This window comes from Enterobacter nematophilus (assembly GCF_026344075.1).
GTDB classification, from domain to species: domain Bacteria; phylum Pseudomonadota; class Gammaproteobacteria; order Enterobacterales; family Enterobacteriaceae; genus Enterobacter; species Enterobacter nematophilus.
The window spans coordinates 112,527-170,197 of the sequence record NZ_JAPKNE010000008.1 but is presented as its reverse complement, the minus strand read 5'-3'; the positions used below and the strand labels follow the sequence as shown (position 1 = coordinate 170,197).

Annotated in this window: 47 protein-coding genes (2 of these 47 cut by a window edge); 25 read left to right on the top strand and 22 right to left on the bottom strand. The window is 56.6% G+C overall.

The features are described 5' to 3' along the window. From bcsB to OSH03_RS18600, 6 genes are all read left to right on the top strand, one after another. On the top strand, positions 1-2,313 hold the 3' portion of the coding sequence (gene bcsB, locus OSH03_RS18625) for a cellulose biosynthesis cyclic di-GMP-binding regulatory protein BcsB (protein ID WP_061096792.1). It extends 108 nt beyond the left edge of the window; only the last 2,313 of its 2,421 coding nucleotides appear in the window; the start codon falls outside the window, past its left edge; its stop codon occupies positions 2,311-2,313. Between the two features lie 6 nt (positions 2,314-2,319). After that, positions 2,320-3,426, top strand: a complete 1,107-nt coding sequence (gene bcsZ / locus OSH03_RS18620) for a cellulose synthase complex periplasmic endoglucanase BcsZ (protein WP_266179800.1) — start codon at positions 2,320-2,322, stop codon at positions 3,424-3,426. Further along, positions 3,408-6,890, top strand: a complete 3,483-nt coding sequence (gene bcsC / locus OSH03_RS18615; RefSeq protein ID WP_266179790.1) for a cellulose synthase complex outer membrane protein BcsC — start codon at positions 3,408-3,410, stop codon at positions 6,888-6,890. Before bcsZ ends, bcsC begins: the two co-directional genes overlap by 19 nt. Positions 6,891-7,009: 119 nt before the next feature. Beyond that, on the top strand, positions 7,010-9,016 hold the full coding sequence (hmsP, locus tag OSH03_RS18610; protein ID WP_266179789.1) for a biofilm formation regulator HmsP: 2,007 nt from the start codon (positions 7,010-7,012) through the stop codon (positions 9,014-9,016). A gap of 159 nt (positions 9,017-9,175) precedes the next feature. Further along, positions 9,176-10,462, top strand: coding sequence for a dicarboxylate/amino acid:cation symporter (locus OSH03_RS18605; protein WP_028014754.1), 1,287 nt, complete (start codon positions 9,176-9,178; stop codon positions 10,460-10,462). Between the two features lie 226 nt (positions 10,463-10,688). Further along, positions 10,689-12,182: a M16 family metallopeptidase gene (locus OSH03_RS18600; protein WP_266179788.1), complete on the top strand. Its 1,494-nt coding sequence runs from the start codon at positions 10,689-10,691 to the stop codon at positions 12,180-12,182. A 63-nt stretch (positions 12,183-12,245) separates the two neighbouring features. On the opposite strand, the gene kdgK is transcribed toward OSH03_RS18600, so the two are convergent. Beyond that, the gene (gene kdgK, locus OSH03_RS18595; protein WP_266179787.1) at positions 12,246-13,175 is read right to left on the bottom strand and encodes a 2-dehydro-3-deoxygluconokinase; all 930 of its coding nucleotides are present in this window, start codon (positions 13,173-13,175) and stop codon (positions 12,246-12,248) included. A 229-nt stretch (positions 13,176-13,404) separates the two neighbouring features. Here kdgK and pdeH point away from each other — a divergent pair, with 229 nt between their 5' ends. Together pdeH and OSH03_RS18585 are read left to right on the top strand one after the other, a co-directional pair. After that, on the top strand, positions 13,405-14,178 hold the full coding sequence (pdeH, locus tag OSH03_RS18590; protein WP_266179786.1) for a cyclic-guanylate-specific phosphodiesterase: 774 nt from the start codon (positions 13,405-13,407) through the stop codon (positions 14,176-14,178). A gap of 65 nt (positions 14,179-14,243) precedes the next feature. After that, positions 14,244-16,286, top strand: a complete 2,043-nt coding sequence (locus OSH03_RS18585) for an AsmA family protein (RefSeq protein WP_266179785.1) — start codon at positions 14,244-14,246, stop codon at positions 16,284-16,286. A gap of 497 nt (positions 16,287-16,783) precedes the next feature. Here OSH03_RS18585 and OSH03_RS18580 read toward each other — a convergent pair whose 3' ends face one another. The 3 genes from OSH03_RS18580 to OSH03_RS18570 form a co-directional block, all read right to left on the bottom strand. Then, the gene (locus OSH03_RS18580; RefSeq protein ID WP_266179784.1) at positions 16,784-18,106 is read right to left on the bottom strand and encodes an MFS transporter; all 1,323 of its coding nucleotides are present in this window, start codon (positions 18,104-18,106) and stop codon (positions 16,784-16,786) included. A gap of 261 nt (positions 18,107-18,367) precedes the next feature. Further along, a complete protein-coding gene (gene yhjD / locus OSH03_RS18575; RefSeq protein WP_151413438.1) occupies positions 18,368-19,393 on the bottom strand; it encodes an inner membrane protein YhjD in 1,026 nt (341 codons plus the stop codon). A gap of 51 nt (positions 19,394-19,444) precedes the next feature. Further along, positions 19,445-20,344 carry a LysR family transcriptional regulator gene (locus tag OSH03_RS18570; RefSeq protein WP_061096801.1) on the bottom strand — a complete coding sequence of 300 codons (900 nt, stop codon included), beginning with the start codon at positions 20,342-20,344 and terminating at the stop codon, positions 19,445-19,447. A 119-nt stretch (positions 20,345-20,463) separates the two neighbouring features. On the opposite strand from OSH03_RS18570, the gene OSH03_RS18565 reads away from it, so the two are divergent. Both OSH03_RS18565 and OSH03_RS18560 read left to right on the top strand, forming a co-directional pair. Further along, positions 20,464-21,222 carry an SDR family NAD(P)-dependent oxidoreductase gene (locus tag OSH03_RS18565; protein ID WP_266179783.1) on the top strand — a complete coding sequence of 253 codons (759 nt, stop codon included), beginning with the start codon at positions 20,464-20,466 and terminating at the stop codon, positions 21,220-21,222. A 173-nt stretch (positions 21,223-21,395) separates the two neighbouring features. After that, positions 21,396-21,998 carry a response regulator transcription factor gene (locus OSH03_RS18560; protein ID WP_266179782.1) on the top strand — a complete coding sequence of 201 codons (603 nt, stop codon included), beginning with the start codon at positions 21,396-21,398 and terminating at the stop codon, positions 21,996-21,998. On the opposite strand, the gene OSH03_RS18555 is transcribed toward OSH03_RS18560, so the two are convergent. Together OSH03_RS18555 and OSH03_RS18550 are read right to left on the bottom strand one after the other, a co-directional pair. Then, positions 21,977-22,315 (bottom strand): lysozyme, encoded by a 339-nt coding sequence (locus OSH03_RS18555; RefSeq protein ID WP_266179781.1) that lies wholly within the window; start codon positions 22,313-22,315, stop codon positions 21,977-21,979. The two genes, OSH03_RS18560 and OSH03_RS18555, sit on opposite strands and share 22 nt — an antisense overlap. A gap of 71 nt (positions 22,316-22,386) precedes the next feature. Beyond that, entirely contained in the window at positions 22,387-22,926 is a 540-nt protein-coding gene (locus tag OSH03_RS18550; RefSeq protein WP_266179780.1) for a GNAT family N-acetyltransferase, read from the bottom strand. Between the two features lie 147 nt (positions 22,927-23,073). On the opposite strand from OSH03_RS18550, the gene OSH03_RS18545 reads away from it, so the two are divergent. Next, the gene (locus tag OSH03_RS18545) at positions 23,074-24,666 is read left to right on the top strand and encodes an STY4199 family HEPN domain-containing protein (protein ID WP_266179779.1); all 1,593 of its coding nucleotides are present in this window, start codon (positions 23,074-23,076) and stop codon (positions 24,664-24,666) included. A gap of 111 nt (positions 24,667-24,777) precedes the next feature. Here OSH03_RS18545 and OSH03_RS18540 read toward each other — a convergent pair whose 3' ends face one another. The 3 genes from OSH03_RS18540 to OSH03_RS18530 form a co-directional block, all read right to left on the bottom strand. Continuing rightward, positions 24,778-26,427, bottom strand: a complete 1,650-nt coding sequence (locus OSH03_RS18540; protein ID WP_266179778.1) for an alpha,alpha-trehalase — start codon at positions 26,425-26,427, stop codon at positions 24,778-24,780. A gap of 181 nt (positions 26,428-26,608) precedes the next feature. Then, positions 26,609-27,961, bottom strand: coding sequence for a glutathione-disulfide reductase (gene gorA / locus OSH03_RS18535; RefSeq protein ID WP_266179777.1), 1,353 nt, complete (start codon positions 27,959-27,961; stop codon positions 26,609-26,611). Between the two features lie 71 nt (positions 27,962-28,032). Further along, positions 28,033-28,875: a 23S rRNA (adenine(2030)-N(6))-methyltransferase RlmJ gene (locus OSH03_RS18530; protein WP_061096809.1), complete on the bottom strand. Its 843-nt coding sequence runs from the start codon at positions 28,873-28,875 to the stop codon at positions 28,033-28,035. Between the two features lie 177 nt (positions 28,876-29,052). Between OSH03_RS18530 and prlC the strand changes: the two genes are divergently transcribed. Further along, complete coding sequence (prlC, locus tag OSH03_RS18525; RefSeq protein WP_061096810.1) at positions 29,053-31,095, top strand: oligopeptidase A; 2,043 nt, start codon at positions 29,053-29,055, stop codon at positions 31,093-31,095. Positions 31,096-31,102: 7 nt separating this feature from the next. Next, entirely contained in the window at positions 31,103-31,852 is a 750-nt protein-coding gene (rsmJ, locus tag OSH03_RS18520; protein ID WP_266179776.1) for a 16S rRNA (guanine(1516)-N(2))-methyltransferase RsmJ, read from the top strand. Positions 31,853-31,945: 93 nt separating this feature from the next. On the opposite strand, the gene uspA is transcribed toward rsmJ, so the two are convergent. Further along, positions 31,946-32,383: a universal stress protein UspA gene (uspA, locus tag OSH03_RS18515; protein WP_003861223.1), complete on the bottom strand. Its 438-nt coding sequence runs from the start codon at positions 32,381-32,383 to the stop codon at positions 31,946-31,948. 282 nt (positions 32,384-32,665) lie between these two features. Between uspA and uspB the strand changes: the two genes are divergently transcribed. After that, positions 32,666-33,001 (top strand): universal stress protein UspB, encoded by a 336-nt coding sequence (uspB, locus tag OSH03_RS18510; protein ID WP_003861224.1) that lies wholly within the window; start codon positions 32,666-32,668, stop codon positions 32,999-33,001. 43 nt (positions 33,002-33,044) lie between these two features. On the opposite strand, the gene OSH03_RS18505 is transcribed toward uspB, so the two are convergent. The 3 genes from OSH03_RS18505 to pitA form a co-directional block, all read right to left on the bottom strand. Continuing rightward, positions 33,045-33,452, bottom strand: a complete 408-nt coding sequence (locus OSH03_RS18505; protein ID WP_151412416.1) for a hypothetical protein — start codon at positions 33,450-33,452, stop codon at positions 33,045-33,047. Continuing rightward, the gene (locus OSH03_RS18500; RefSeq protein ID WP_061096813.1) at positions 33,430-33,819 is read right to left on the bottom strand and encodes a polymorphic toxin type 44 domain-containing protein; all 390 of its coding nucleotides are present in this window, start codon (positions 33,817-33,819) and stop codon (positions 33,430-33,432) included. The genes OSH03_RS18505 and OSH03_RS18500 overlap by 23 nt, the downstream gene beginning before the upstream one ends. Before the next feature lie 174 nt (positions 33,820-33,993). Continuing rightward, on the bottom strand, positions 33,994-35,493 hold the full coding sequence (gene pitA / locus OSH03_RS18495) for an inorganic phosphate transporter PitA (protein ID WP_061096814.1): 1,500 nt from the start codon (positions 35,491-35,493) through the stop codon (positions 33,994-33,996). A 228-nt stretch (positions 35,494-35,721) separates the two neighbouring features. Here pitA and OSH03_RS18490 point away from each other — a divergent pair, with 228 nt between their 5' ends. Beyond that, positions 35,722-36,918 carry a BaiN/RdsA family NAD(P)/FAD-dependent oxidoreductase gene (locus OSH03_RS18490; protein WP_266179774.1) on the top strand — a complete coding sequence of 399 codons (1,197 nt, stop codon included), beginning with the start codon at positions 35,722-35,724 and terminating at the stop codon, positions 36,916-36,918. 54 nt (positions 36,919-36,972) lie between these two features. Here OSH03_RS18490 and OSH03_RS18485 read toward each other — a convergent pair whose 3' ends face one another. From OSH03_RS18485 to OSH03_RS18465, 5 genes are all read right to left on the bottom strand, one after another. Next, on the bottom strand, positions 36,973-38,793 hold the full coding sequence (locus OSH03_RS18485; RefSeq protein ID WP_266179773.1) for an integrin alpha: 1,821 nt from the start codon (positions 38,791-38,793) through the stop codon (positions 36,973-36,975). 107 nt (positions 38,794-38,900) lie between these two features. Next, positions 38,901-39,932, bottom strand: coding sequence for a fimbrial protein (locus OSH03_RS18480; protein ID WP_266179772.1), 1,032 nt, complete (start codon positions 39,930-39,932; stop codon positions 38,901-38,903). Next, on the bottom strand, positions 39,932-42,448 hold the full coding sequence (locus OSH03_RS18475; RefSeq protein WP_266179771.1) for a fimbria/pilus outer membrane usher protein: 2,517 nt from the start codon (positions 42,446-42,448) through the stop codon (positions 39,932-39,934). Before OSH03_RS18475 ends, OSH03_RS18480 begins: the two co-directional genes overlap by 1 nt. Positions 42,449-42,484: 36 nt before the next feature. Next, positions 42,485-43,168 carry a fimbrial biogenesis chaperone gene (locus tag OSH03_RS18470; RefSeq protein WP_266179770.1) on the bottom strand — a complete coding sequence of 228 codons (684 nt, stop codon included), beginning with the start codon at positions 43,166-43,168 and terminating at the stop codon, positions 42,485-42,487. Positions 43,169-43,223: 55 nt separating this feature from the next. Then, positions 43,224-43,772, bottom strand: a complete 549-nt coding sequence (locus tag OSH03_RS18465; protein WP_266179769.1) for a fimbrial protein — start codon at positions 43,770-43,772, stop codon at positions 43,224-43,226. Positions 43,773-44,386: 614 nt separating this feature from the next. On the opposite strand from OSH03_RS18465, the gene OSH03_RS18460 reads away from it, so the two are divergent. Continuing rightward, positions 44,387-45,412, top strand: a complete 1,026-nt coding sequence (locus tag OSH03_RS18460) for a TerC/Alx family metal homeostasis membrane protein (RefSeq protein WP_266179768.1) — start codon at positions 44,387-44,389, stop codon at positions 45,410-45,412. A 475-nt stretch (positions 45,413-45,887) separates the two neighbouring features. Here the strand turns inward: OSH03_RS18460 and OSH03_RS18455 are convergent, their stop codons facing one another. Beyond that, the gene (locus tag OSH03_RS18455; protein ID WP_080441982.1) at positions 45,888-46,550 is read right to left on the bottom strand and encodes an HAD family hydrolase; all 663 of its coding nucleotides are present in this window, start codon (positions 46,548-46,550) and stop codon (positions 45,888-45,890) included. Positions 46,551-46,790: 240 nt separating this feature from the next. Here OSH03_RS18455 and OSH03_RS18450 point away from each other — a divergent pair, with 240 nt between their 5' ends. Further along, positions 46,791-47,318, top strand: a complete 528-nt coding sequence (locus tag OSH03_RS18450) for an NlpC/P60 family protein (protein ID WP_061096820.1) — start codon at positions 46,791-46,793, stop codon at positions 47,316-47,318. A gap of 5 nt (positions 47,319-47,323) precedes the next feature. On the opposite strand, the gene OSH03_RS18445 is transcribed toward OSH03_RS18450, so the two are convergent. Then, positions 47,324-48,118 carry an SDR family NAD(P)-dependent oxidoreductase gene (locus OSH03_RS18445; RefSeq protein WP_253543519.1) on the bottom strand — a complete coding sequence of 265 codons (795 nt, stop codon included), beginning with the start codon at positions 48,116-48,118 and terminating at the stop codon, positions 47,324-47,326. Positions 48,119-48,150: 32 nt separating this feature from the next. After that, the gene (locus tag OSH03_RS18440; RefSeq protein WP_266179766.1) at positions 48,151-49,032 is read right to left on the bottom strand and encodes a LysR family transcriptional regulator; all 882 of its coding nucleotides are present in this window, start codon (positions 49,030-49,032) and stop codon (positions 48,151-48,153) included. Between the two features lie 99 nt (positions 49,033-49,131). On the opposite strand from OSH03_RS18440, the gene OSH03_RS18435 reads away from it, so the two are divergent. The 8 genes from OSH03_RS18435 (at position 49,132) to arnF (ending at position 57,327) form a co-directional block, all read left to right on the top strand. Continuing rightward, on the top strand, positions 49,132-49,638 hold the full coding sequence (locus OSH03_RS18435; RefSeq protein ID WP_061096823.1) for a phenolic acid decarboxylase: 507 nt from the start codon (positions 49,132-49,134) through the stop codon (positions 49,636-49,638). Between the two features lie 322 nt (positions 49,639-49,960). Then, positions 49,961-51,100: a UDP-4-amino-4-deoxy-L-arabinose aminotransferase gene (gene arnB / locus OSH03_RS18430; protein ID WP_266179799.1), complete on the top strand. Its 1,140-nt coding sequence runs from the start codon at positions 49,961-49,963 to the stop codon at positions 51,098-51,100. Position 51,101: 1 nt separating this feature from the next. After that, on the top strand, positions 51,102-52,085 hold the full coding sequence (arnC, locus tag OSH03_RS18425) for an undecaprenyl-phosphate 4-deoxy-4-formamido-L-arabinose transferase (protein ID WP_266179798.1): 984 nt from the start codon (positions 51,102-51,104) through the stop codon (positions 52,083-52,085). Continuing rightward, positions 52,082-54,064, top strand: coding sequence for a bifunctional UDP-4-amino-4-deoxy-L-arabinose formyltransferase/UDP-glucuronic acid oxidase ArnA (gene arnA, locus OSH03_RS18420; RefSeq protein ID WP_266179765.1), 1,983 nt, complete (start codon positions 52,082-52,084; stop codon positions 54,062-54,064). The genes arnC and arnA overlap by 4 nt, the downstream gene beginning before the upstream one ends. Beyond that, complete coding sequence (arnD, locus tag OSH03_RS18415; RefSeq protein ID WP_266179764.1) at positions 54,061-54,963, top strand: 4-deoxy-4-formamido-L-arabinose-phosphoundecaprenol deformylase; 903 nt, start codon at positions 54,061-54,063, stop codon at positions 54,961-54,963. Before arnA ends, arnD begins: the two co-directional genes overlap by 4 nt. Further along, complete coding sequence (arnT, locus tag OSH03_RS18410) at positions 54,960-56,615, top strand: lipid IV(A) 4-amino-4-deoxy-L-arabinosyltransferase (protein ID WP_266179763.1); 1,656 nt, start codon at positions 54,960-54,962, stop codon at positions 56,613-56,615. Before arnD ends, arnT begins: the two co-directional genes overlap by 4 nt. Beyond that, complete coding sequence (arnE, locus tag OSH03_RS18405; protein WP_266179797.1) at positions 56,615-56,950, top strand: 4-amino-4-deoxy-L-arabinose-phosphoundecaprenol flippase subunit ArnE; 336 nt, start codon at positions 56,615-56,617, stop codon at positions 56,948-56,950. The genes arnT and arnE overlap by 1 nt, the downstream gene beginning before the upstream one ends. Further along, positions 56,947-57,327: a 4-amino-4-deoxy-L-arabinose-phosphoundecaprenol flippase subunit ArnF gene (arnF, locus tag OSH03_RS18400; RefSeq protein WP_061096830.1), complete on the top strand. Its 381-nt coding sequence runs from the start codon at positions 56,947-56,949 to the stop codon at positions 57,325-57,327. Before arnE ends, arnF begins: the two co-directional genes overlap by 4 nt. Here arnF and acpT read toward each other — a convergent pair. Next, positions 57,284-57,671, bottom strand: the 3' portion of a protein-coding gene (gene acpT / locus OSH03_RS18395) for a 4'-phosphopantetheinyl transferase AcpT (RefSeq protein ID WP_266179762.1). The gene runs 221 nt beyond the window's last position; only the last 388 of its 609 coding nucleotides appear in the window; its start codon lies off the right edge, out of view; its stop codon occupies positions 57,284-57,286. The genes arnF and acpT overlap by 44 nt on opposite strands.

The following is a 57,671-nucleotide window of genomic DNA, read 5'->3' as shown; positions in this document are numbered from 1 at the left end:
ACGGTACCCGTGGTCGCGCAGGCAACCGATCCGGTTGTCACGGCGGCACCCGGTCAAACAGAAAACGTCATTCCGAACCAGCCAACGGAGGGGAACACCCTGCCGGCCGGAAATCCGGTCATCGGGCAGGTCATGCCGGGCGTGCCCGGGGCTAACGCGCCCGTTGTCGCGGATAATGTGCCGTCGCGGGACGTGAAGCTGACCTTCGCGCAAATCGCGCCGCCGCCGGGCAGCATGGTGCTGCGCGGCGTCAATCCTAACGGCAGCATTGAGTTTGGTATGCGCAGCGATGAGGTTGTTTCGAATGCGGTACTGAACCTTGAATACACCCCGTCACCCTCCCTGCTGCCGACGCAGTCTCAGCTGAAGGTCTATCTCAACGATGAGCTGATGGACGTTCTGCCGGTGACCAAAGAGCAGCTGGGTAAGAAAACGCAGGCGCAGGTGCCGATTAACCCGCTGTTCATCACCGACTTTAACCGTATCCGTCTGGAGTTTGTTGGCCACTACCGCGATGTCTGTGAAAACCCGGCCAGCAACACGCTGTGGCTGGACGTCGGGCGTAACTCCTCGCTGCAGATGACCTACCAGCCGCTGGCGCTGAAAAACGATCTGTCGGCGTTCCCGGTTCCGTTCTTCGACCCGCGCGATAACCGTCCGCTCACGCTGCCGATGGTGTTTGCATCGTCCCCTGACGTGACCGAGCAGCTGGCGGCGACCATTGTGGCCTCCTGGTTTGGCTCCCGCTCCGGCTGGCGCGGTCAGAACTTCCCGGTGATGTATGACAAAATGCCGGACAGAAACGCGATTGTCTTTGCAACCAACGCGAAGCGTCCAGGCTTCCTGCGCGACCACCCGGAAGTCAAAGCGCCAACCATTGAGATGGTAAGCCACCCGGATAACCCGTACGTGAAGCTGCTGGTGGTCTTTGGTCGTGATGATAAAGATCTGGTCCAGGCCGCGAAGGCGATTGCTCAGGGCAACGTCCTTTTCCGCGGCAATAGCGTGGTGGTGGACGACGTTAAGCCGCTGCTGGCGCGTAAACCTTATGACGCGCCAAACTGGGTGCGTACCGACCGCGCCGTGACGTTTGGTGAACTGAAAACCTATGAAGAGCAGCTGCAGGCCTCCGGGCTGGAGCCATCGCCGATTAGCCTGTCGCTGAACCTGCCGCCGGATCTGTACCTGCTGCGCACCAACGGCATTGATATCAATCTCAACTACCGCTATACCGCGCCGGCGACGAAAGACAGCTCGCGCATGGATATCAGCCTGAACAACCAGTTCCTGCAATCGTTCAGCCTGCAAAGTACCCAGGACACTAACCGTCTGATGCTCCGCCTGCCGGTGCTGCAGGGGCTGCTGGACGGTAAAACGGACGTCTCTATTCCGGCGCTGAAGCTTGGCGCAATCAACCAGCTGCGTTTCGATTTCCAGTACATGAACCCGATGCCCGGCGGTTCGGTGGAGAACTGCATCACCTTCCAGCCGGTACAGAACCACGTTGTGATCGGCGATGAATCGACCATCGACTTCTCGAAGTACTATCACTTCCTGGCGATGCCGGATCTGCGCGCCTTTGCTAACGCGGGCTTCCCGTTCAGCCGCATGGCCGATCTCTCTGAATCCATTGTGGTGATGCCAAAAGCGCCAAACGAAGGCCAGGTGACCACCCTGCTCGACACCATGGCAACCGTCGGCGCGCAAACCGGATTGCCGGCAATTAACGTCACGTTGACGGACGATGGCAGCCAGATCCAGAACAAAGATGCGGACATTATGGTGATCGGCACCATCCCGGATAAACTGAAGGATGAAAAACGTATCGATCTACTGGTAAAAGCCACCGAGTCCTGGGTTAACACGCCGCTGCGTCAGACCGAGTTCCCGAGCATTATGCCGGACGTGAACGACCGCAAGGCCAGCGCGCAGACGGCCGTAACCTCTCAGGGGGCGATGGCTGCGGTGGTGGGCTTCCAGTCTCCTTACAACGACCAGCGTAGCGTGATAGCCCTGCTGGCGGACAGCCCGCGTGGCTATGAGCTGCTGAATACCGCGATGAACGACAGCGGTAAACGTGCCGCGATGTTTGGTTCTGTGTCGGTGATCCGCGAGTCCGGCGTCAACAGCCTGCGCGTGGGTGATGTGTACTACGTCGGCCATCTGCCGTGGTTCGAACGCCTGTGGTATGCGCTGTCTAACCATCCGGTTCTGCTCGCCATCCTGGCTGCGGTCAGCGTGGTCTTGCTGGCATGGGTGCTGTGGCGTCTGCTGCGCATCATCAGCCGTCGTCGCCTTAACCCGGATGAGTAAGACGTGATGAAAGCCTTTCGCTGGTGTTTAGTCGCAGCGTTGATGCTGGCAGCGATCCCGCTTCGCGCCGCCTGCACCTGGCCTGCCTGGGAGCAGTTTAAAAAGGATTACATCAGCGAGGGCGGGCGCGTCATCGATCCGAGCGACACGCGCAAAATTACGACGTCGGAAGGGCAAAGCTACGCGCTGTTCTTTGCCCTGGCCGCTAACGATCGCAAGGCGTTTGACCTGCTGCTGGCGTGGACGCGCGATAACCTTGCCAGCGGCAATCTCAACGATCGTCTGCCCGCCTGGCTCTGGGGGCAGAAAGACAAAGAAAACTGGGGGGTGATTGATACCAATTCCGCCTCAGATGCCGATGTCTGGATTGCCTGGTCGCTGCTGGAAGCGGGCCGGCTATGGAAAGACCCGGGCTATACCCAAACGGGCAAGGCACTGCTAAAACGCATTGCCAGCGAGGAAGTGGTAAAAGTGCCGGGGCTCGGCTCAATGCTGCTTCCCGGTAAAGTCGGCTTTGCCGATGAAAACGCCTGGCGCTTTAACCCCAGCTACCTTCCTCCACAGCTAGCGAGCTACTTCACCCGCTACGGTGCCCCGTGGACCACGCTGCGCGAAACCAATCTGCGGCTGCTGCTGGAAAGCGCGCCGAAGGGATTCTCGCCAAACTGGGTGCAGTATCAGGAAAACAAAGGCTGGCAGCTACAGCAGGATAAAACGCTGGAGGGGGGCTATGACGCCATCCGTGTCTATCTTTGGGTGGGCATGATGAGCGATAAAGATCCTCAAAAGGCCCGGCTGCTGACGCGCTTCCAGCCGATGGCGGCAAAGACAATCAAACAGGGCGTGCCGCCGGAGAAAGTGGATGTGGCGACGGGTAAACACACCGGCAATGGCCCGGTCGGGTTCTCTGCCGCGATGCTGCCGTTTTTACAGCAGCGCGATTCCCAGGCGGTTCAGCGCCAGCGCGTGGCAGACCATTTTCCCGATAACAATGCCTACTACAGCTATGTATTGACTCTCTTTGGTCAGGGATGGGATCAGCATCGTTTTCGCTTCACCGCTAAGGGTGAATTAATACCGGATTGGGGCCAGGAATGCGCAAGTTCACAGTAAATCTACTCACTCTATCGCTTGGGCTGGCACTGATGCCGCTGGCGCAGGCCGTAAACTCTCCGCAGCAGAAACAGCTGCTGGAGCAGGTTCGGCTGGGCGAATCGACCCATCGTGAGGATTTGGTTCGTCAGTCGCTCTACCGTCTTGAGCTGATCGACCCGAACAACCCTGACGTTATTGCCGCCCGCTTCCGCTACCTGCTGCGCCAGGGCGATAACGCCGGCGCGCAAAAAGAGCTGGATCGCCTGAAGGGGATGGCCCCGGACTCCAGCGCTTACCAGTCCTCACGCAACACGATGCTACTTTCCACCCCGGATGGCCGCCAGCAGCTTCAGCAGGCGCGCTTACTCGCCACAACAGGGCACACGCAGGAGGCGATTGCCGCCTATGACAAGCTCTTTGACGGTAACCCGCCGGGCGGCGACGTGGCGACGGAATACTGGAATGTGGTGGCGAAAGATCCTGCCCGTCGCAATGCGGCCATTAACCAGCTGAAAAAAATAAACAGCAGCAGCCCCGGGAATACGCAGCTGCAGACCACGCTGGCCCAGCTTCTGTTCCAGAACGGACGCCGTGATGAAGGCTTTGCGGTGCTTCAGGAGATGGCTAAATCTACCGGCGGCCGCAGCCAGGCGTCTGACATGTGGTATGAGCAGATCAAAGACCAGCCTGCCAGCAGCGCCAGCGTCACCGCGCTGCAAAAATACCTGACCGTCTTCAGCGACGGCGATAGCGTCGCGGCGGCGCGCGCCCAGCTTGAGGCGCAGCAAAAACAGCTCGCTGACCCGGCGTTTCGCGCGAAAGCGGAAGGGCTGGCGGCGGTGGATGCCGGGCAGGGGGGTAAGGCGGTGGCGGAACTGCAAAAAGCCGTCAGCGCCAACCATGCCGACAGTGAAGCGGTGGGGGCCCTGGGACAGGCCTATTCCCAGAAAGGCGACCGCGCCCGCGCGGTGGCACAGTTTGAAAAGGCGATTGCCCTCGATCCGCAGAGCGATAACCGCGGGAAATGGGACAGCTTGCTGAAGGTTAACCGCTACTGGCTGCTGATCCAGCAGGGTGATGCGGCGCTGAAGGCGAATAACCCGGCGCAGGCGGAGCGTTACTATCAGCAGGCGCGCAACGTCGACAATACCGACAGCTACGCGGTACTGGGGCTGGGAGATGCCGCCGCCGCGCGTAAAGATAACGACGCGGCGGAGCGTTATTATCGTCAGGCGCTGCGGATGGACAGCGGCAACAGCAATGCGGTTCGTGGCCTTGCCAATGTTTACCGCGCGCAGTCCCCGGAGAAAGCCTCGCAGTTTATCCAGTCGCTCTCCGCCAGCCAGCGCCGGAGCATTGATGATATTGAGCGTAGCCTGACTAACGAGCAGCTTTCCGCCCAGGCAGAACAGCTGGAGAGTCAGGGGAAATACGCCCAGGCGGCAGAAATTCAGCGTCGCCGTCTGGCGCTCTCGCCCGGCGACGTCTGGATAACCTATCGTCTCTCGCGCGATCTCTACAGCGCGGGCCAGCGCAGCCAGGCGGATACCCTGATGCGCCAGCTTGCCAGCCAAAAACCGTCTGACCCGGATCAGGTCTATGCCAACGGGCTCTATCTTTCCGGAAACGACCAGGACCGGGCCGCGCTGGCGCATCTGGATACCCTGCCGCGCAGCCAGTGGAACGGTAATATTCAGGAACTTGCCGACCGTCTGCAAAGTAACCAGGTGCTGGAGACCGCCAACCGCCTGCGCGACAGCGGCAAAGAGCAGGAGGCGGAAAATCTTCTGCGCCAGCAGCCAGCCTCCACCCGCATCGACCTCACCCTGGCGGACTGGGCGCAGCAGCGTGGCGATCTGAACTCGGCGAAAACGACGTACAGCGCCGTCCTGCAGCGTGAGCCGCAGAACGAGGATGCGATCCTCGGTCTGACCGAGATTTACAGCGCGGAAGGTAACAAAGAGGCCGCCCGTGCAGAGCTCGCGAAACTGCCCGCCGGGCAAAACGGCCAGCCGCTGTCGCTCAATATGCAGCGCCGGATCGCGATGGCGCAGGCAGGCCTGGGCGATTCCGCGGCCGCAGAACAGACTTTCAGCAAAATCATTCCGCAGGCCAAATCGCAGCCCGCCTCCATGGAAAGCGCGCTGGTGCTGCGTGATGCTGCCCGCTTCCAGACGCAAAACGGCCAGCCGCAGCAGGCGCTGGAGACGTATAAAGATGCGATGGTGTCGTCAGGCATCACCACGACGCGTCCGGTGGACAATGACAGTTTCACCCGTCTGACGCGTAACGATGAAAATGATGACTGGCTGAAGCGCGGCGTGCGCAGTGACGCCGGTGATTTGTACCGTCAGCAGGATGTTAACGTCACGCTCGAGCACGACTACTGGGGCTCCAGCGGCACGGGCGGCTATTCCGACCTGAAAGCGCATACCACCATGCTCCAGGTAGATGCCCCGCTCTCTGACGGGCGCATGTTCTTCAGAAGCGATCTGGTCAACATGGACGCCGGCACCTTTGATAACAATAACGGCACTTACGACCCTAAATGGGGGACCTGCTACGACACGCCGTGTAGCGGAAACACCAGCCAGAGCGACAGCGGCGCCAGCGTCGCCGTCGGCTGGCAGAATAAAACCTGGGCGATGGATATTGGTACTACGCCAATGGGCTTCGACGTTGTCGACGTGGTGGGTGGTATCAGCTACAGCAGCGATTTAGGCCCCATCGGCTACACCGTCAACGCCCATCGTCGGCCTATCTCCAGCTCTCTGCTGGCGTTCGCCGGGCAAAAAGATACCAATACCGGCACAACCTGGGGCGGCGTGCGTGCGACGGGCGGCGGGGTAAGCATCAGCTATGATAAAGGCGAGGCGAACGGCGTCTGGTCAAGCCTGAACGCGGAAACGCTGACCGGTAAAAATGTGGAAGATAACTGGCGCGTCCGCTGGATGACGGGCTACTACTACAAGCTCATTAATAAAAACAACGAGCGTCTGTCGGTCGGCGTCTCCAATATGCTCTGGCACTACGATAAAGATCTGAGCGGCTATTCCCTCGGCCAGGGCGGCTACTACAGCCCGCAGGAGTATGTCTCCTTCGCGCTGCCGGTGACCTGGCGTAAGCGCACGGAAAACTGGTCCTGGGAGCTGGGTGGCTCGGTGTCCTGGTCCCACTCCAAAACCAAAGACGAGCTGCGTTACCCGATCCAGAGCCTGATCCCGACCGATGAGCCAGGCCGCTATACCGACCGTGGCGCGATGGAAACCGGCAGCTCCTCCTCCGGGACGGGTTATACCGCGCGGGCGATTATCGAACGCCGGGTCACCTCCAACTGGTTTGTGGGCATGGGCGTGGACATTCAGGAAGCGAAAGACTATACCCCAAGCCATGCGCTGATTTATGTGCGTTACTCTGCTGCAGGCTGGCAGGGCGATATGGACTTACCGCCGCAGCCGCTTATTCCTTACGCGGACTGGTAATCGGATTTTCCTTAATCCATTTGTAAGTCTCTCTTAATAGCGCGGCAATCGGGTATACTCAGGCGCGCCAGGTTTACACCCTGGCGCGCCCTGCGCTTCGAGTTTTGTGGAGAGTCATTTTGCGTGTCAGCCGTTCCTTAACGATCAAACAAATGGCGATGGTCTCAGCCGTCACTATGCTGTTTGTACTGCTCTTCTGCGTAATTTTGCTGTTTCATTCCGTACAGCAGAATCGCTATAACACGGCTTCGCAGTTAGAAAGTATCGCCCGCTCGGTGCGCGGCCCGCTCTCCGCCTCGATCCTGAAAGGGGATATTCCCGAAGCGGAAACCATCTTAAAACGCATTCAGCCAGCCGGCGTCGTTAGCCGCGCCGATGTCGTCTTGCCCAACCAGTTCCAGGCGCTGCGGATGAGCTTTATCCCGGAGCGTCCCGTCCCGATGATGGTGATGCGCCTGTTTGAGCTGCCGGTGCAAATTTCTCTGCCGGTCTATTCGCTTGAACGCCCTGCTAATCCGCAGCCGCTGGCCTACCTGGTCCTGCAGGCGGACTCGTACCGGATGTATAAATTCGTCATGAGTTGGGTAGTTACGTTAGTGACCACTTGCTTACTTATGACCCTTATCATCAGCGTAGCGTTGACGTGGTGTATAAACCGCCTCATTGTCCACCCGCTGCGCCGTATCGCCCGCGAACTGAACGGGCTTACGCCGCAGGATCAGCTGGGGCACCAGCTTGAGCTGCCGCGTCTGCATCAGGACGATGAGATCGGGATGCTGGTGCGCAGCTACAACCTCAACCAGCAGCGCATCCAGCGTCATCAGGATGAGCTAAACAACAGCGCCACGCGCTTCCCGGTGTCGGAATTACCTAATAAAGCGTTTCTGATGGCAATGCTGGAGCAGACCGTTGCGCGGCAGCAAACCACGGCGCTGATGGTGATTGCCTGTGAAACCCTGCAGGACACGGCGGGCGTGCTCAAGGAGAGCCAGCGTGAAATGCTCTTGCTGACGCTGGTGGAAAAGGTGAAGTCCGTCCTTGCCCCGCGCATGGTGCTGACGCAGGTCAGCGGTTACGACCTGGTGGTGATAGCCAACGGCGTGAAAGAGCCGTGGCACGCTATCACATTAGGTCAGCAAGTACTCACTGTCATAAATGAGCGGCTGCCCGTTCAGGGTATCCAGCTTCGTCCAAGCGCCAGTATCGGTATCGCCATGTTCTACGGTGATTTAACGGCGGAGCAGCTGTACCGCCGCGCGTTCTCGGCGGCGTTTACTGCCCGGCGCAAAGGGAAAAATCAGATCCAGTTCTTCGACCCGGCGCAGATGGAAAAGGCGCAGCAGCGCCTGACGGAAGAGAGCGATATCCTGACCGCGCTGGATAACCGTCAGTTCGCCCTCTGGCTACAGCCGCAGGTGAATTTACAGACGGGGGAAGTAAAAAGCGCCGAGGCGCTGCTCCGCGTGCAGCAGCCGGATGGCTCATGGGAGCTGCCGGAGGGGCTGATTGAGCGCATCGAATCCTGCGGTCTGATGGTCACCGTAGGCTATTGGGTGCTGGAGGAGTCCTGCCGCCAGCTTGCCGCCTGGCAGGAGCGCGGCGTAACGCTGCCGCTGTCGGTCAATCTGTCAGTGCTGCAGCTTATGCATCCGACGATGGTCTCCGAGATGCTGGAGCTGATCCACCGCTACCGGATCAAGCCTGATACGCTGACGCTGGAAGTGACGGAGAGTCGTCGCATTGACGATCCTAACGACGCGGTGGCCATTCTGAAGCCGCTGCGCAATGCCGGCATTCGCATCGCGCTGGACGATTTTGGTATGGGATACGCCGGGCTGCGTCAGCTTCAGCACATGAAAACCCTGCCGGTGGACATGCTCAAAATCGATAAATCGTTTGTCGACGGGCTGCCGGAGGACAGCAGCATGGTGCAGGCCATCGTCCAGATGGCGCGCAGCCTCAACCTGCATCTTATTGCCGAGGGGATTGAAACCGAAGCGCAACGCGCCTGGCTGGCAGAGGCGGGCGTCGAGAGCGGCCAGGGCTATCTTTTTGCCCCCGCGGTGCCGCCGGATGTCTTCGAGCAGCGATACCTTTCTGGCGCTGACCATAACGCAAAAGTGTAATTTTGTTGCTGGCTTGTGCGAGCCAGTTCAAAGTTCTTAACATTTGTGTTTCAAATTTGAACTGAGTTTATTTCTGTCCTGTTATACGGGTGTTATTTTAGAGCCGCAGGTTAACCATAACCTTACAAAGCCTGTGGTTTTTCTTCCCAAGGACACCCTATGAAAACCTCACTCTTCAAAAGTCTTTATTTCCAGGTCCTGACAGCCATCGCCATCGGTATTCTGCTGGGTCACTATTACCCGGAGCTGGGCGCGCAAATGAAACCGCTTGGCGACGCGTTCGTTAAGCTCATTAAAATGGTCATCGCACCGGTGATCTTCTGTACGGTGGTAACGGGCATTGCTGGCATGGAAAGCATGAAGGCGGTGGGCCGTACCGGTGCAGTGGCGCTTCTCTACTTTGAAGTGGTCAGTACCCTTGCGCTGATAATTGGTCTGGTCATCGTCAACGTGGTACAGCCTGGCGCGGGTATGAACGTTGATCCCTCTACGCTGGATGCCAAAGCGGTCGCGGTCTATGCCGAACAGGCCAAGGATCAGGGCGTGGTGGCCTTCCTGCTGGACGTCATCCCCGGCAGCGTCATCGGCGCCTTCGCCAGCGGAAACATTCTGCAGGTGCTGCTGTTTGCCGTGATGTTTGGCTTCGCCCTGCACCGTCTGGGCAGCAAAGGCCAGCTTATCTTCAACGTGATTGAAAGCTTCTCGCAGGTCATCTTTGGCATCATCAATATGATCATGCGCCTGGCCCCGATCGGCGCCTTCGGTGCGATGGCCTTCACCATCGGCAAGTATGGCGTTGGCACGCTGGTGCAGCTGGGCCAGCTGATCATTTGCTTCTACATCACCTGTATTCTTTTCGTGGTGGTGGTGCTGGGCTCCATCGCCCGTGCGACAGGTTTCAGCATTTTCAAATTCATTCGCTACATTCGCGAAGAGCTGCTGATTGTTCTGGGGACCTCCTCTTCAGAATCGGCGCTGCCGCGTATGCTCGATAAGATGGAAAAGCTCGGGTGCCGTAAATCGGTGGTCGGCCTGGTGATCCCGACGGGGTACTCCTTCAACCTTGACGGTACCTCGATATACCTGACGATGGCGGCCGTGTTTATCGCCCAGGCGACCAACAGCCATATGGATATTTTCCATCAAATCACCCTGCTGGTGGTGCTCCTGCTCTCCTCTAAAGGGGCGGCGGGCGTGACGGGCAGCGGCTTTATCGTGCTGGCGGCCACCATTTCTGCGGTGGGGCATCTGCCGGTGGCGGGTCTGGCGCTGATTCTTGGTATTGACCGCTTTATGTCTGAGGCGCGTGCCCTCACCAACCTGGTGGGTAACGGCGTGGCAACGGTGGTGGTCGCGAAATGGGTGAAAGAGCTGGATCACAAGAAGCTCAACGATACGCTGAATAATCGCGCGTCTGATAGCAAAAATCCTGGTTTAACCTCCTAATCTTGTCACAATTGCCCGCATTCCCTTGTCGGGATGCGGGCTCCTGCGCATAATAACTGTTCATACCTGTCATAATTCGACAAGATTTTTTTTGGGTATATTTCACTTCGGACCGTGACGTTTTGCCGAACGCGCGGTCTAATCGACGTGTTTTCATCGTCATCTTTTAGAGTGAAGCGCGTCGCGAGACACTCTTTTTAACCAGGAATGTTGATCAGGGGTTCACATGCAGGGCACAAAAATTCGACTCTTAACCGGCGGTTTGCTGATGATGGCAGCAGCCAGTTATGTGCAGGCAGATGCGCTCCAGCCAGACCCGGCCTGGCAACAAGGCACGTTAGCGAACGGTTTTCAGTGGCAGGTGTTATCTACTCCACAGCGTCCCAGCGATCGTATTGAAATCCGTCTGTCCGTTAATACCGGTTCCCTTACGGAAAGCACTCAGCAAACCGGTTTTAGCCATTTTATTCCCCGTCTGGCGCTCACGCAGAGCGGCAGCTTGCAGGCAGTACAGGTGCGTTCGCTGTGGCAACAGGCCATCGATCCGAAACGCCCCCTTCCTCCGGCTGTGGTCTCCTATGACTACACCATGTTTAACCTGAGCCTGCCAAATAACCGTAACGACCTGCTTAAAGAAGCCCTTACTTATCTCTCCGATGCCTCTGGCAACCTGGCGATCACGCCGGACACCGTGAACTACGCGTTGAGCAACGGCGACATGGTGGCGACCTGGCCTGCGGATACCAAAGAGGGCTGGTGGCGCTACCGTCTGAAAGGCTCAACGCTGCTGGGGCACGATCCGGCGGAGCCGCTGAAGCAGCCGGTGGATGTCGAACAGGTAAAATCGTTCTACCAGAAATGGTACACCCCGGACGCGATGACGCTGATCGTCGTCGGCAACGTGGATAGCCGCGCGGTGGTTGAGCAGATCAACAAAGCGTTTGGCGATCTGAAGGGCAAACGCGAAACGCCAGCCCCTGTCCCGACGCTCTCTCCGCTGCGCGCCGAGCCCGTCAGCATTATGACGGACACCGTGCGCCAGGACCGGCTCTCCGTGATGTGGGATAACGCCTGGCAGCCTATTCGCGAGTCCGCGGCGCTGCTGCGCTACTGGCGTGCCGATCTGGCGCGCGAAGCGCTGTTCTGGCACGTTCAGCAGACGCTCAGCAAAAACAACGTGAAGAACATTGGCCTTGGCTTTGACTGCCGCGTGCTGTTCCAGCGTGCGCAATGTGCCATTAACGTTGAATCGCCGGGCGATAAGCTGAATGCCAATCTGGGTGTGGTGGCGAAAGAGCTGGCAAAAGTGCGTAAAGAGGGGCTCTCTGAAGAGGAGTTCAACGCGCTGGTAGCCCAGAAAAAACTGGAGCTGCAGAAGCTATTTGCCACCTACGCTCGCGCCGATACTGACATTCTGATCAGCCAGCGTATTCGCTCCCTGCAGAATCAGGTTGTCGACATTGCGCCTGAACAATACCAGAAGCTGCGTCAGGACTTCCTGAACGGTCTGACCGTGAATATGTTGAATCAGGATTTACGTCAGCAGCTGTCGCAGGATATGGCGTTGATCCTTTTGCAGCCGAAAGGCGAGCCGGAATATGACATGAAGGAACTTCAGAATACCTGGGATTCCATTATGGCCACCGCGTCGCAGCCGGCGCAGGCGGCAACGGCTGATGATCTACACCAGGACGCGTCGGATATTCCGCAGGGGCAGTAATGCTTAAACATTCCCTCTCCCCGTGGGAGAGGGTTAGGGTGAGGGCGTCAGCCCGCACCTTACTTAAACAGGCATCGCCTCGCGCGGAATAATCGCCCCGCGATACTGAATCACGGTGCTGGCCGTCAGGTGCCCACGCTGTGCCGCCGCTTCCGGCGTTCCCCCCGTCAGACGTACCGCCAGGTAGCCCGCGCTGAAGGAATCCCCCGCCGCGGTGGTATCAATCACTTTCTCTTTGGCCAGCTTCACCGCAGGGACCTCAACCACCGCTTCACCCGCAATCGCGACCAGGCACGACTCCGCGCCGCGCTTAATCACCACTTCGCTCACGCCTGCTGCGTGCGTGCGGGCAATCACGTCCTCTACCGGCTTTTCACCCCACAGGGCGTCTTCATCGTCGAGCGTCAGGAAGGCGATGTCCGTGCACTGCAGCATCTGCTGATAAACCTGCTGCGTCTCTTCGCGGCTGGCCCACAGGCGCGGGCGGTAGTTGTTATCGAAAATCACCTTCCCGCCGTTGGCGCGACATTCGCGCAGCAGCGAGAGCAGCTTTTCGCGGCTGGTCGGGCTTAAAATCGCCAGGCTAATGCCGCTCAGATAGAGATAGTCAAACGTCGCCAGCTCTTCGCAGATGGCTGCGGCAGCATCGCTCTCCAGCCAGAATTTGGCCGCCGCTTCGTTACGCCAGTAATAAAACGTGCGTTCGCCGGTGCTGTCGGTTTCGATGTAGTACAGCCCTGGCAGGCGGTTTTCCATACGCTGGATCAGCGAGGTTTCTACACGTTCACTCTGCCAGGCTTCCAGCATCTGCTGGCTGAAGCTGTCCGTACCAAGGGCGGTGACGTAGTTCACGGTGAGTGCCTCAGGCGCAACCTGACGGGCAATGTAAACAGAGGTGTTTAACGTATCGCCACCAAATCCGCGGCTGACTTCCGCGCCTTTTTGTGACAGCTCAATCATACATTCGCCAATCACGGCAATTTTTTTGGACATAGTCGTGAACCTGAACAGAAGAATTTTCAGCAGTGTGCGCTGAGTGAATTAGATGGTCAACTATATTAAAACGACGTTCCATTATTTTATTTGAGCCAGCGCGTGTTCCGGCAAATTTCTGTCATCTTAATTTCATTTTCACGGTGAATTGAACATAAAGTTCTCAATTATCGCGCCGATAATCCTGTGACGAGTCCAGAAAGGCTATCCCAACAACAGGACATCTGAAATGAAGTCAGAGCAGGTTATCCAGCGGCTGAGCACTACGCCTGAAGCAAGTATTGAGAACTTGCAGGAGCATCGCTACTGGCTGCAATGCGAGCGTGCGTACACTTATCAGCCGATCTACCGAACGGACGGTCGGCTGATGGCAATTGAGATTTTGACCGTCGTCACGCACCCGTCAAACCCTTCCCAGCGTATCGCGCCGGATCGCTATTTTGCCGAAGTTGCCGTTCGTCAGCGTCTGGACGTGCTGGAAGAGCAGCTCCGTATGCTGGCGACGAAACAGGCCTTTTTCGAGCAGCATACTATCCTTGCCTCGGTTAACGTGGATGGCCCAACTCTGCTGGCGCTGCGCCAGAACGCGAAGCTGCAGGAGCTGATCGCCACCCTGCCGTGGCTGCGCTTTGAGTTGGTGGAGCACGTGCGCCTGCCTCAGGATTCCTCTTTTGCGTCGATGTGCGAATTTGGCCCGCTGTGGCTGGATGACTTCGGCACCGGTATGGCGAACTTCTCGGCCCTCAGCGAAGTGCGCTATGACTACATCAAGGTGGCCCGCGATCTGTTCATCATGCTGCGCCAGACCCCGGAAGGGCGGAATCTGTTTACGCTGCTATTACAGCTGATGAACCGCTATTGCCAGGGCGTGATCGTTGAAGGCGTAGAAACGCTGGAAGAGTGGCGTGATGTGCAAAATTCTCCCGCAGCGGCGGCGCAAGGCTATTTCCTCTCTCGCCCCGTGCCGATGGATCGCCTCGAAAGCGTCAGAACGACCCTCTGATAACCCCGCTTCCCTTTGTCTGGACTATAGTTTTACAGGACAGGTCATCAGGAAAGGGGATAAAAATGACAAAAACAACCAGGGTCATTTCCTGGATTACAGGGATTTTCTTGTTGTTGATCGCGATCGTTGTCGTCATCATCGCGACGTTTGACTGGAACCGCCTTAAGCCGACCATCAACCAGAAAGTCTCAACTGAGCTGAACCGTCCCTTCGCCATTCGCGGCGATCTGGGTGTGGTATGGGAGCGTCAGAAAGAGGAGACCGGCTGGCGAAGCTGGATCCCCTGGCCGCACGTCCACGCCGACGACATTATTCTCGGCAACCCGCCGGATATCCCCGAAGTGACCATGGTGCATCTGCCGCGCGTGGAAGCCACGCTGGCGCCGTTAGCGCTCCTGACCAAAACCGTCTATCTGCCGTGGATCAAGCTCCAGCAGCCCGATGCGCGCCTGATCCGCCTTTCTGAAAAAAACAATAACTGGACGTTTAACCTTGCCAGCGACGGCGAAAAAGATCCGAATGCCCAGCCCTCGTCGTGGTCATTCCGTCTGGACAATATTCTTTTCGATCGCGGGCGGATCGCCATCGACGATAAGGTCAGCAAGGCGGACGTGGAGATCCTGGTCGATCCGCTGGGAAAACCGCTGCCGTTTAGCGAAGTTACGGGCAACAAAGCGAAAGGCGATAGTGCCAAAGCGGGTGATTATGTCTTCGGCCTGACGGCAAAAGGGCGTTACAACGGCCAGCCGCTGACCGGGAAAGGGAAAATAGGCGGCATGCTGGCGCTCCGAAGCGAAGGCACGCCGTTCCCGGTGCAGGCGGATTTCCGCTCGGGGAATACGCGCGTGGCGTTTGTGGGGACGGTGAACGACCCGATGAACATGGGAGGCGTCGATCTGCAGCTCAAGTTCGCCGGTGACTCGCTGGGTGAACTGTATGAACTGACCGGCGTACTGTTGCCCGATACCCCGCCGTTCGAAACGGACGGGCATCTGGTTGCCAAAATCGATACCGAAAAATCGTCCGTTTTTGACTACCGGGATTTCAACGGCCGCATCGGCGACAGCGATATTCACGGCACGCTGACCTACACCACAGGAAAACCACGGCCCAAACTGGAAGGGGATGTCGAATCCCGCCAGCTGCGTCTGGCCGATCTTGGCCCGCTGATAGGCGTGGATTCGGGCAAAGGGACAAAGTCAAAAGAGGTCAAAAAGGACGTTCAGCCTGCGGGTAAAGTGCTGCCTTACGATCGCTTTGAAACCGACAAATGGGACGTGATGGATGCAGATGTGCGCTTCAAAGGACGCAAGATTGAGCATGGCAGCACGCTGCCGCTGAGCGATCTCTCGACGCATATCATCCTGAAAGATGCCGACCTGCGCCTGCAGCCGCTGAAGTTTGGCATGGCGGGCGGGACGATTTCCTCCAACATTCACCTGGAAGGCGATAAGAAGCCGATGCAGGGGCGGGCGGAGATCCAGGCCCGTCGATTGAAGCTGAAAGAGCTGATGCCGAACGTGGAGCTGATGCAGAAAACCCTCGGTGAAATGAACGGCGATGCGGACATTCGCGGGGTGGGGAATTCCGTGGCGGCGCTGCTGGGCAGCGGCAACGGTAACCTGAAACTGCTGATGAACGACGGTCTGGTCAGCCGCAACCTGATGGAGATCCTGGGGCTGAACGTCGGTAACTTTATCATCGGGCAAATCTTTGGCGATGACGAGGTGCGGGTGAACTGCGCGGCGGCGAATGTGGATCTGGTTAACGGCGTGGCGCGTCCGCAGATTTTTGCCTTCGACACGGAAAACGCGGTGATTAACGTGACCGGTACCGCCAGCATGGCCTCCGAGCAGCTGGATTTGACCATCGATCCGGAAAGTAAGGGGATTCGTATTATAACCCTGCGCTCGCCGCTTTACGTGCGCGGGACCTTTAAAAATCCGCAGGCGGGCGTCAAGCCCGGGCCGCTGATTGCGCGTGGCGCGGTGGCCGCAGCCCTCGCGACGCTGGTTACCCCGGCCGCCGCGCTGCTGGCGTTAATTTCGCCGTCAGAAGGCGAGGCGAATCAGTGCCGGACGATTTTGTCGCAGATGAAGAAGTAGCTCCCTTTCTCCCTCTCCCTGTGGGCTGAGGGATCCCCACAAATTAATGCGAGCAGTGAACAATCCCCTCGCCCCTTTGGGGAGAGGGTTAGGGTGAGGGGCACATACGGCGGTAGTGGTCATTCCGTTCACTTTACGTTCCTTGCTACTCTGTTACGACAATACCTGTGAACGTGCCAGGGTGGCTCAGTCGCCACCACCCTGGCGACCCGGGCTCCCGGCGGTAAATCGCCGCTTCGCGGTACCCTCGGCTTATTCCTTTCGGCTTATCGGGGACGGGCGGAGGTAACGTCCATGTAAAGCCCGCCCTCTCGGCGCATCCATGCGCCTCGCCCCGGCCTGCAGGAAACGCCTCAGCGATTTACAGCCGGACCAGGGCGTCGCTGCAAGCCATTCATTTTCCTGAAGCAACGTTCATCGCTTCGGGTAGAGAAATTACTGGGGATTCCTCAGCCCTGTGGGAGAGGGTCGGGGTGAGGGCATCAGGCCGCAATAAATTACAGCGCCTGATGCTTAGTCTCATGCGTCAGCAGCAGCGCAATCAGCGTCAGCGCCGCCATGGCCGCCAGATACACCCCCACGTAGAACAGGCCGTAATTTGCCTGCAGCCAGGTGGCGATATAAGGTGCCACGGACGCGCCCAGAATGGACGAGACGTTATAGGAGAACGACGCGCCGGTATAACGCACTTCCGTCGGGAACAGCTCCGGCAGCAGCGCGCCCATCGGGCCGAAGGTCAGCCCCATCAGGCTCAGGCCAATCAGCAGGTACGCCATCACCAGCGCCGGGCTTCCTGAGCTCAGCAGCGGCGGGAAGACGAGCAGAGCAAACAGAATGATCAGCGTAGTGATCGTAATCATGCTCGCACGACGACCGAATTTATCCGCCAGCAGGCCGGCAATCGGTACCATCACGCCAAACCCAATCACCGCCATCATCAGCATCCACAGCACTTCGTTACGCGGCAGGCCCAGCCCAACCGGCGCGGCGGCGGTACTGTAGGTCATAGAATACACCGTCATGATGTAGAACAGCGTGTAGGTCGCCAGCATGATAAACGTGCCCAGCACGGTCACGCGCACGTGTTTGGTCAGCAGGGTGCCCAGCGGCACTTTTACCTGTTTTTTCGCCGCGGCTACTTTTGCGAACACCGGCGTCTCATGCAGAGAAACACGCACATACAGGCCAATCAGCACCAGCACGGCCGAGAAGACAAACGGAATACGCCAGCCCCAGCTCATAAACTGTTCGTCCGTCAGCAGCCAGGAGAGCAGCAGGAAGGTCCCGTTAGCAAAGAAGAAGCCAATCGGCGCGCCAAGCTGCGGGAATGAACCGTACAGCGCGCGTTTACGCGGCGGGGCGTTCTCGGTCGCCAGCAGCGCCGCGCCACCCCATTCACCGCCCAGCCCCAGACCCTGACCAAAACGCGCCAGCGCCAGCAGGACCGGCGCCAGAATGCCGATGGTTTCGTAGGTCGGCAGCAGGCCGATCGCCACGGTGGAGATGCCCATCGTCAGCAGCGAGGCCACCAGGGTGACCTTACGCCCAATACGATCGCCAAAGTGTCCAAACAGCGCGGAGCCAATCGGACGCGCCACAAACGCGATAGCAAAGGTCGCCAGAGACTGTAGCGTTGCCGCCGTCGGGTCTCCCTGCGGGAAGAAAATATGCGGGAAAACGATGACCGCCGCGGTGGCGTAAATGTAAAAGTCGAAGAACTCAATGGCGGTGCCAATCAGCGATGCGACGACAACTTTATTGCGCGAGTTTACCGGGACGTTTTCCGCACCAGAGTCGAGTGTTGTGGCTGTTGATTGCATAATATTTTCTTATTTTTTGTCGAACGAAAGGCCATATTACGCACAGCAAAAGCGACATTTCAATCTGTAACAAAGCCGCCTGTCGGTTATAAAAGCAACAAAAAGCGGATAATGTTCAGGCCAGGCAAAATGCTTCCATGAAATGCTTCACAGTTTTTAAATATTGGTGGATAAAACTGGTTTTCGGTTAAATAAAAGTTACGGACTGGATTTATATGCTGAAATGATGAGTCGGGCTGAAATATCAGCCCGAGAGCGGGGTTAGCGATGTGTTTTTCCGGGCATTCGCGTGTCGCCTTTGTACTCGGCGGTGGCAATCCACGCCGCGCAGAACAGGGTCAGGCGGGCGAAGAAGTAGAAGAAGGCCATGAGTCCGAGCACCGAGCCAAACGCCGCGCCGGATGGGGATTTCACCAGCGACGGCAGGGTGTAGGTCATCACGATCTTGATCACTTCAAAGCCGATTGCCGCAATCAATGTTCCGCGGAGCAGCGCCTTCTTACGCGGGCGATGACGAGGCAAGCGCCAGAAAATCCAGAAGAACAGCAGGTAGTTGGCGAAGATGGAAATCGCCAGCCCGATGCCGCGCCAGGCGGGCTTCAGCCATTCGATGTAATCAAGATAGAGCGCAGAAATAATCATCTGCTGCGCGGAGCCCGCCACGGAGGTAATGGAGAGCGTGACGACGAGCGCGATAAGCAGGCCAATCAGCGAAACAAAGTCGCGGAAATATTTAACCCAAATTTTCTCCTGATCCTGCGGTTTACGCTCCCACACCTCGCGCGACTGGGCGCGAATAGCTTCGCGTAGGTTGCCCATCCAGTTAACGCCGGAGTAAAGGGCGATGAGCAAACCGACAATCCCGACCGTGGTACGCTGCTGAACGGCGGTATTGATGGTGCTTTTCAGCGTGGTGGCGAGGGTCGGGTCACTGACGTTATTCAGGATCTTATTGAAGATATCCTGCAGCAGCGTCGGGTGCGACGCGAGCACAAAACCGGCCGCTGCAAACGACACCATCAGGATGGGGATCATCGACAGGAACGAAAAATAGGTGATCGCGGCACCGAACTGGTTCCCCATGCGGTCATTAAAGCGCTCGGTCGCACGTATCAGATGCGCAACCATGGGAAACTGCTGAATTCTCTCCGCCAGACTGGTAACGGTGCCCAGCGCCTTGCTGGCGGTACCGGGAGCTTTAGCCTCTTCTGGCTCGGTTTCCATCTTCTTGATGGGTTCATACTCTAAATGTTGGGTGGGTCGTTGCGGGTTATTTTCCGGCGTCACGCGTCTTTTCCTTTTTCGTTTGGCTGGATGTTACTGAATTATAGCTTGCGACTAATCCACGTAAGCTTTTGTGAGTTCGGTCAGCCACTCCATAAACAGATGAACCCGGCGAGAGAGGTTGCGCCGGTGGGGGTAAATCAGGGAGACAGGCATCGGTTCCGCGCGATACTGCGGGAGGATCTCAATCAGTTTCTTCCCGCGCAGCAGGTCTCGCACCCCAACGCGCGGGGCCTGAATGATCCCCAGCCCGGCAAGGCAGGCGGCCTGGTAAGTTTCCGTGCTGTTGACGGTTAGCACCCCGCCCGTTTTTATCCACTGGGTCGTGCTGCCGTTATAAAATTCAAAGCCCTGAGGGCGGCTTCCCAGCATCGCGGCGTAATGAATCACGGCGTGCGAGCCTAAATCGTCCAGCGTGTCAGGGTAGCCAAAACGCGCCAGATAATCCGGGCTGGCGCAGTTGATCACCGACAGCTTGCCCAGCGGACGGGCTATCAGCCCTGAGTCCTTCAGGGAACCCACGCGGACGACGCAATCAAACCCTTCGCGGATCACATCCACCAGACGATCGCTGCTGCTGAGCTCCAGTTCGATACCCGGATACTGCTGTAAAAACGCAGGCAGTTTGGGGATGACGACATTTCGAGCAACGCCAACGGGCATATCCACGCGCAGCCTTCCGCTGATGCTGGAGGGATCGTGCTGAAACATGCCGTCCAGTTCATCCAGGTTCGCCAGCAGGTCTTTTGCCCGTTCGTAATAGACCATGCCGTCCTGCGTCAGGCTGACGCGGCGCGTGGTGCGGTGCAGTAGCTGGGTGCCAAGCCGGTTTTCCAGAGCCTGAATTTGCCGGGAAACGCTGCCTTTCGGCAGCGTTAATGTCTCTGCCGCGCGGGAAAAACTCTCCAGCTCCGCGACGCGAACAAACAGCTGCATTGCGTGAATTTTATCCATAGATGAAGCTCATTGTTGTTTGCACTGAAACAGTGAAGCGTTATTACCCATCTTTATTGATCTTCTATCACCTAATAAGCTCTTTCTCAATCTCCATAACAGCCAAAACGAGGTTTAAGATGACTGAACGTATCGCATTAGTGACGGGTGGTAGCCGCGGCCTGGGTAAAAACGCTGCGTTGAAGCTGGCGGCAGACGGCACGGGAATTATCCTGACCTACAATCGTGGCCAGCAGGAAGCGCTGGAAGTTGTGCACGAAATTCAGGAAAAAGGCGTCAAGGCGGCGGCATTACAGCTCAACGTCGGGGATATCGCCAGTTTCGAGAGTTTTGCTCAACAGCTTCAGGAGATCCTGAAGAACGTCTGGCAGCGCGAAACCTTTGATTATTTATTAAACAACGCCGGGACGGGTTTATACGCACCCTATACCGAAACGACGGAAGCCCAGTTTGATGAGGCGCTGAACATCCACTTCAAAGGGCCTTTCTTCCTGACGCAGCGCCTGCTGCCCCTGCTTAACGATGGGGGCCGGATCCTTAACGTCTCCAGCGGACTGGCCCGCTTCACCCAGCCAGGCTCAGGAACCTACGCGGCCATGAAAGGGGCGATGGAAGTGCTCACCCGCTATCAGGCGAAGGAGCTTGGCGCGCGCGGTATCTCCGTCAATATTATCGCACCAGGTGCCATCGAAACCGACTTTGGCGGTGGACGCGTGCGCGACAACGCGCAGCTTAACCAGATGCTGGCGTCGCAGACGGCGCTGGGGCGGGTAGGGCTGCCGGACGATATCGGCGATGCCATTGCGGCGCTGCTCAGCGATAGGCTGGGCTGGATGAATGCGCAACGTATTGAAGTGTCAGGCGGTATGTTCCTGTGATGTCTGCTGTTAAGGGGAGGGAACCCCTTAAGGAAATCCTTAATATGGATGTGTCAAAATGCGGGTAAATATAAAAACCACTGGTGGATTTGTAACCTCTCCATTCATTGAGTTTTTTCTTAAATAGCGCCTCTGTAGAATCCCCCTTCGCTATTCTCAGAGGGAGAAATACGATGCGAGTAATCATGTTTGACAGGCAGTCGATATTTATTCATGGAGCGATACACGGTTTGCGGAAATTAATTCCGGGAATAAATATAACGGGGGCTTGTCAGGCAGACGATTTATGGGCGCAAATATCCGCGTCACCGTCTGCTATCGTCATGATTGACGGCAATTTAATTCAGAATGAGGGCAGTTCTTTCCTGGACGAAATCATGCATCGCTTCCCGTCGGTACGGGTGATGATGGTTTTGGCAAAAAAAGAGACCCGATGGGTTGAACAACTTATGCAGCGAAACGTGATGGCGATTATCCCCCGTAACGCCAACCCTGAGCGGTTTGCCGCCGTGCTGGATTCCGTGTCCAGAGGGATGGTCTGTTTTCCCGGTGAGTGGGTCAGCCAGCAATCGTCAGCGCAGGCATTACTTTCCTTAAGCGAGCGTCAGCGTGAGGTTCTGAAGCTGCTGGCGGCGGGGGAATCAAACAAAGAGATTGGCCGCAATCTCAACATCAGTGCGGCCACGGTAAAAGCGCATCTGGAAGCGCTTTTTCGCCGGCTGGAGGTGAAAAACCGAACCCAGGCAGCCATGTACTACACCCGGGCGACGGCCTGAAGCAGCGCTTTCGGGAGTGGAGACGTCACGCCGAAACTCACTATCATCAGTACCAGCGCGTCATGCTGCTGCTGGGTTAATGGATGTAAACATTTTTCCCGCAGCAGCGTTTCACACAGCTGAATATCTTCATGGAGTAAATATTCCGCCTGAAGAGGCGTGATAATGCCGTGAAAATTTTCCCGTTCGCGGATCACATGCCCATAGCCGATAACCCATAAACCCTTTTCATCACGATATTTCTCCAGTGAAAGCCCTTGATGTTTCTTTATTAATTCTATGGCGGCAGAAGATATATTCAGCGCATGACCGTTCATATTCGTTTCCTCTTAATGGCGATACTGTAGAGGAATCGAGGTACGAGCAATATCCGCCAAATGGCTATTGATCAGAAATTATTGTTCAGGTATTCCTGTCGTAATAACCCAAATAACCAGTCATTTTGCCAGCGACCGGAAAGATAATAGCTTTCACGTAGCTCGCCTTCCAGCTTGAAGCGGGCTTTTTCCAGCAGGCGCCTGGAGGCGACATTTCCCGCGGTGACGGTGGCGGTGAGCCGACGAATACCGCCCTGATGAAAGGCGTAATCGCAAAGCGCCAGCAGGGATTCAAAGCCGTAACCTTTGCCCTGCGCCTCGGGGGCAAAAAGAAAGCCCACTTCGGCGCAATCTTCTTCCCGATGAATATATCCGGTAACGCCCAGCGGGGCCTGTGAGAAGGCGTCACGGACGACGAGGCACAGCCAGTGCGCGCTGCCTGGCGTCCAGGGCGTCAGGCGCGAATCAAACGCATCGCGGATCGCCGCGACGGGGCGGTTCTCCGCCACAAAGCGCATGACCTCGGGGTGCTGCTGCAACGTCAGAAAAAAGGGCCAGTCTTGCTCCTGCAAGGGGGAGCAGTTCAGGCGTGAGGTCATTAATACTGGCATTAAGATTCTCCTGAAACATTTTAAATGATTTTAGGGTTGTCACTTTATTTCAACAGAAAGTCAGGTATGGTTAAGCGCGTATAAATAAAAAGAAAAACGGCCATTAGTGCCCATTCCGGATGTCTTCGTTGTCGCTTAAGGAAAACAATGACTCTCAGCACATCACATCATATCCGCGAACAGTTTGAACACTGTCTGGCGGTCATTCGCCAGGCGTCGGTGGAAATCTTGCTTCTTCTGAATGTACATGTTTCTGAGGGAAAAGATCCACGCTGGTTTCTGGAACAGCTGGACAGCGCGCGTTTAGGCCTCGGGGGATGGGCTACGGTTGCGAAGAAGCTCAACCTGAATGATGCCGAGATGTCGGAATTTACGCTGCAGCTGCGCCTGCTGCAGCAGCGCGTCCCGCAGTATGAAAGCGGGCAGGATGTCAGTGAAAACCAGCTTATTGCGGCAATGCGGTTTGTGACTACGCTGGAACATCTTCGTCTGCAGCAGCCGCTTCTGACCTACAGCACCGAGCTGGAGCCGGGTAGCGAGCTTCAGCAACAGCAGGCGCACAAGCAGGTACGCGCAATTGAGTTAATGATTAAAGGCCTCATTCATCAGGCCTGGCCCGATCAGGTGCGGCTCAATAACCACCTTAAAACCTTATTTAACGCTGACCGCGTACGGCGCTGGCTGAAGCATGGCGAAATCAACGATGTCCTGAGCGGCATGATGTTCAGTGAACTGGCGCAGATGCTGGTGGATAAAAAAGAGTTCAGCCGCTATTACGCCTCGCTGTTTAACGACCCGTCCATGCTGACGCTGCTGGTGGAGCCGCGCAAAACGCTGCAAACCTTCCTCGACGACATTCGACAAATCCGCAACAGCATCACGGTGCAGAAAACGTTAAGTTCGGCGCAAATTCAGCTGCTGGATAACTACTACATGCAGATCTCCCGTCCGGTTCAACGCGCGTTCGAAGAGGGGAGAACGCGCGTCAACCCGGCCGGATTCATGGCGGTGGATGCCAGCGAGCTGCACGCGTTCTGGGAAAAAGCGCAAAAAATGGATCGGGTCACCGGTGGGGATCTGTTTGAAGTCCGCGACACGATTGAAAAGCCAACCCAGCGCGCGCCGCGCACGCCCGAACAGCGTGAGCAGCTTATCTCCGGTGCGTTATGGGGAGCGGTAGGCGTGATGGTGATTGCCATCGTGGTAGGCGGCTTCTGGCTGGTGACCAGCAGCAAACCGCAGCCTGCGGCCGAAAATACGGCGCAAGCGGCGGCTCCGCCGCAGGAGATGCGCGAAACCCCTTCTTCGCGCGAAACGCTGACGCGCATGGGGGTGACCTGGGACGATAATAATTTCCGTTCGGCGATTAACCGCAACGATACCCGCGTGGCGCTGCTCTTTTTGCAGGGTGGAATGGACTGGAAGCTGTCATGGACCGAAGAGGCGATGTCGGCAGGCTATGACGACGTTCTGGAGCTTATGCTGCGCTACCGGCAGAACATGGCGGAAGAGAAGCCGTGTCGTCGTTTTATCAATACGCTCAGCCACGCCATGTCGAACGGCGAGTCTCTGACGTCAATACGTAAAGAGTATCTGAAAGCGTTCTGCACCGTGCCGGCCGTGGTGAAGCGCCAGAAGCACGATCTTGAGATGGCAACGCGACGCGCGCAGTCACAGCCGGATGCCACCACGAAAAAATGGCAGTCTATTCAGACCGCCATTTATGAGGTGATTCGATAAAATTTTTTACCCCTCACCCTAACCCTCTCCCCAAAGGGGAGAGGGAATTTGAACACCCTCGCCCCGTTGGGGAGAGGGCCGGGGTGAGGGGCCAAACCGCACCCTAACCCCTCAAGGCTCCCCATACAACCCAATCAACCGTCGCACCACGCCGTTCGTCCAGCCGAAGCCATCCTGCAGCGGATACTCCCCGCCGCCCCCTTCGCGCGGCGTGCTGCTGGCGATGTGGTACTTCTCAATCAGCTTGTGGTGCGTCTTGTAGAAGTGGTTCACCGTATGCAGCCAGCTCCAGGCGATTTCATCCCCCAGCGAGTCGTTGCCGTACTGCTTGAATCCCTGAATCGCCATCCACTGCAGCGGCGCCCAGCCGTTGGGTTTATCCCACTGCTCGCCAGTTTCGTACTCGGTTGCCAGAATCCCGCCCGGCGTCAAAAGACGCGCCTTTACCGCGTCCGATAAACGTTCTGCCTGCTCATGCGTCGCCATTCCAACATACAGCGGCACAATGCTGGCGGCAGAAAACAGCGCCATCTCCTCGCGTCGCCAGTCGTAATCGCGGTAACAGCCGCTCTCCTCGTCCCATAGATAGCGGTTCACTGCCGCGCGGCGATCGGTGGCCTTCTGGCGGAACAGCTCGGCCGTCTCTTTATCCCCTTTCGACGCCGAGATATTGGCAATTGCGCTCTCCAGCTTAAACAGGAAGGCGTTCAGATCGATGGGGATAAACTGCGTCGTGCGGATGCTGGCAAGCCGCGACGGATCGCGCAGCCAGCGGGACGAGTAGTCCCAGCCAGACGCTGCACCCGCACGCAGATCGCGATAGACCTCATTCGGCGGGCGGCCCGAGTGGCGGGCGGTTTCCACGTCCTCAATCCACGATTCGTCGCGCGGAGTGTCACGGTCGTCCCAGTAGCGGTTCAGCAATGAACCGTCCGGCATGCGCACCGCGCTGCGGTAGGCCTGATTAAGCAGCAGCGACTCCGCGCCGTCCATCCAGAAGGCGTGCTCCATTTTGAGGTGGTCGAGGTAGCGCTTCGCGCCGCGCACGCCGTCCTCTTCAAACAGCTCCACCATCAGGGCAAAGACCGGCGGCTGCGAGCGGCTGAGGTAGTAGGTTCGGTTGCCGTTCGGGATATGGCCGTAACGCTCGATCAGCCACGCGAAGTTATCCGCCATGCACTTCAGCAGATCGTTACGGCCGCTCTCCGCCAGCCCCAGCATGGAGAAGTACGAATCCCAGTAGTAGGTCTCGCTGAATCGCCCGCCGGGCACGATATAGGCCTGCGGCAGCGCCAGCAGGGACGACCAGGGAATATGGTCCTGCGGTTCGCGCGTCAGAACGGGCCACAGGCTGTCAATGTGCTCTTTCAGCGACAGGCCGGGGTCGGAGACGTATTCCGTGCTGTAGGTTTCAGGCAGCCAGAAGTGGTTCTCCACAAACTGGCGCAGGTCGAAATCCCGATGGCGTCTGACCTTACGGTAGCGGATCAGAATATCCAGCGGATCCATCTTCGGCGCGCAGTCGGGGAAGGTTTTGCTGTCCGCGAACAGCCGCGTCGACTGTACGTGCTCGAACAGTTCAAGGTAGCGATCGGCGGGCGTCAGGGCATCGGAGGCGGGTAGCCCCTCGATCATTTCGGGTTCCGGCTCCGCCTCAATCATCTCATCCAGTTTTAACTCGCAGGGATCGGTCTCGTAGCGCAGCTCTTCTGCAATCTCGAATTCGATGTTCTCGGTAGCCTGTAGTTTCTGGTTGAACATGGTGATAGGGACCTCCGGTTGTGTGTTCTAAAGACAGGTTTCTCCGGGCGTCCTATAAGCGTAGACATTCGCTTCGGTAGATGTGGAGGGAAATGTGCGGTAGATCACTCTTTTCGGAGCATTCGTTTTGCAACGATTTATGAATGTTAAAAAAATGCCCCTCTGAAGAGGGGCATCAATATCAACGCATTGTCACAAACTCTTCCGCGGCGGTCGGATGGATCGCCACGGTGTTGTCGAAGTCTTTCTTCGTCGCGCCCATCTTCAGCGCCACCGCGAAGCCCTGCAGGATCTCATCCATACCGAAGCCGATGCCGTGGATACCGACAATCTTCTCTTCCGGGCCCACGCAAACCAGCTTCATGCGGCACGGCTGACGATGGGAGGTGACGGCGGTGTACATCGCGGTGAACGCGGATTTATACACTTTCACCTGGTCGTCGCCGTACTGCTCGCGCGCCTGCGGCTCGGTTAAGCCGACGGTGCCGATTGGCGGGTGGCTAAAGACCACGGTCGGGATATTGCTGTAGTCCAGATGCTCGTCCGGCTTGTTGTTGAACAGGCGCTCGGAGAGACGACGGCCCGCCGCAACGGCGACCGGAGTCAGTTCAACCGCACCGGTGTTATCACCGACGGCGTAAATGCCCGGCACGCTGGTGTTCTGGAACTTATCGACGACGATGTAGCCTTTTTCGTCGGTTTTCACGCCGGTTACGGCCAGGTTGAAGCTGTCGTTCGCCGGTTCACGGCCAATCGCCCAGATCAGGCAATCGACGGTCTGGCTGCGGCCATCTTCCAGCTCAAGCGTCAGGCTGCCGTCCGCGTTTTTCACCACCGCTTTAGGCACGGCGCTGGTGTGCAGGGTCGGGCCTTCGGTGTTCATCACTTCAACCAGCGTGTCGACAATCAGCGGGTCAAAGCTGCGCAGCGGCGCGTGTTTACGCACGAACAGGTGCGCTTCCGCTCCCAGGCCGTTAATCACGCCAGCCAGCTCTACTGCGATATAGCCCGCGCCCACCACGGCAACGCGCTCAGGCAGGGCAGGCAGCTCGAAGAAACCGTCGGAGTCGATGCCGTATTCCGCGCCCGGGATATTCGGGTGGCTTGGACGGCCGCCGGTGGCGATCAGGATATGATCGGCGGTGATCGTCTCGCCGTTCACTTCGATCGTTTTCGTGTCCACAAAGCGGGCGAAGCCGTGGATCACGTCGACGTTATTTTTGCCCAGCACGTTGTCGTACGAGGTATGGATGCGGTCGATGTAGGCGGTACGGCTGGCGATCAGCTTGTCCCAGTCGAAATGGTTGATCGTGGTGTCAAAGCCGTAGTCCGGGCCGTACATATGGATCGCTTCGCGGATTTGCGCCGCGTGCCACATCACCTTTTTCGGTACACAACCCACGTTCACGCAGGTGCCGCCCAGCGCTTTGGCTTCAATCAGCGCACACTTCTGGCCGTACATGGCCGCGCGGTTGATGGAGGCGATGCCGCCGCTGCCGCCGCCGATTGCGATGTAGTCATAATGCTTAGTCATAGCTCTTGTCCTTAATCGTGAATTGCCGCGATTGTATACCTGAAATCAATAGTTTCCACCGATGGCTGCGATTACTCCGGCACGATCCAGCTGACGGTGGCGTGGCCCGTTCCGGCTGGCACCAGCGTTTTGTGCAGCCACGGCAGCACGTTGTTCATCTGCGCTTCGAGCTTCCACGGCGGGTTGATTACAATCATGCCGGAGGCGGTCATGCCGCGCTGGTCGCTGTCCGGGCGTACCGCCAGCTCAATTTGCAGGATTTTGCGAATGCCGGTCGCCTCAAGGTCTTTGATCATGCGCTTGATCTGCGCGCGCAGCACTACCGGGTACCACAGGGCATAGGTGCCGGTGGCAAAGCGTTTATAGCCTTCGTGAATCCCGGTCACCACCGCCTGATAGTCGGTTTTGATTTCGTACGGCGGGTCGATCAGCACCAGGCCGCGACGGGAAACCGGCGGCAGCTTTGCTTTCAGCTGCTGGTAGCCGTCGGCTTTGTCGACGCGGGCGCGGCTGTCTTTCTGAAACTCAGAACGCAGCAGCGGGAAGTCGCTCGGGTGCAGCTCGGTCAGCTGGATGCTGTCCTGCTCGCGCAGCAGCTGGCGGGCAATCAGCGGTGAGCCAGGGTAGTAGCGCAGCTGGCCGTTGCGGTTGAAGTGATTCACCACGCCGATATACGGCTCCAGCTCGGCGGGCAGGTCGTCCTGCTGCCAGATGCGGGCGATGCCCTCAAGGTATTCGCCGGTACGCTCGGCATGCTCGCCGCTCAGCTGATAACGGCCCGCGCCCGCATGGGTGTCCAGATAGAGAAACGGCTTCTCTTTCTCCTTGAGCGATTCAATGATCAGGCTCTGAACGGTGTGTTTGAGGACGTCGGCATGGTTGCCAGCGTGGAAGCTGTGGCGATAACTGAGCATGGGTAATGATATTCCGCTGAATTGACGATTTGCCACAGTTTACAGCAGAACGGCACAGATTACCCGCAGGCCCGGTAAGCGCGGCTATTGAAATCCTCTACACTTAACCCCATTACTGAACAATATGCACAGCGCCGGATGCGCGCTTCATTCACCCATTTCAACAGGACAGCGTTTATGACCAATCCATTACTGACGCCTTTTTCGTTGCCGCCGTTTTCTAAAATCCTCCCTGAGCATGTGGTTCCAGCCGTTACCCAGTCGCTGGACAACTGCCGCGCGGCGGTAGAAAGCGTGGTCGCGCAGGGCGGGCCGTACACCTGGGAAAATCTGTGTCAGCCGCTGGCCGAAGTGGACGACGTGCTGGGGCGCATTTTCTCCCCGGTGAGCCACCTGAATTCGGTGAAAAACAGCCCGGAACTGCGCGAAGCTTACGAACAAACCCTGCCGCTGCTCTCCGAATACAGCACCTGGGTTGGTCAGCACGAAGGGCTGTACAAAGCCTACCGCGACCTGCGTGACGGCGATCACTATGCCGAACTGAACACAGCGCAGAAAAAATCGGTCGATAACGCGCTGCGTGACTTTGAGCTGTCCGGTATTGGTCTGCCAAAAGAGAAGCAGGTTCGCTACGGTGAAATCGCCGCGCGCCTGTCCGAGCTGGGCAACCAGTACAGCAACAACGTCCTCGACGCCACCATGGGCTGGACGAAGCTGATTACCGATGAATCCGAACTGGCCGGTATGCCGGAAAGCGCGCTGGCGGCGGCGAAAGCCCAGGCCGAAGCGAAAGAGCAGGAAGGCTTCCTGTTAACGCTGGATATCCCGAGCTATCTGCCGGTAATGACCTACTGCGACAACCAGGCCCTGCGCGAAGAGATGTACCGCGCGTACAGCACCCGCGCCTCCGACCAGGGGCCGAATGCCGGTAAGTGGGACAACAGCCCGGTGATGGCGGAGATCCTCGCTCTGCGCCACGAGCTGGCCCAGCTGCTGGGCTTCGACAGCTACGCGGATAAATCTCTCGCCACCAAAATGGCGGAAAACCCGCAGCAGGTGCTCGACTTCCTGACCGACCTCGCGAAGCGCGCCCGTCCGCAGGGTGAAAAAGAGCTGGCCCAGCTGCGCGCCTTCGCGAAAGCGGAGTTCGGCGTGGACGAGCTGCAGCCGTGGGATATCGCCTACTACAGCGAAAAACAGAAGCAGCACCTCTACAGCATCAGCGACGAGCAGCTGCGCCCGTACTTCCCGGAAAACAAAGCCGTTAACGGCCTGTTCGAAGTGGTGAAACGCATTTACGGCATCACCGCCAAAGAGCGTACCGATATCGACGTCTGGCACCCGGACGTGCGCTTCTTCGAGCTGTATGACGAGAAAAACGAGCTGCGCGGCAGCTTCTACCTTGACCTCTACGCGCGTGAGAACAAGCGCGGCGGGGCGTGGATGGACGATTGCGTGGGCCAGATGCGTAAAGCCGACGGCTCCCTGCAGAAGCCGGTTGCCTACCTGACCTGTAACTTCAACCGTCCGGTAAGCGGCAAGCCTGCGCTCTTCACCCACGACGAAGTGATCACCCTGTTCCACGAGTTCGGTCACGGCCTGCACCATATGCTGACCCGCATCGAAACCGCAGGCGTTGCCGGCATCAGCGGCGTGCCGTGGGATGCGGTCGAGCTGCCGAGCCAGTTTATGGAAAACTGGTGCTGGGAGCCGGACGCGCTGGCGTTTATCTCCGGCCACTACGAGACCGGCGAACCGCTGCCGAAAGAGCTGCTGGATAAAATGCTGGCGGCGAAGAACTACCAGGCGGCGATGTTCATCCTGCGTCAGCTGGAGTTCGGCCTGTTCGACTTCCGCCTGCACGCCGAGTTCAGCCCGGCGCAGGGGGCGAAAATCCTCGAAACCCTGGCCGAGATTAAAAAGCAGGTTGCCGTTATTCCAGGACCAACCTGGGGCCGCTTCCCGCACGCGTTCAGCCACATCTTCGCGGGCGGCTACGCGGCGGGCTACTACAGCTACCTGTGGGCCGACGTGCTGGCGGCAGACGCCTTCTCTCGCTTCGAGGAGGAGGGGATTTTCAACCGTGAAACCGGCCAGTCGTTCCTCGACAACATCCTGACCCGCGGCGGTTCTGAAGAGCCAATGGTGCTGTTCAAACGCTTCCGCGGCCGCGAGCCGCAGCTGGATGCGATGCTTGAGCATTACGGAATCAAAGGCTGATTGTTACGTGAAGATCTGCTTAGTTGATGAAACGGGCGCCGGAGACGGCGCCTTATCTGTTCTGGCGGCCCGCTGGGGGCTGGAGCACGATGAAGAGAACCTGATGGCGCTGGTGATGACGACAGCGCATCTCGAATTACGCAAGCGCGACGAACCGAAGCTCGGCGGGATTTTTGTCGACTTCGTTGGCGGCGCGATGGCGCACCGGCGCAGGTTCGGCGGCGGTCGCGGCGAAGCGGTGGCCAAAGCGGTCGGCATTAAGGGGAGCTATCTCCCGGACGTGGTGGACGCAACGGCGGGGCTGGGGCGCGATGCGTTTGTGCTGGCGTCGGTGGGCTGTCACGTGCGGATGCTGGAGCGCAATCCGGTGGTGGCCGCGCTGCTCGACGACGGGCTAACGCGAGGCTACGCGGACCCGGAAATTGGCCCGTGGCTGCAGGAGCGTTTGCAGCTTATCCACGCCTCCAGCCTGACGGCGCTGACCGATATCACCCCGCGCCCGCAGGTGGTCTATCTCGACCCGATGTTCCCGCATAAGCAGAAAAGCGCGCTGGTGAAGAAAGAGATGCGGGTATTTCAGTCGCTGGTGGGGCCGGATTTAGACGCAGATGGCCTGCTGGAGCCGGCTCGTCAGCTCGCGACGAAGCGGGTGGTGGTGAAGCGCCCGGACTACGCGCCGCCGCTGGCGGACGTTGCCACGACCAACGCGGTGACCACGAAAGGGCATCGGTTTGATATTTATCTCCCCTCACCCTAGCCCTCTCCCCATAGGGGAGAGGGAACGATCGAGCCCCTCGCCCCTCTGGGGAGAGGGGTTGGGGTGAGGGGTAAGCTAAGGTTTGTGCCTTACTTACTCGTCTTCTTCGTCGCGCAGCGGAACAATCAGCATGTCCACGTGAACGGTGTTAATCAGCTGGCGCGCTGAAGACATCAGCTTGCTCCAGAAGTCCTGATGGTGACCGCATACCACCAGGTCCATATCGTATTTCTTAATCGCATCAACCAGCACCTGGCCCAGGTCGCCGCTGCCGCTCAGGGTTTCGGTGATCGGATAGCCCGCGTTGGTGGAGAGCTCGCTCAGCGCGTGATGCGTCTCTTCGGAGATGCGTTTCTGCATATCGCCCAGATTAACGTCGATCAGACCGGTGTAGAGGTCGGAGTAGTTCACATCAACGTGAATCAGGGAGACTTTCGCGTTGTAGGGACGTGCCATGGATACCGCTTTATCAACCAGCACTTTGCTCTCCGGGGAGAGATCTACCGCGATGAGAATGTGTTTGTAAGCCATAGTGTTACTCCTTCCTTAAGTTATCGATGACTAAATGGAAAGCCGTCGTCTGATGCTTTCATTACGGCCCAGTTAAACATATTTTTCAAGCTTTGGTGTTGATAACGATTAACCTTGTGGCAAAAAAATTAACGGATCTCCTACACTATTTAATGAGCCGTTCGGATATTAAAGCGCGAACCGGATCGACTTTTGGTCATTCTTTCACTGAACTGTCTGTCAGGGCATTGGGGTGCGGTAGCTCAGGAGCCTTGCTTCGTGGGCGGACGCCGGGGAGGATGTATGATTAGCACCGTCGCATTGTTTTGGGCGTTATGCGTAGTTTGCATAGTGAATATGGCGCGCTACTTCTCATCGTTACGTGCGCTGTTAGTGGTACTTCGTGGTTGCGATCCGTTGCTGTATCAGTATGTGGACGGTGGAGGGTTCTTCACCTCGCATGGACAGCCCAGCAAGCAGATGCGTCTGGTGGGGTATATCTACTACCAGCGCTACCGCGATCATCACGATGAAGAATTTATCCGTCGCTGCGAGCGTCTGCGTCGTCAGTTCATTTTGACCAGCGCCCTGTGCGGGCTGGTCGTGGTCAGCATGATTGCATTGATGATTTGGCACTGAGCATTACAGCAGGCGGGGTAAGCCCCGCCTTGTTTCATCTGGCTCAGGGCTTAACTGAGAACTGGAGATTTGAAACAGTGTCCTCAATAGAGATGACCTTCCCGCTATAGGTAATTTTCACTTCTCCGTTTGCATCAATGCTGGCAGAGGTAATTGTGCCTGTACCTTCAATGACCGGATGCTTCATTGCGAGCTGTTGGATAATGTCAGTATCTTCCCCTGCTATCTCTTGCGAGAGATAGTAGCGGTAGATTGTTGGCACGGTTGCGCCGCCTTGGTTGTTCACGGTCATATAGAGCCAGACGCGGTCAGATAATTGATAAACGCGTTGAAGTTCATCACTCGCTTGCCGGTTGGGCTGGTGGTTGAGCCAAAAAAATCCAATGACAAGAGCTAAAAGCGATAATGTCACAAGGCGATGAATCCATTTAGTAGCCGTTTTGAATGGCATACTCTATTCCTTCTCTGATATTGCGTTGGTCCGTCGGGTCGTCCCCATAAGGTGGTTTTTCGTGCCATTTACCCCATTCAGGTTTTGAGGTGCCAGCACGGCTTTGAGCCCAGCCTGCGCCCATAAGAAGGATATTTGCGGGGATGCCCGCAGCAGTTCCGGCGGCGCCGAAATTGAAGTTACCAAATGCTGCAAAGTATGGGTCGAATTTTTTATAATCCCAGGGACCACCATTGCGGACTTTTTGGTAGAACCAATAATACGTTGAGGGTGTGGCCATATTACGCGACATACCGTGAAGGCGTGCTTCACGCATGTTGTTCGCTATAACGATTGAACCTGGTCCTGCAATAGGGACAGAAGCCATACATTCTCCTTTGTCTGGTTTTTCTTCTGGGCGCCATGATAGATTTTTCTTTGATATAGGGTTGGACAAAAAATGTTCAGAAAATCCTTACGTTATAAAACGTCCGACTACAAATAACAGCCATAAAAAAAGCGGGCCAGTTTCCTGACCCGCTTTTTTGTCGCCTTCAACCGATTAAATCAGCTTCAGCGAAATCCAGTACAGACCGCCAGACAGCAGGATGGACGCCGGAAGGGTGAACACCCAGGCCATCAGAATGTTGGTCACGGTTTTGCGCTGCAAACCGCCGCCGTCAACAATCATGGTACCTGCCACGGACGAGGAGAGTACGTGGGTGGTGGATACCGGCATACCGGTGTAGCTTGCCAGACCGATAGATACCGCAGCCGTCATCTGCGCGGACATACCCTGCGCATAGGTCATGCCTTTCTTACCGATCTTCTCGCCGATGGTGGTCGCCACACGACGCCAGCCAATCATTGTACCGATACCCAGTGCCAGCGCGACGGCCATGATGATCCAGATTGGCGCGTACTCGATGGTGTTGAGCATGTCGCTTTTCAGTTTCTTCAGCAGACGTTTGTCGTCTGAATTCACCTCTGGCAGCTTCGCGACTTTATCGGTCACGTCAGAAATGCAGAGCATGATACGACGCAGCTGACCACGCTGTTCAACGGCCAGTTTGTCGTAGCTTTCGATATTGCCCAGCATGCCTTTGGCACGTTCCAGCGCGTTAATCGCGTTAGCCGGATGGCAGTGGAATTCGCCCGGTGCCGTCGTTGCACCTGATTCCGGGGAAGGGATCAGCTGATCAACGCCGGTCGCTTTTTTCAGCAGCTCAGGGTGCTGCTGGAAATAGGTCTCAACGTTGTTGACCGCATCACGGGTACGGGTAATTTCGTAACCAGACGCGTTCATGTTCACCACGAAGCCCGCCGGAGCGACGCCAATCAGAACCAGCATCACCAGACCAATGCCTTTCTGCCCGTCGTTCGCGCCATGAGAGAAGGCCACGCCGATAGCGGAAATGATCAGGGCGATACGCGTCCAGAACGGCGGCTTTTTCTTGCCGTCTTTCTTCTCACGCTCTGCTGGCGTGAGGTGGATTCGCGCGCGTTTCTTCGTGTTGCTCCAGTAGCGACGCAGGATGAAAATCAATCCACCCGCTACCACCAGACCCACGATAGGGGAGATGATCAGAGAGCCGAAAATGCCCAGTACTTTAGGCAGGTTCAGCGCATCAACAACCGATGTCCCGGTCATCAGGGCGTTAGTTAACCCGATACCGATAATCGCGCCGATGAGAGTGTGAGAGCTGGATGCAGGCAGGCCAAAATACCAGGTACCGAGGTTCCAGATAATGGCAGCAAGCAGCATTGAGAACACCATGGCAAGGCCATGACCGGAACTCACGTTAAGCAGCAGATCCGTTGGCAGCATATGCACGATCGCATACGCAACGCTCAGTCCGCCCAGGAGGACACCAAAAAAGTTAAATACCGCCGCCATAACAACCGCAAGCTGCGATCGCATTGCGCGAGTGTAGATAACCGTTGCTACTGCGTTTGCAGTGTCGTGGAAGCCGTTGATCGCTTCGTAAAACAGTACAAAAACCAGAGCAAGCAATAGTAAAAGCCCGGTATGTAAATCCAGGCCGGCAAACAAATGTAGCATAGGACGTTACGCCATTTTGAGGACATGAACGCGGCGCATTATCCAGGACAAATGCGCAACGGGCAAAGTGAAATATAGACTTTTTTTGACATACCACCTGATTTGAGAAAAGTGCCTGAAAGGATAATCGTTAAATTTCAATGGAATGGCTTTGTAATATCTTTTTACGCTGGTGTGACCACAGAGGAAACTTTACAATCCGCGGCAGTTAACGAAGAGGGTTTTGACGTGGAAAGGTTTGATGCCGTGGTAATTGGCGCCGGTGCGGCGGGTATGTTTTGTGCGGCGATGGCCGGACAGGCGGGTCGTCGCGTACTGTTGCTGGACAACGGAAAAAAGCCAGGCCGCAAGATCCTGATGTCGGGCGGCGGGCGCTGCAATTTCACCAATCTTTATGTCGAACCCGCGGCCTATTTGAGCCAGAACCGTCATTTTTGTAAATCTGCTCTGGCGCGTTACACCCAGTGGGACTTTATCGACCTGGTGGGTAAGCACGGCATCGCGTGGCATGAAAAGACCCTGGGACAGCTGTTCTGCGACGACTCCGCGCAGCAGATTGTCGATATGCTGGTAGCCGAGTGTGAGAAGGGCGGCGTGGTTATGCGCCTGCGCACGGAAGTGCTTGAGGTCGCCCGCGACGAGCAGGGCTACACGCTGCAGCTCAATGGTGACACCGTCAGCGCCGAAAATCTGGTCATCGCCAGCGGCGGCCTCTCGATGCCGGGACTGGGCGCCTCACCGTTCGGCTACAAAATCGCCGAGCAGTTTGGCCTGAAGGTGCTGCCAACCCGCGCCGGGCTGGTGCCGTTTACGCTGCATAAGCCGCTGCTGGAGCAGCTTCAGACGCTTTCCGGCGTCTCTGTTCCCTCCGTTATTACTGCCGAAGACGGGACGGTGTTCCGCGAAAATCTGCTCTTTACCCACCGCGGTCTCTCCGGCCCGGCGGTACTGCAAATCTCCAGCTACTGGCAGCCGGGTGAATTTGTCACGGTCAATCTGGTGCCGGACTGCGATCTGGACGCGTTCCTCAACGAGCAGCGCGGAGCGCACCCGAATCAGAGCCTGAAAAATACCCTGGCGATGCAGCTGCCGAAGCGTCTGGTAGAGTGTTTGCAGGGGCTGGGGCAGATCCCGGATGTGTCGCTCAAGCAGCTTAACAGCCGCGAGCAGGAAACGTTGGTGGATACGTTAACGAACTGGCGCGTTCAGCCAAACGGCACCGAGGGGTATCGCACGGCGGAAGTGACGCTGGGCGGCGTTGATACGAATGAGCTTTCTTCACGCACGATGGAAGCGCGTAACGTACCGGGGCTCTACTTTATCGGCGAGGTGATGGACGTGACCGGCTGGCTCGGTGGGTACAACTTCCAGTGGGCATGGTCGAGCGCCTGGGCGTGCGCGCAGGCGCTGCAAAATGCGCAATAAATTGCCGGGGAGTCTCCTCCCCGGCGGTGTTGCCCCATTCAGGTGACGTAAGAATTAATCCGGGATGATGTAATCCGCAATGCGGAAGGTGACTTTACCCGTCCAGCTGTTATCACGGTAAGAACCAATGGCGAGACTATCCTGGGTGAAGCCATTGAAGCTGCCGGCCGCAACGGAGGCACCGAATTTTTCATACTGATTTTTACCCCAGTAGACTTTCGCAACGCCTTCACTCACCAGCGTATTAATATTGATCATGCCCTCATCGTCAGCGTAATCATCCAGGCTTTTACCGCCGTTGATCACATACACGGCGCCCACCTGAGTGCCGCTGGAGTTCAGCGCATTCGGATCGCCAATCACCAGATCCTTCTTGCCGTCACCGTTCAGATCCACGTTTCCGAGAATGCTATTCCCGAACCCTGCCAGCTTGCTGCCAGGCCTGTCGGCGTAAATGGCATAGCCATCTCGTACGCTAAAGTTTTTGTTGAAGTTCAGCCGGGTGTGCGCCGCATCAAGGAACAGGGAGGATGGCAGCTTAGTGCCGTCGGTCTTACCTTTGATAATCCAGACCATTCCGGAACGCTTTTTGTCGATGCCCATGTCGGCAGGGGCGCTGATCGCAAAAGCGTTATAGTGCGTACTCAGGAAGTTACCTAACGGCGTAATGGTGCCGTTATTGGGTTTATCCTGCGTATAGGCGCTATGATCGTTACTCCCTTCACCTCCACCAGACTGACCGCCAAGGAAAGCCGCCCCCATACCGTGAAGACGGGTCGCTTGCGTCGCGTTTAGCGAGGCGATGTCGAGATTCCCCTGGTTGAAACTGCTGCCGTAGACAAGATACGCCGTACCGCGTCCATCAGTGCCGCTGTTCTCTGATTTACGGCCTTCATTGACGGATTCCGGGTCGACGATCAGATAATCACTGAAGCCGTCGCCGTTAATATCTCCGACATCGCCGATCTGCTGCCCGAGGTTGTAGTTAAGCGGTTTCTCCGGACCGTTGGTGGCGGTCATCTGCGGACGAATATAGGCGCCGGTCGCGGCAGGGATCTCCCAGTCGCCCAGGCTGTTGCGCTTAATATCAATGTTCTGCCACTGGTCGCCAGGCTTTTGGGCGCCGTAGATAATGACCGCGCCGCCGCGTCCGCCAGTGCCTTCGATATCGCCGATAGCGAGATCGACCATCTTGTTGGCCACAGCAGAATTTTTATATTTAATTGGGCCTACCGCGGCGCCAAACCAGCCGCCGGTATTAGCATTGCCTGAAGAATTAACCGTACGGATGCGAATACCCAGGCGAGCGTCGCCGTTGTCGATATCATTGAGGTCTATCTGATTAGAAAGCCGCGCGCCTGTGCGGTGATGCGGCCCGCCCCAGATAATGTAGACCTGATCATGCCAGTGGGAGGCGATGACTAAATCGTCATATCCGTCGCCGTTAATATCACCAATTTTGCGTACCGCGACGCCCATCCATTTTGTCGTCACTGAGCCAGGCTTATTCGCTTTATTGCTGTGGAAGATTTTAAGCGCGTTTTGCGGATCGAATTCACCTACGTTGTTCACTTCCTGCATGGTTTTACCGCCGGAAGTACCGAAAATAACGTACGCGAGCCCTTTCGCGCTATCCCCCCAGGGGGCCGTAATCACAATATCTTCGCCCGCGATATGTGAGCCATTGTCCTTATCGGAAAACTTACCGATCGTGGCCATTGTCATACCGAAATAGTCTTTACTCTTTTCTCCCTTGATGGAGAAAGGCGCTGAGTAGGGCTCAATATCGCTGGCGATGGCCTGAGAGGTCGTCATGCCTGCACCTAATAAGGCCGCAACGCAAAGTGCTACGCGCGTTTTACTTTTCAGTTTCATATTATATATCCTTATACAAATCCATTTAAGTTACCCGGCAACTCATTTCTATAGTGCTATGAGTTGCAGTGAAATAAGATATATCTTTAGTGGATTAAGTTTTTTCTTTATTTAAACTCGAAATCCAGCGTTGAGGTGGCTTCAAATTTTCCCGGTTCTGGAGATTTTTCTCCTTGTTGCACGGGCGTAGCTACAATAGTGACATTACCCCCCTGTGTCGGAATGGCCGAACTGCTGCCATCAATTTTATTACCGTTGTGTTCAAGTTTTATTCCTAAATCGTTGCGATCCCCTCCTTCTTTATTACGGGTTCTGATAAAACCAGCGTCATTAAAATCGGAGGTGCGGAATTTAATCTCCGCCCTGCTGACATCCGCTTCGTCATCACAGGTTACGTTGAGCGGAATGCTTTTTTGCTTACTGTTGGCTTCAGGCGTAAATTCATTTGCTGTAATATCACCAAACGGGATGTTAATGGGTTCTCCGCCATTAATCGTACAATTTGGCGGAATAGTAATAATCATTTCAAAGTTGAGTTTCACAAACGGTTTAGTGGGATCGAAATCACCTGATTTTTTTCGGGCGTAAACTGTAAGTAGCTCTTGTGCAGGGTATACATGTTGGCCTGTGATCTTCTTGGTTAACTCTACTGAAACCGTCCCGCTAGAACCCGTTTTAAACGGATGTTCTTCATTAACATCGTCACAATCTAAATTCGTTATGTTTTGATTATCTACCCCTGAACTATTTTGCAAATCAACAGTCGCTTGATTTTGGATAGTACCACCAATGTCTATCTTAAAGCCGATATTAATACCTTTCTCTTCATCGAATGGATAGTAAATAAACTCGCCATTACGTTTACCACTTCCCGATTTCAGCACGTCACTGGTAAATTTAAAGAAGACACTTTCTTTATCGGACGAGTTTATACAGAAGCATATGCCCGAAAAGTTTCGATTATTATCCCATCCCTCCTGTACAGACCCTGGTATATGTTCGGCAGTGAGATTTTTGCTAATCGGAAAAACGGTTGCTCCGCCAATTGGCCAGCAACTGCCCGGAATAGCAGCAAAGGCAGGCGATTCCATCAATCCGCCTGCTGCCAGGCACACGAGTAACGCTAATTTTTTCATCATCAATTCCTTAAATCATTAACGGTTTTTTTGCAGGTCTGCGTTAACTGCACAATTCCGCTAATCGTGGGTTCCTGGCCAGAAAGCTGATAGTTAACCTGGCAACGCTGATTGGGTTTCTTACCCCAGCTCACGTCTAACGTTCCTTTTTCCGCCATCCCTGTGAGGAATACGCTGCCTTCATCACCCACAATGCTGCTGGTGGTGTTTTGAGAAACAACGGCGCCGAACGGAACGGGTTTACCCTGCGCATCTTTCAGCGTCATCATCAGGCGCTTGCCCACCGCGGTGGTAAAACGTGCCCGAACGATGGCTCCCCGGGTGGGAACGACTTTATGGCTATTGCTTTCCAGCTCAACATCATCTGGCAGCGTGTCGGGTCTCAGCTGGATTGTGCTCTCCTGATAAGGGGCCAGGTACGGCACCACGGCATATCCCCGGGAGTCGGTACGCACGCCAGCGTGGTTACGGACGCTGACACCCGCTGCATCCGGCGCTTCAACCAGAGCGACCGTTTCACCCAGCGACTGCGCCAGCGTGACGCCATGCGGGTGAACCAGCACGCCGCCTCGCAGGTTATAATTCAGCCGCTGTGCGTCCCGGCTATAGCCATACCCGGCGCCAACCTGCGCATAGCGTCCGCTATAGCTAAGCGATACATCACTGCTGTTTGCCTGGCTGCCTGGGTTGATGTTCTGCTGTATGCTCCAGTTCAGGTTATTGTCCTCAAGGGCGCTGCCGCTCAGGGAAACGCTGTGGCCAGGCGAGCGGTTATCTGCTGCGGAAAATGAGTAACCGGCACGTGCAGAGCGGAGCCATTTGTCCAGAGGAACGCTCACGCTCAGGCTGAACAGATTGTCCTGGTTATAGCGACGCTGGTTATCCTCTTTTGTTACGTTCAGATAGTGGCTGTAGTTCAGGCTATAGCTAATACCGTTCCAGCTATTGCCATAGCCCAGCGAGGCAGAGGTCGTGCGTTTTTTGCTGGTGTGGTAATCCTCGCTGACCAGCATGGAGGAGAGGTAGCCGAGGTTGTCTCCCAGATTTTGGTTCAGCGTCAGTTCCGTACGGCTGCGACGTCGCTCCGGGATAGAGTGCTCCGAGTGGTAGCTGCTCAGCGTTTCACCCAGCGTGTAGTAATCGGACGTTGAGTAGCGATAGCCCGCAATCGCAACGTTAGTGCCGGTAGAGAGCAGGTTTTTGTTATAGCGAAGGCGTAGCGACTGCCCCCGGTTTTTCTCTGCATGCTTGGTGGTTGCCCAGGCCTGGGTAATATCAAATGAGAGTGCGCCAAAATCCCCCATGTTTTTTCCCATGCCAAAGAGCAGGGACTGGTATTGACTGGCGGCCTGCATGCCACCGTATATCGAGGTTTCCCATGGAAGACCGTAAATCAAGCTCCCTTGCGTAAACGGGGCATTTTCAGCGTCGCTGCTGCTGGAACGATAGGTGCCGCTAATGACTTCATATTTGTATTGCCCTTCCCGCTGCATAACCGCTAACGACGCGTAGGGCACTAAAGAGACTTGCTCGCTGCCATCCGCCTCTTTCACGACAACTTTCAGCTCGCCGCTGCTGCCGAGGTAAAGATCGTTGATGACAAATTCGCCGGGCGGGACATAGCTTTGATAAATGCTGTAGCCATTCTGATAAATAGTGATCTGGGCATTAGTGCGGGCGATACCGCGGATTACGGGGGCATAGCCCCGCATGCTTCCCGGAAGCATCTGTTCGTCGGAGTAGAGCTGCACGCCGCGAAATGGGGTGCTGTCAAAGACGTCAGAGGTAGAACTATTATCCCCGACAATCAGCTGGCTATTCAGGGCGCTGATATCGCGCTGTAAATAGGTATAGACCGATTCCCAGCGACCGGCTTGCCCCTGGCTATTGCTCCAGGTCGAAAAATTGCGTAAACGCCATGGGCCAACGTTCAGACCCGGACGCAGGCTAAGGTACTGGCTATCGCTTCCCGTCCCGTTATTCGAGGTCCAGCTGGCGCCGCTGTAGTTGTAGCTGAGCGACAGGCCCGGAATTCCCTGCTCCCGACGCGCGGGATCGATGTAGCCGTGAGCCTGGCTGTCCAGCGCCGCCTGGGGAATGCTAAGTCTTAATGCCTGCTCGCTGAAGTCAAACTCGCTGCTCGCGTGTGGGATTGCCGCCAGTTTCGCGCAGCCCTGAGTATCGTCCTGCAGCAGCGGGAAGGCCGCTGTTTTTACGCCAAACGACTGAAGCGTCTCCTTGCTAAGGCACGGAGCGAGAATATTTTTATGCTGCGCGTTCTCTTCGAGCCTAAACGTGATATCGCGCGTGTCGATCATTTTCTTGTTAAGAAAGAGGTCAACACGATAAACGCCGGGTGTCTGGCTATCTTTATTCTCAAAGAGAGAAAGATCGACTGCGGTACGCGGCGCGCCGCCTGTTTCCAGAAACGCCGGGTCGAAATAATCACTGGCGTATAGTGCGCTGGGTAATATCCAGGCAAAGCAAAGTGCTGGACGAATGCCCCAAAATATAGTCATGAAAAATATCCCTGAGATGTTATTATTTTAAAGTCGTTATTCTATTTTTTGTGTGATTAACGGGCTGTTGCCGCCATAATCATTGATATATTTCCATTGTACGGTCGCGTTGTTTTTTAATTGCGCGTTATTCAGCTTAAGTGCTTTGCTGGTTTTAGGTGCCAGCATGTCAATCTCAGTCCATTTTTTGTTATTGATCTTCACCTCCGCAAATGAAATGTAATAAGACGATTTATTGCTTACGAGGAGTTCATTGTTTTTAACAGACCACTGAACATTCTTGCCAATGTCCCTCGTTTCATCTGCTAAATTCGCCGGGCGATAAAATAATTTGATCCGGGTGTTTACCGCTATCTGCAGTTTGTTGACATCCTCTCTTGAAGAGGACGGGATCGATTTTACGTTGAGCCAGAAAAGCGACTCACGATCCTGCGGCAACGCGCCGCCGTTATAGATAATACGTAGCGCGTTGGCTTTACCTCCATCAAGACGAAATAGCGGTGGCGTCACAATAAACGGGGCTTTGGTACCCTGTGTATCATTGCCTTGTACCCAGCTTTGTACCAGGAAAGGGCTGGCAGTATTGTTTCTGACGTTAACATTGCTCTCTTTCTTGTCGGCATTGTATACCACTCGCGTATTGGATAAGGTCACACTGGCGTGTGACAAACAAGAGCCAAAGAGCAAGGCCAGCAGCGTCAGGTAGCGTTTCCTTAACATAAAACATCCTTGTGTTCCGGGCTTTTAGTCATAGCCCGGAACTGAGTTGAGTAATTTAGTTATAGATAATGGTGTAATCCGCAACAGCATTTGCTTCACCGGCGGTCACTGTAGCAGCGGTTGATTTATAACGTGCAGAATAAATCATGGAGGCGGTGCCATCGGTAATAGCGACAGATTTATTTGGATTCTCACCCAGTTTCAACAGTGTTCCATCTTCATTCAGAAATTCAATTCCCAAACCTTCTGCTGTCGCATCATCCTTTTTAAGCGCAAGCAGATCATGATTCACGGGATCGTAGGCACCACTAAATCGTGTCTTGGCTGCTGTAAGGGCGGTTTGACAATTAGAGAGATCTATTTGGATTCGGTGAGCACCTGCAACATCACCAATCTGCTTAAATGCAGAAGAAGAAATAGTGCCCATTTGGATCGTTGGGTTACCTCCCTGACCGTTAATATCGACATCACAGGTGCTCTCGGTAATAGTGCCCGTGAAATTGATTTGCCCTGCACCCTTACCAGGAACTGCATCTGCCGCATGGCTGGAAGGGCTGGCAGCGGCAGCCAATAATAATCCCATGGCAATGACGGATTTATTCATCTTTAAACTATTCCTTAGTGTGTAAATGTTAGAACATTATTATTTCAGAGTTGTAACTCAACAGAGTTATTGCGTCCGCGATGCGGATATTCCGTTAATGCGAAAAGTTAACGCGGGTATTCATCATTGCTTACCAGTACGTATGAACAATTTCCATCGCCAGAAGTCTGAATATATGTCGTAATCAGGTTAACAAGAGCTTAAAAAAAATAAAGTGAGAACGCTGTGATTTGTCTTTTGTTCATTTAAAATCAGCAAGTTACGATTTTCTTATCAGAGTTTAATCAGCATTTCTTTCTGAGAATTTTACGGCTTGTTTACTACTCGCTGAATATCGAGTGATGCTCTGCTGATAAAACTCTCAGAATAATGAAAGAATAATTGGCCTTTATGAGAGGTATGAAAGGGATGCATGTTAATACAGGACATAATACCGTTGCGCTACGCGTTTTTAACCCCTTCTCCCTCAGGCAATTTTAACATCACATTTACATTGCCGGGCTGGCGCGAAGAAGTGTTATTATTATTCTCTTGCCCGGTGATACGGGCGTTTTCATCTTTTTGTTGCAAACGTTGTCTCTGCCAGCGCGCAGATGAATGTTAAGGATAGATTCATGGCTTCTGCTCATCTCGGTTTCCCGACTGAAACCGTTGTTGTCTTTGTGGTGATGGCCGTTGGGGCGATGTTTATCGACCTCTTCATGCACCGTCACGATAAACCTGTTTCGCTGAAAAGTGCGGCCATGTGGTCCGTTTTCTGGTTCTCGATGGCGATGGCCTTCGCCGGGTTTCTGTACATCCACCACGGCGCCGAGATGGCGAGCCTGTTCCTCACCGGCTATGCGCTGGAAGAGGTGCTCTCCATCGATAACCTGTTCGTGATGATGGCGATCTTCGCCTGGTTCGGCGTGCCGGATAAGTACCGTCACCGCGTGCTCTACTGGGGCGTGCTGGGGGCGATTGTTTTCCGCGGTATTTTCGTGGCGATCGGCACCAGCCTGCTGAGCCTGGGGCCGTACGTTGAGGTGATTTTCGCGCTGGTCGTCGGCTGGACGGCAGTGATGATGCTCAGACGCAATGAAGAGAGCGACGAAGTGGAAGATTACTCGGGTCACCTTGCCTATCGCCTGGTGAAACGCTTTTACCCCGTCTGGCCGAAAATTAGCAGCCACGCGTTTATCCTGACGCAGAAAGAGGTGGATGCGGAGCTGGAGAAGCCGGAAAACCAGGACGTAACGGTTGGCCGCGTGAAGAAGGCGAAACGCTACGCAACGCCGCTGCTGCTCTGCGTGGCGGTGGTGGAACTCTCTGACGTGATGTTCGCGTTTGACTCCGTACCGGCCATCATCGCGGTGAGCCGCGAGCCGCTGATTATCTACAGCGCCATGATGTTCGCCATTCTCGGCCTGCGTACCCTCTACTTTGTGCTGGAAGCGCTTAAGCAGTATCTGGTGCACCTGGAGAAAGCGGTGGTGCTGCTGCTGTTCTTCGTGGCGTTCAAGCTGGGTCTGAATGCGACCGATCACTTCTGGCACCACGGTTACAGCATTGGCGCGACGGCCAGCCTGTTTGTGGTCTTGGGCGTGCTGGCGCTGGGGATTATCGCGAGCGTAATGTTCCCGGGGAAACGTGAAGCCTGATGTACCGTTTTTCTCCCTCTCCCTGTGGATTGAGGAATCCCCAGTAATTTATAAGCAGAAGCAATAACGTTGTTTCAGAACGAGTTAAGACTTTCAGCGATGCCCTGGTCCGGCTGTAAATCGCCGAAGCGTTTCCGTAAGGCCGGGGCGAGGCGCACGGATGCGCCGAGAGGGCATGGCCTGCAGGGATGCAGGCTCATGCCCGACCCGATAGCCTGAAGGAATAAGCTGAGGGTACCGCGAAGCGGCGATTTACCGCCGGGAGCCCGGGTCGCCAGGGCGGTGGCGATTGAGCCGCCCTGGCACGTTCACTGGTATTGTCGTTACATAGTAGCAAGGAACGTGAAGTGAACGGAATGACCACCAGAGCCGTATGTTCCCCCTCACCCTAACCCTCTCCCCAAAGGGGCGAGGGGATTGTTCACTGCTCGCATTAATTTGTGGGGATCCCTCAGCCCTGTGGGAGGGGCCGCACTTAACCCTTAATCGGTGAATTCCGGCGCTTGCGCGGATGATGGAAGTGCCGCCAGTGCGGATCCTGCGCCGCGGCCAGCAGTTCGTGGTCGCCGCGGGTGTCTCCCCAGGCGCGCAGGTGATAGTCGTTCAGATCGCCATACACCTTCTCCAGCCTCGCCACTTTCTGGGCGCAGCGGCAGTTATTGCCCGTAATGCGTCCCGTCAGCTTGCCGTCCTTCACTTCCAGCTGCGTGCCAATCAGCTTAATGCCGAGCTTGTCCGCCCACGGCTGGAGCACCAGCGCCGGCGACGCAGAGCAGATAGTCACTTCCGCTCCGGAATTCACCTCAGCCGCCACCGCCAGAACCCCTTCGGGGCGCATCAGCTTGTTCCAGTATTTTTCGCAAAAGGCTTCCGCCTGCTGGCGTAGCCAGCGTTCGTCCACGCCCGTCAGGAACGTTTTAATCAGCACTTCCTTCAGCTCATCACGCGTCAGCTTGCGGCGCACGCAGTGGAGCGTGGGCAGCGCCATGCGCACCAGACGACCGGCAAAGTAGCGTTTCCCAAAGGCAAAACGCAGGAAAGGGATAAAGCTGTCGTGGTGCGTGAGCGTTCCGTCAAAGTCAAAGACAGAGAGCACGCTGGATTTAGCCACCGTCTCGTCGGCAATCATATTGGTCATAGATACGTCTTAGCTGAATTACACATTCTGTCGATCAGTTTACCTGCTTTATCTGAACAGTCCTTACATCACCACCCTTTTTTTTCTCAATCTTGCGATCTGAAAGTGAGTCCAATTTTGGCCTCAATAAGGGTTGGTGAAAAAATGAGCTGTCTATATTATCGCCACATCGAAAGATATTTCGGGGGAACGTTGGCCCCCACAGGTAAGGAAAAATTCACTCTTAGCTCCTGTTTAGATATGACATTCAGATCGCTTATTTCAATCCTCACGTTAAGTTTTGCTTCGTTTTCCGCGCTGAGTTTTCAGCTGCCCGCCTCCATGATCTCGGTGAGGAGTGGCTTTGCGGAATCGCCGGTAAAGTCGGCCCTGCTTCACCAGGAGACGGGCCCACTCCGCTCCCGGATACTGGATCAATACCAGAAATGGAAAGGGACTCACTATCAGTGGGGCGGCACCACGCACCGCGGAGTGGATTGCTCCGCGCTCATGCAGCATCTGTTCAGCGATGCGGCGCACCTTCACTTACCGCGCACGACGAGCGAGCAGATCCATCGCGGCGTTCGGGTGGCGCAATACCGTCTGAAGGCGGGAGATTTGGTCTTCTTCCAGACGGGCCCGAACCGCAAGCACGTCGGCGTTTATATTGGTAACAGCCAGTTTATTCACGCCTCCAGCAGCCAGGGCGTGACGGTCTCAACCCTGACTGATGACTACTGGCAGGATCGTTACATTACCGCCCGTCGTGTCGCGGGCAGCGCCGCCTGACGACGTTAAATAATGTCATCCACCACGCCACCATCGACGCGCAATGCCGCGCCCGAGGTGGCGGAGGCCTGCGCTGAACAGACATAAATCACCATATTAGCCACCTCTTCAACCGTGGCGGCGCGCTGGATAACCGAGCTGGGGCGGTTGGCCATGACAAATTCTTTCGCCAGCTGCTCCAGCGATTTACCGGTTCTCTCGATCTCATCTTTCATCATTTCAGCGAAACCGTCCGACATCGTCGGGCCCGGCAGCACGCTGTTCACCGTCACGCCGCTTCCCGCCACGAACTTCGCCAGCCCGCGCGCCAGCGAGAGCTGGGCCGTTTTGGTCACCCCGTAGTGGATCATGTCTGCCGGGATATTGCAGGCTGACTCGGAGGAGATAAACACCACGCGGCCCCAGCCTTTTTTCACCATGCCCGGCAGCAGGGCGCGGGAGAGGCGCACGCCGGACATCACGTTGGTCTGCCAGTAGCGCTCCCAGGTTTCATCGTCGGTGCCATAGAAATCCTGCGGGCCGTAAATCCCGGCGTTGTTCACCAGAATATCGACGTCGCTCGCGACCTTCAGCAGCGATTCAACCCCTTCCGCGGTGCTGAGATCGGCAATGGCGGCACGCACCTGCACCCCAGGCACAACCTGCTGTAGCTGCTGAATACCTTTGTTCACCGAGTCGGTGCTGCGGCCATTCACGATCACTTCCGCGCCGCTTTCTGCCAGGCCTCTGGCAATGGCGAACCCGATCCCGCCGGTTGAGGCGGTGACCAGGGCCACTTTCCCCGCAAAGTCGATTTTCATCATCAGCTCCTTATCGTTTTAACGTTCGGACCTTAAAGCGTAGCAGGTGATGATGACGGCTCCTGGCTAAAAAGGGCCAGCAGGGTTTCAACCTGCTCATCCAGCGGAGCGAGGGTGCGTTTCACGATCAGATGCAGGGGCGTGGCCCGACGAACGCCGTGGCTCAGCGGGAGTATTTTCAGCACGCCTTGCTCCAGCTGGGGCTGAATGCGCTCTTCGGGCAGCCAGCCGTAGCCGACCAGAGAGACGACCGCCTCTATAGCGGCGTCGATGGTCGAGAACGTCCACGACTCGCCGGCAGCCCGCGCGGCGTTCTGGCTGTCCGCAATCTGGATTAGCGGCCACGGGCGCAGCATCTCATCATTCAGCGGCGCGTCGAGGCTAAAGAGGGGGTGCTGGCGATGCGCCACGGCGACAAAGTCGATATTCATCAGCCATTCGCCGAGCCCGGTAATGTCCTGGCGGCGGGTTAAAACCATCACATCGGCCTCGTTGTTCATGGCATCGGCGCGGGTATTTTCCAGCACCTCCGTGAGGCGGACCTGAGTTTGCGGATACTGCTGCTGGAACTGACGCAGAATGGCGAACAGGCGGCGGCGCGGGTAAATCGAGTCCACCACCAGGTCCAGCCGCGTGCGCATCCCGTTACGAAGGGTCGCCGCGCGCGTCTCGACGTACGAAAATGCTTTCAGCAGCGGTTTCACCTGGCCGAGAAGCAGTTCTCCGGCCGGGGTCAATACCGCCCGTCGCCCCTCCGGCGCCAGCAGCGCCACGCCCAGCCGCTCCTGCAGCAGCGACAGGTTATAGCTCACCGAGGACTGGCTGCGGTGGGTTTCTTCCGCGGCTTTGGCAAAGCTGCCCGCGTCCACCACTTTTTCCAGTAAAGCCCACTGTTCCAGCGTCGTCTTGTGCATAATTTATCTAAAATTTGGATGAGTTTGATTAAAACATAGCGTTATTCATTCATTTTTTGAAGGCTTAAGATCGTCTCATCAAAACGAAGGAGACATCTTATGAACACATTCGACAAACACGACCTAAGCGGCTTCGTTGGTAAACATCTGGTATATACCTACGATAACGGCTGGAATTACGAAATTTACATCAAAAATGAAAACACCATCGACTACCGTATTCACAGCGGCCTGGTAGGCAATCGCTGGGTGAAAGATCAGCGGGTGTATATCGTTCGCGTCGGTGAAAGCATCTATAAAATTTCCTGGACCGAGCCAACCGGCACCGACGTCAGCCTGATTGCGAACCTGGGTGACCGGCTGTTCCACGGCACCATCTTCTTCCCACGTTGGGTCATGAATAACCCGGAAAAAACCGTCTGCTTCCAGAACGATCATATTCCGCTGATGAACAGCTATCGCGACGCTGGCCCGACCTATCCAACGGAAGTGATTGATGAATTCGCAACAATCACCTTTGTACGCGACTGTGGTGCCAACGATGAAAGCGTGATTGCCTGCGCGGCCAGCGAGTTACCGGAAAACTTTCCAGATAACTTAAAATAAGCGCGACAATTAACTAAAAAGAAAAGTTCCCGGTTATTTCTTCTTTTTCAGAAATAACCGGGATTTTTTTTGTTTGTTTATGTTTGGTTTAAAATAATGACGAAGAAAATTGAATTAGATCACGAAATAAATAATTCATAATTAGTTAAGTGTTTGTTTATAAATGAATTGATATTGATTTTGTTACATCTGGAATACGCATCTTAATTTTTCCCTAAGAAATGAACGATACCTTGATATGAGTTTATGGTTCGTTGAAATAAACGAACAGGCAATTGGTTAATATCAAGCGCGTGCCATTCTTATTGCAAGGAAATTAATGATGAGTGATTTTTTGCCTTTTTCCCGCCCGTCGATGGGTAATGAGGAATTAGCGGCGTTGCAGGAGGTTTTAACCTCCGGCTGGATCACCACCGGGCCTAAAAATCAGGAACTTGAAGCGGCATTTTGTCAGCTGACGGGGAACCAGAACGCGATTGCCGTCTGCTCGGCGACGGCGGGCATGCACGTCACGCTGATGGCGCTGGATATTGGCCCGGGCGATGAGGTCATTACCCCCTCCCAGACCTGGGTCTCCACGCTGAATATGATCGTGCTGCTGGGCGCCACGCCGGTCATGATCGATGTGGACAAAGAGACATTGATGGTGACGCCGGAAGCAATTGAAGCCGCCATTACCCCGCGTACCAAAGCGATTATTCCCGTGCATTACGCCGGCGCGCCGTGTGATATCGACGCCATTCATGCCGTCGGTGAGCGTCACGGTATTCCGGTGATTGAAGACGCGGCCCATGCCGCCGGAACGTACTACAAGAACCGTCACGTGGGCTGGAAAGGCACGGCGATTTTTTCCTTCCACGCCATTAAAAACATGACCTGTGCGGAAGGCGGTTTAGTCGTCACGGATAACGCCCGGCTTGCCGCGCGGATCCGCAGCCTGAAGTTCCACGGCCTGGGCGTGGATGCCTATGACCGCCAGACGCACGGCCGTGCGCCGCAGGCCGAAGTGATCTCGCCGGGGTATAAATACAACCTGGCGGATATCAACGCCGCGCTGGCGCTGGTGCAGCTGGGCAAGCTGAAAGAGGCCAACACGCGCCGCCAGGAGATTGCGCAGCGCTACCTGCGCGAGCTTGCCGATACGCCGTTCCAGCCGCTGAGCATTCCGTCATGGCCGCACGTTCACGCCTGGCACCTGTTTATTATTCGCGTTGATGAAGCTCGCTGCGGGATCTCACGCGACGGCCTGATGGCGGCGCTGAAGGAGCAAGGCATCGGTACCGGCCTGCATTTCCGCGCGGCACACACCCAAAAATACTACCGCGAGCGTTTTCCTGATGTATCGCTTCCGAATTCGGAATGGAATAGCGCGCGTATTTGTTCTCTCCCTCTTTTCCCGGACATGACTCATGACGACACAACCCGCGTCATTACCGCGCTCCATCAGCTTGCAGGACATTGATATGTTCAGCGCACCGCCTGTACAAAAAGTTTCCGTGGTGATCCCTGTTTATAACGAGCAGGAGAGCCTGCCCGAGCTGATCCGCCGCACCACGGCCGCCTGCGACACGCTGGGCAAAGCCTATGAAATTCTGCTGGTGGACGACGGCAGCAGCGATGATTCCGCGCTGATGTTGACCGAAGCCGCCCAGGCCGAAGGCAGCCATATTGTCGCCGTGCTGCTCAACCGTAACTACGGCCAGCACTCCGCCATTATGGCCGGGTTTAGCCACGTGACGGGCGATCTGATTATCACCCTGGACGCGGATCTGCAAAACCCGCCTGAGGAGATCCCGCGCCTGGTCGCCAAAGCCGATGAAGGCTATGACGTGGTCGGCACGGTGCGCCAGAACCGTCAGGACAGCCTGTTCCGCAAGCTGGCCTCGCGCACCATCAACCGTCTTATTCAGCGCACCACCGGCAAAGCGATGGGCGATTACGGCTGCATGCTTCGCGCCTACCGCCGCCATATTGTCGACGCTATGCTGCACTGCCATGAGCGCAGCACCTTTATTCCGATCCTCGCCAACACCTTTGCCCGCAAGGCAACGGAAATTCCGGTCCTGCACGCCGAGCGCGAGCACGGGGAATCGAAGTACAGCTTTATGCGTCTCATCAACCTGATGTACGACCTCATCACCTGCCTGACCACCACGCCGCTGCGCCTGCTGAGCGTGTTCGGCAGCGTCATCGCCGTGGCCGGTTTTACGCTGTCCGTCCTGCTGGTGGTGCTGCGGCTGGTCTTTGGCCCGCAGTGGGCGGCGGAAGGGGTCTTCATGCTGTTTGCCGTGCTGTTTATGTTCATCGGCGCCCAGTTCGTCGGAATGGGCCTGCTCGGTGAATACATTGGCCGTATCTATAACGATGTTCGCGCACGTCCGCGCTACTTTATTCAACGTGTTGTCCGTCAGGAACACAAAGCATCTCAAGAGGAAAACCACCCATGAAAGCCGTTGTATTTGCCTATCACGATATGGGGTGCGCGGGCACGCTGGCCCTGCTGGACGCGGGCTATGACATTGCTGCAATCTTTACCCATCCGGACGCGGCAGGAGAAAATCACTTCTTCGGCTCCGTGGCGCGTATCGCCGCCGAGCGCGGTATTCCGGTTTATGCCCCGGACGACGTCAACCACCCGCTGTGGGTGGATCGCATCCGCGCGCTGGCGCCTGATGTCATCTTCTCGTTCTACTATCGCAACCTGATCTGCGACGAGATCTTAGGCCTGGCCGCAAAAGGGGCGTTTAACCTTCACGGCTCTCTGCTGCCCGCCTACCGTGGCCGCGCGCCGCTGAACTGGGTGCTGGTCAACGGCGAAACGGAAACGGGCGTGACGCTGCACCGCATGGTGCGCCGCGCGGATGCCGGAGCCATCGTCGCCCAGCAGCGCGTGGCAATCGACGCGGATGAAACCGCGCTTGAGCTGCATCATAAACTCTGCACTGCGGCGCAAAGCCTGCTGCGTGACGCGCTGCCAGCCATCCTCAACGGTACCTTCAGCGAGACCGAGCAGGACGAAAGCAAGGCCAGCTGCTTTGGCCGCCGCGCGCCGGAAGATGGTCGCCTGGACTGGAATAAACCCGCCCGCCAGCTGCACAACCTGGTGCGCGCCGTGACCGACCCGTGGCCGGGCGCGTACAGCTATGCGGGCGTCAGCAAATTTATCGTCTGGAAATCCCGCGTGCGTGACGATATCCCGGCCGCTAAGCCGGGCACCATCGTCTCCGTCTCCCCGCTGGTGGTGAGCTGCGGCGAGCAGGCGCTGGAGATCGTCACCGGGCAGACCGACAACGGCCTGTACGTTCAGGGCACGCAGCTGGCGCAGTCTCTGGGGCTGGTGGCCGGGGCGCTGATCACCAGCGCGCCGGTGGTGGTCATCAAGCGCCGCACCCGCGTGCTGATCCTCGGCGTGAACGGCTTTATCGGGAACCACCTGACCGAACGTCTGCTCAAAGACGATAACTACGAGATTTACGGTCTGGATATCGGCTCTGACGCCATCAGCCGTTTCCTCAACAACCCGCGCTTCCACTTTGTGGAAGGGGACATCAGCATTCACTCCGAGTGGATCGAATATCACATTAAAAAATGCGACGTGGTGCTGCCGCTGGTCGCCATCGCCACGCCAATCGAGTACACCCGTAACCCGCTGCGCGTGTTCGAGCTGGATTTCGAAGAGAACCTGAAGATCATCCGCGACTGCGTGAAATACGACAAGCGCATCATCTTCCCGTCCACCTCTGAAGTGTACGGCATGTGTACCGACAAAAACTTCGATGAAGATGCCTCCAGCCTGGTGGTCGGGCCGATCAACAAGCAGCGCTGGATCTACTCTGTCTCCAAGCAGCTGCTGGACCGCGTGATTTGGGCCTACGGCGAGAAGGAAGGTCTGCGCTTTACCCTGTTCCGTCCGTTCAACTGGATGGGCCCGCGTCTGGATAACCTGAACGCTGCGCGTATCGGCAGCTCTCGCGCGATCACCCAGCTGATCCTGAACCTGGTGGAAGGCTCGCCTATCAAGCTGATTGAAGGCGGTAGCCAGAAACGCTGCTTTACGGATATCAGCGACGGTATCGAGGCCCTGTTCCGCATCATCGAGAACAAAGATAACCGCTGCAACGGTGAGATCATCAACATCGGTAACCCGGAAAACGAGGCGAGCATTCGCGAGCTGGCAGAGATGCTGCTGGCAAGCTTTGAGCGCCATCCGCTGCGCGATCGCTTCCCGCCGTTCGCCGGTTTCCGCGAAGTGGAAAGCAGCAGCTACTATGGTAAGGGCTACCAGGACGTCGAGCACCGTAAGCCAAGCATCCGCAACGCGAAGCGCTGCCTGAACTGGACGCCGACGGTGAAGATGGAGCAGACCATTGACGAGACGCTCGACTTCTTCCTGCGCACCGTGGAGCTGTCGGAACAGGCCTCATGAAAAAAGTCGGTTTACGCATTGATGTCGACACCTTCAGGGGAACGCGTGACGGCATGCCCAGGCTGCTGGAACTGCTGAGCAGGCACGGCGTGCGCGCCAGCATTTTCTTCAGCGTGGGGCCTGACAACATGGGACGCCATTTGTGGCGTCTGGTTAAACCGGCATTTCTGTTCAAAATGCTGCGCTCGCGCGCGGCATCCCTCTACGGCTGGGATATTTTGCTGGCCGGCACCGCCTGGCCCGGCAGACGCATCGGCGCGGGTAATGAAGACATTATCCGCGCGGCGGCGCAGCATCATGAGATTGGCCTGCACGCCTGGGATCACCATGCCTGGCAGGCCTGGGCGGGCGTCTGGGATATCCCGCGCCTGTCCCGTGAGGTTGAACGTGGAATGCTGGAGCTTGAGGCCATCATCGGCCAGCCCGTGCGCTGCTCCGCCGTGGCGGGATGGCGTGCCGACCAGCGGGTGGTCAAAGCCAAAGAGCATTTCGCGTTTCGCTACAACAGCGACTGTCGCGGAACCGGGCCGTTTTTGCCGCTGTTGGGCGAAAATCGCTACGGTACGGTGCAAATTCCGGTCACGCTTCCCACGTGGGATGAGGTGGTGGGGCGCGAGGTGAAGGCGGAAGCATTTAATCGCTACATTCTGGACCGCATCCATCGTGACGCCGGAACGCCGGTCTATACCATCCATGCAGAAGTGGAAGGGATTGCGTACCAGCATGATTTCGATGCGCTGCTGACGATGGCCGCTCAGGAGGGCATTGCGTTCTGCCCGTTGAGCGAGCTGTTGCCGGACGACCTCAGCACCCTGCCCGTGGGCAAAGTAGTCCGTAGTGAACTGGCTGGCCGGGAAGGCTGGCTTGGCTATCAACAAACCGTGAGTTCGGTCCCATGAAAACAGCCCGTTATGGCGTAGCGCTTTTCGCACTGTTTATCGTTTATTACTTCATCCCGGTCGATATCCGGCTGCTGTGGCAGCCTGATGAAACGCGCTATGCGGAAATCAGCCGCGAAATGCTGGCATCAGGTGACTGGGTTGTCCCGCATTTCCTGGGGCTGCGCTACTTTGAAAAGCCGATCGCCGGCTACTGGATCAACACCATCGGACAATGGCTGTTCGGGCACACGAACTTTGCCGTACGCGCCGGGTCGATCTTCTCCACCGGGCTGGCGGCGCTGCTGGTTATCTGGATGGCCTGGCGCCTCTGGCGGGATAAGCGTACGGCCATTTTCTCCGGCCTTATCTTCCTGACCCTGTTCCTGGTGTATGGCATCGGCACCTATGCGGTACTGGATCCCATCGTCACCCTGTGGCTGGTGGCGGCGATGTGCAGCTTCTGGCTCGCTTCACAGGCGCACACCGTGGCCGGAAAAGCGGGCGGCTATGTGCTGCTTGGGCTGGCCTGCGGCATGGGGGTGATGACCAAAGGCTTTCTGGCGCTGGCGGTACCGGTGATTGGCGTGCTGCCGTGGGTCATCGCCCAGAAGCGCTGGAAAGAGGTGCTGATTTTTGGCTGGCTCGCGGTCCTGAGCTGCGTGCTGATTGTTCTGCCGTGGGGGCTGGCCATTGCGCACCGCGAGCCTGATTTCTGGCGCTATTTCTTCTGGGTTGAGCATATTCAGCGTTTTGCCCAGAGTGACGCGCAGCACAAGGCACCGTTCTGGTATTACCTGCCGTTCCTGCTCGCGGGCAGCCTGCCGTGGCTGGCGCTGCTGCCAGGCGCGCTGCGTCTCGGCTGGAATGACAGACAAAACGCGGGCGGCGGGTTCTACCTGCTGGGATGGGTGGTAATGCCGCTGCTGTTCTTCAGCATCGCCAAAGGCAAGCTGCCGACCTATATCCTGCCCTGTTTTGCCCCGCTGGCTATCCTGATGGCGCGCTATGCCTGCCTCGCGGCGGAAAAAGGGGCCAGAGCGTTGCGCATTAACGGCGGGATTAACCTGGCGTTTGGTGCAATCGGCGTGGTGGCGGCGCTGGCGGTCTCGCCGTGGGGGCTGGCTAAGCATCCGGTCTGGACGTCGGTTGAACTGTATAAAGTCTTCTGTGCGGTGGTGGCGTTCCTCATCTGGGGCGCGGTAGGCTGGTTTACGCTGCGGCAGAGCCAGCGGCGCTGGTGGCTGGCGGCGCTGTGTCCTGCGGGCCTGGCGTTGCTGATTGGTTTTGCCATTCCGAACCTGGTGGTGGATTCCAAACAGCCGCAGTCGCTGGTGGATACCGTGCGCGAGCCGCTTCAGGGCAGCCGCTTTGTGCTGACCAATAACGTTGGCGTGGCCGCGGGCCTGGCGTGGGAGCTGAAGCGCAGCGACATCACGCTGTTTGCTCAGAGCGGCGAGCTGCGCTACGGGCTGAATTATCCCGATGCGAAAGATCGCTTTGTCAGTGAAGACGACTTCGCGCAGTGGCTGGCAACGCATCGTAAGCAGGGAAGCGTGTCGCTGGTGATGCTGCTGTCTAAACGTGACGATATTTCAGAGGCGAATTTACCGCAGCCGGACAATCTCTATATCCAGGGGCGTCTGGCCCTGCTGGAGTATCTGCCGAAGTGATGGCCTGGACCTGGCTGATACTGGCAAGCCTGCTGAGCTGCGCGGGACAGCTGTGCCAGAAGCAGGCTACCCGTCCGGCGAAGGACGGGCGGCGTGGCGCGCACGTCATGCTGTGGCTTGGCCTGGCAATGCTGGCGCTGGGCTGCGGGATGCTGGTCTGGCTGGCGGTGCTGCAGCGCCTGCCCGTCGGCGTGGCTTACCCTATGCTGAGCCTCAATTTTGTCTGGGTGACGCTGGCGGCGAAGCTCTTCTGGCGCGAGCACGTTGCTGCGCACCACTGGCTGGGGGTCGGGTTCATCATCATGGGGATTATCGTGCTGGGAGGAAGCCTGTGAAAGGCGCGTTCTGGGCGTTATGCAGCGTGCTGTTAGTCAGCGCCGCGCAGCTGTTGCTGCGCGATGCCATGCAGGCCCTGCCGCCGGTCAGCGATCTTCTGACGTTTATCTCCGCGCTGTGGCACGTCTCGTCCGGCACGGGCGCGCTGCTGCTGGGGTTGACGGGATACGTGGCTTCCATGGGCTGCTGGTATCTGGCGCTGCACCGCATGGCGCTCAGCAAAGCGTACGCCTTGCTGAGCCTCAGCTATATCCTGGTGTGGGGCGCGGCAATCCTGCTGCCCGGCTGGGGGGAGCGCTTCTCCTGGCACGGGCTGGCGGGCGTCGGGTTGATTATGCTGGGTGTGCTGGTGATTTTCCTGCCCCGACGTGAATAATCGACTCGGTGGTCAGGGTATACGGTGTGGGTGTACAAACGGCCAGGCTCAGTGAACCGAGCTGTAGCTGGCTGACCGAGTGCGACTGCGCCGTGCTGTCGATGCTGACAATCTGCCAGGCGCTGCCGCCGCGCTGTTTCACAATTGCTTCTTTACGCGTCCAGATACGCCAGAAGGCGGAAAGCTGTTCCTCGGGCGCTTCACGCTCCAGCTCGTCATGCTCTGTCAGGCTGAAAACGGCGTTGGCCAGCGCCTGCCAGTTCTGACGGGGGCGAATCACTTCGATATCGCAGCCCACTTCGCCTTCATCGCTCATCAGCAGGGCGATATCATCACCGCTATGG

Bases quoted from the DNA above. Each gene is read 5' to 3' on its own strand.
- OSH03_RS18500 (WP_061096813.1), bottom strand. From the start codon at position 33,819: ATGGCTTCTGTCCCTATTGCAGGACCAGGTTCAATCGTTATAGCGAAC.
- OSH03_RS18445 (WP_253543519.1), bottom strand. From the start codon at position 48,118: ATGAAAATCGACTTTGCGGGGAAAGTGGCCCTGGTCACCGCCTCAACC.
- OSH03_RS18455 (WP_080441982.1), bottom strand. From the start codon at position 46,550: ATGACCAATATGATTGCCGACGAGACGGTGGCTAAATCCAGCGTGCTC.
- bcsZ (WP_266179800.1), top strand. From the start codon at position 2,320: ATGAAAGCCTTTCGCTGGTGTTTAGTCGCAGCGTTGATGCTGGCAGCG.
- OSH03_RS18465 (WP_266179769.1), bottom strand. From the start codon at position 43,772: ATGAATAAATCCGTCATTGCCATGGGATTATTATTGGCTGCCGCTGCC.
- OSH03_RS18555 (WP_266179781.1), bottom strand. From the start codon at position 22,315: ATGAACGGTCATGCGCTGAATATATCTTCTGCCGCCATAGAATTAATA.
- OSH03_RS18460 (WP_266179768.1), top strand. From the start codon at position 44,387: ATGGCTTCTGCTCATCTCGGTTTCCCGACTGAAACCGTTGTTGTCTTT.
- arnA (WP_266179765.1), top strand. From the start codon at position 52,082: ATGAAAGCCGTTGTATTTGCCTATCACGATATGGGGTGCGCGGGCACG.
- pitA (WP_061096814.1), bottom strand. From the start codon at position 35,493: ATGCTACATTTGTTTGCCGGCCTGGATTTACATACCGGGCTTTTACTA.
- OSH03_RS18440 (WP_266179766.1), bottom strand. From the start codon at position 49,032: ATGCACAAGACGACGCTGGAACAGTGGGCTTTACTGGAAAAAGTGGTG.
- kdgK (WP_266179787.1), bottom strand. From the start codon at position 13,175: ATGTCCAAAAAAATTGCCGTGATTGGCGAATGTATGATTGAGCTGTCA.
- bcsC (WP_266179790.1), top strand. From the start codon at position 3,408: ATGCGCAAGTTCACAGTAAATCTACTCACTCTATCGCTTGGGCTGGCA.
- OSH03_RS18450 (WP_061096820.1), top strand. From the start codon at position 46,791: ATGACATTCAGATCGCTTATTTCAATCCTCACGTTAAGTTTTGCTTCG.
- OSH03_RS18580 (WP_266179784.1), bottom strand. From the start codon at position 18,106: ATGCAATCAACAGCCACAACACTCGACTCTGGTGCGGAAAACGTCCCG.
- arnD (WP_266179764.1), top strand. From the start codon at position 54,061: ATGAAAAAAGTCGGTTTACGCATTGATGTCGACACCTTCAGGGGAACG.
- arnC (WP_266179798.1), top strand. From the start codon at position 51,102: ATGTTCAGCGCACCGCCTGTACAAAAAGTTTCCGTGGTGATCCCTGTT.
- OSH03_RS18560 (WP_266179782.1), top strand. From the start codon at position 21,396: ATGCGAGTAATCATGTTTGACAGGCAGTCGATATTTATTCATGGAGCG.
- prlC (WP_061096810.1), top strand. From the start codon at position 29,053: ATGACCAATCCATTACTGACGCCTTTTTCGTTGCCGCCGTTTTCTAAA.
- OSH03_RS18550 (WP_266179780.1), bottom strand. From the start codon at position 22,926: ATGCCAGTATTAATGACCTCACGCCTGAACTGCTCCCCCTTGCAGGAG.
- pdeH (WP_266179786.1), top strand. From the start codon at position 13,405: ATGAAGTCAGAGCAGGTTATCCAGCGGCTGAGCACTACGCCTGAAGCA.
- OSH03_RS18570 (WP_061096801.1), bottom strand. From the start codon at position 20,344: ATGGATAAAATTCACGCAATGCAGCTGTTTGTTCGCGTCGCGGAGCTG.
- arnT (WP_266179763.1), top strand. From the start codon at position 54,960: ATGAAAACAGCCCGTTATGGCGTAGCGCTTTTCGCACTGTTTATCGTT.
- OSH03_RS18505 (WP_151412416.1), bottom strand. From the start codon at position 33,452: ATGCCATTCAAAACGGCTACTAAATGGATTCATCGCCTTGTGACATTA.
- OSH03_RS18435 (WP_061096823.1), top strand. From the start codon at position 49,132: ATGAACACATTCGACAAACACGACCTAAGCGGCTTCGTTGGTAAACAT.
- OSH03_RS18585 (WP_266179785.1), top strand. From the start codon at position 14,244: ATGACAAAAACAACCAGGGTCATTTCCTGGATTACAGGGATTTTCTTG.
- OSH03_RS18475 (WP_266179771.1), bottom strand. From the start codon at position 42,448: ATGACTATATTTTGGGGCATTCGTCCAGCACTTTGCTTTGCCTGGATA.
- OSH03_RS18530 (WP_061096809.1), bottom strand. From the start codon at position 28,875: ATGCTCAGTTATCGCCACAGCTTCCACGCTGGCAACCATGCCGACGTC.
- OSH03_RS18605 (WP_028014754.1), top strand. From the start codon at position 9,176: ATGAAAACCTCACTCTTCAAAAGTCTTTATTTCCAGGTCCTGACAGCC.
- OSH03_RS18600 (WP_266179788.1), top strand. From the start codon at position 10,689: ATGCAGGGCACAAAAATTCGACTCTTAACCGGCGGTTTGCTGATGATG.
- uspA (WP_003861223.1), bottom strand. From the start codon at position 32,383: ATGGCTTACAAACACATTCTCATCGCGGTAGATCTCTCCCCGGAGAGC.
- OSH03_RS18545 (WP_266179779.1), top strand. From the start codon at position 23,074: ATGACTCTCAGCACATCACATCATATCCGCGAACAGTTTGAACACTGT.
- arnE (WP_266179797.1), top strand. From the start codon at position 56,615: ATGGCCTGGACCTGGCTGATACTGGCAAGCCTGCTGAGCTGCGCGGGA.
- arnB (WP_266179799.1), top strand. From the start codon at position 49,961: ATGAGTGATTTTTTGCCTTTTTCCCGCCCGTCGATGGGTAATGAGGAA.
- OSH03_RS18540 (WP_266179778.1), bottom strand. From the start codon at position 26,427: ATGTTCAACCAGAAACTACAGGCTACCGAGAACATCGAATTCGAGATT.
- gorA (WP_266179777.1), bottom strand. From the start codon at position 27,961: ATGACTAAGCATTATGACTACATCGCAATCGGCGGCGGCAGCGGCGGC.
- OSH03_RS18485 (WP_266179773.1), bottom strand. From the start codon at position 38,793: ATGAAACTGAAAAGTAAAACGCGCGTAGCACTTTGCGTTGCGGCCTTA.
- OSH03_RS18470 (WP_266179770.1), bottom strand. From the start codon at position 43,168: ATGTTAAGGAAACGCTACCTGACGCTGCTGGCCTTGCTCTTTGGCTCT.
- uspB (WP_003861224.1), top strand. From the start codon at position 32,666: ATGATTAGCACCGTCGCATTGTTTTGGGCGTTATGCGTAGTTTGCATA.
- OSH03_RS18480 (WP_266179772.1), bottom strand. From the start codon at position 39,932: ATGATGAAAAAATTAGCGTTACTCGTGTGCCTGGCAGCAGGCGGATTG.
- OSH03_RS18565 (WP_266179783.1), top strand. From the start codon at position 20,464: ATGACTGAACGTATCGCATTAGTGACGGGTGGTAGCCGCGGCCTGGGT.